Origin of the sequence: Nonomuraea sp. SYSU D8015, assembly GCF_008065375.1 — a bacterium.
Taxonomy (GTDB): Bacteria; Actinomycetota; Actinomycetes; order Streptosporangiales; family Streptosporangiaceae; genus Nonomuraea.
In genome coordinates, this window is record NZ_VJYI01000036.1 from 1 (window position 1) to 56,629 (window position 56,629).

53 protein-coding genes and 1 pseudogene (1 of these 54 cut by a window edge) are annotated in these 56,629 nt (G+C 70.1%); 31 read left to right on the plus strand and 23 right to left on the minus strand.

The window, feature by feature from the left end:
• From ID574_RS61225 to mgrA, 3 genes are all read left to right on the plus strand, one after another.
• Nucleotides 1-298: hypothetical protein (locus ID574_RS61225; protein ID WP_223168093.1), on the plus strand; the 298-nt coding region annotated here is incomplete at its 5' end.
• A 122-nt stretch (nt 299-420) separates the two neighbouring features.
• On the plus strand, nt 421-2,511 hold the full coding sequence (locus ID574_RS54930; protein WP_188197068.1) for a S9 family peptidase: 2,091 nt from the start codon (nt 421-423) through the stop codon (nt 2,509-2,511).
• A complete protein-coding gene (mgrA, locus tag ID574_RS54935) occupies nt 2,508-3,509 on the plus strand; it encodes an L-glyceraldehyde 3-phosphate reductase (protein ID WP_188197069.1) in 1,002 nt (333 codons plus the stop codon). Before ID574_RS54930 ends, mgrA begins: the two co-directional genes overlap by 4 nt.
• Here mgrA and ID574_RS54940 read toward each other — a convergent pair.
• Nucleotides 3,478-5,853, minus strand: a complete 2,376-nt coding sequence (locus ID574_RS54940) for a lysylphosphatidylglycerol synthase transmembrane domain-containing protein (RefSeq protein WP_188197070.1) — start codon at nt 5,851-5,853, stop codon at nt 3,478-3,480. The two genes, mgrA and ID574_RS54940, sit on opposite strands and share 32 nt — an antisense overlap.
• 228 nt (nt 5,854-6,081) lie before the next feature.
• Between ID574_RS54940 and ID574_RS54945 the strand changes: the two genes are divergently transcribed.
• On the plus strand, nt 6,082-8,088 hold the full coding sequence (locus tag ID574_RS54945) for a molybdopterin-containing oxidoreductase family protein (RefSeq protein ID WP_223168094.1): 2,007 nt from the start codon (nt 6,082-6,084) through the stop codon (nt 8,086-8,088).
• On the opposite strand, the gene ID574_RS61230 is transcribed toward ID574_RS54945, so the two are convergent.
• On the minus strand, nt 8,075-8,473 hold the full coding sequence (locus ID574_RS61230; RefSeq protein ID WP_223168099.1) for a GNAT family N-acetyltransferase: 399 nt from the start codon (nt 8,471-8,473) through the stop codon (nt 8,075-8,077). The two genes, ID574_RS54945 and ID574_RS61230, sit on opposite strands and share 14 nt — an antisense overlap.
• Before the next feature lie 123 nt (nt 8,474-8,596).
• Nucleotides 8,597-9,010: pseudogene (locus tag ID574_RS61235) on the minus strand (GNAT family N-acetyltransferase); the annotation flags it as partial.
• 75 nt (nt 9,011-9,085) lie between these two features.
• On the opposite strand from ID574_RS61235, the gene ID574_RS54955 reads away from it, so the two are divergent.
• Nucleotides 9,086-9,535, plus strand: coding sequence for a hypothetical protein (locus ID574_RS54955; RefSeq protein ID WP_188197072.1), 450 nt, complete (start codon nt 9,086-9,088; stop codon nt 9,533-9,535).
• A 4-nt stretch (nt 9,536-9,539) separates the two neighbouring features.
• On the opposite strand, the gene ID574_RS54960 is transcribed toward ID574_RS54955, so the two are convergent.
• Both ID574_RS54960 and ID574_RS54965 read right to left on the minus strand, forming a co-directional pair.
• Entirely contained in the window at nt 9,540-9,923 is a 384-nt protein-coding gene (locus ID574_RS54960; RefSeq protein WP_188197073.1) for a VOC family protein, read from the minus strand.
• 32 nt (nt 9,924-9,955) lie between these two features.
• Nucleotides 9,956-10,765 (minus strand): class I SAM-dependent methyltransferase, encoded by an 810-nt coding sequence (locus ID574_RS54965; protein ID WP_223168095.1) that lies wholly within the window; start codon nt 10,763-10,765, stop codon nt 9,956-9,958.
• 103 nt (nt 10,766-10,868) lie between these two features.
• On the opposite strand from ID574_RS54965, the gene ID574_RS54970 reads away from it, so the two are divergent.
• The 3 genes from ID574_RS54970 to ID574_RS54980 all read left to right on the plus strand — a co-directional run bounded on the left by ID574_RS54970 (nt 10,869) and on the right by ID574_RS54980 (nt 13,955).
• A complete protein-coding gene (locus ID574_RS54970) occupies nt 10,869-12,674 on the plus strand; it encodes an acyl-CoA dehydrogenase (RefSeq protein ID WP_188197075.1) in 1,806 nt (601 codons plus the stop codon).
• A gap of 65 nt (nt 12,675-12,739) precedes the next feature.
• Nucleotides 12,740-13,666, plus strand: a complete 927-nt coding sequence (locus tag ID574_RS54975; protein WP_188197076.1) for an MBL fold metallo-hydrolase — start codon at nt 12,740-12,742, stop codon at nt 13,664-13,666.
• Nucleotides 13,667-13,730: 64 nt separating this feature from the next.
• Complete coding sequence (locus ID574_RS54980; protein WP_188197077.1) at nt 13,731-13,955, plus strand: hypothetical protein; 225 nt, start codon at nt 13,731-13,733, stop codon at nt 13,953-13,955.
• Here the strand turns inward: ID574_RS54980 and ID574_RS54985 are convergent.
• Nucleotides 13,952-14,245 (minus strand): Dabb family protein, encoded by a 294-nt coding sequence (locus ID574_RS54985; RefSeq protein ID WP_188197078.1) that lies wholly within the window; start codon nt 14,243-14,245, stop codon nt 13,952-13,954. The genes ID574_RS54980 and ID574_RS54985 overlap by 4 nt on opposite strands.
• A gap of 81 nt (nt 14,246-14,326) precedes the next feature.
• On the opposite strand from ID574_RS54985, the gene ID574_RS54990 reads away from it, so the two are divergent.
• From ID574_RS54990 to ID574_RS55000, 3 genes are read left to right on the plus strand one after another with little or no spacing between them, the layout of a single operon-like run.
• Nucleotides 14,327-15,058, plus strand: coding sequence for an NUDIX hydrolase (locus ID574_RS54990; protein WP_188197079.1), 732 nt, complete (start codon nt 14,327-14,329; stop codon nt 15,056-15,058).
• 16 nt (nt 15,059-15,074) lie between these two features.
• Nucleotides 15,075-15,977 carry a hypothetical protein gene (locus tag ID574_RS54995; RefSeq protein WP_188197080.1) on the plus strand — a complete coding sequence of 301 codons (903 nt, stop codon included), beginning with the start codon at nt 15,075-15,077 and terminating at the stop codon, nt 15,975-15,977.
• Nucleotides 15,970-17,145, plus strand: a complete 1,176-nt coding sequence (locus ID574_RS55000; protein ID WP_188197081.1) for an adenylosuccinate synthetase — start codon at nt 15,970-15,972, stop codon at nt 17,143-17,145. Before ID574_RS54995 ends, ID574_RS55000 begins: the two co-directional genes overlap by 8 nt.
• 56 nt (nt 17,146-17,201) lie before the next feature.
• On the opposite strand, the gene ID574_RS55005 is transcribed toward ID574_RS55000, so the two are convergent.
• Genes ID574_RS55005 through pdhA form a run of 3 tightly spaced genes read right to left on the minus strand, consistent with a single transcriptional unit; the run spans nt 17,202 to nt 20,800 of the window.
• Nucleotides 17,202-18,716: a dihydrolipoamide acetyltransferase family protein gene (locus tag ID574_RS55005; protein ID WP_188197082.1), complete on the minus strand. Its 1,515-nt coding sequence runs from the start codon at nt 18,714-18,716 to the stop codon at nt 17,202-17,204.
• A 12-nt stretch (nt 18,717-18,728) separates the two neighbouring features.
• Nucleotides 18,729-19,709, minus strand: a complete 981-nt coding sequence (locus ID574_RS55010; RefSeq protein WP_188197083.1) for an alpha-ketoacid dehydrogenase subunit beta — start codon at nt 19,707-19,709, stop codon at nt 18,729-18,731.
• Nucleotides 19,706-20,800 carry a pyruvate dehydrogenase (acetyl-transferring) E1 component subunit alpha gene (pdhA, locus tag ID574_RS55015; RefSeq protein ID WP_188197084.1) on the minus strand — a complete coding sequence of 365 codons (1,095 nt, stop codon included), beginning with the start codon at nt 20,798-20,800 and terminating at the stop codon, nt 19,706-19,708. Before pdhA ends, ID574_RS55010 begins: the two co-directional genes overlap by 4 nt.
• A gap of 381 nt (nt 20,801-21,181) precedes the next feature.
• On the opposite strand from pdhA, the gene purS reads away from it, so the two are divergent.
• The 7 genes from purS (at nt 21,182) to ID574_RS55050 (ending at nt 29,509) form a co-directional block, all read left to right on the plus strand.
• Nucleotides 21,182-21,427 carry a phosphoribosylformylglycinamidine synthase subunit PurS gene (purS, locus tag ID574_RS55020; RefSeq protein WP_188197085.1) on the plus strand — a complete coding sequence of 82 codons (246 nt, stop codon included), beginning with the start codon at nt 21,182-21,184 and terminating at the stop codon, nt 21,425-21,427.
• Between the two features lie 221 nt (nt 21,428-21,648).
• Nucleotides 21,649-22,035 carry an ATP-binding protein gene (locus ID574_RS55025; protein ID WP_188197086.1) on the plus strand — a complete coding sequence of 129 codons (387 nt, stop codon included), beginning with the start codon at nt 21,649-21,651 and terminating at the stop codon, nt 22,033-22,035.
• A 163-nt stretch (nt 22,036-22,198) separates the two neighbouring features.
• Nucleotides 22,199-22,879 carry a phosphoribosylformylglycinamidine synthase subunit PurQ gene (gene purQ, locus ID574_RS55030; protein ID WP_188197087.1) on the plus strand — a complete coding sequence of 227 codons (681 nt, stop codon included), beginning with the start codon at nt 22,199-22,201 and terminating at the stop codon, nt 22,877-22,879.
• Nucleotides 22,876-25,128: a phosphoribosylformylglycinamidine synthase subunit PurL gene (gene purL / locus ID574_RS55035; protein ID WP_188197088.1), complete on the plus strand. Its 2,253-nt coding sequence runs from the start codon at nt 22,876-22,878 to the stop codon at nt 25,126-25,128. Before purQ ends, purL begins: the two co-directional genes overlap by 4 nt.
• A 174-nt stretch (nt 25,129-25,302) precedes the next feature.
• Entirely contained in the window at nt 25,303-27,324 is a 2,022-nt protein-coding gene (locus ID574_RS55040; RefSeq protein WP_223168096.1) for an adenylate/guanylate cyclase domain-containing protein, read from the plus strand.
• A gap of 34 nt (nt 27,325-27,358) precedes the next feature.
• Nucleotides 27,359-28,021, plus strand: coding sequence for a Crp/Fnr family transcriptional regulator (locus ID574_RS55045; protein ID WP_188197090.1), 663 nt, complete (start codon nt 27,359-27,361; stop codon nt 28,019-28,021).
• A gap of 45 nt (nt 28,022-28,066) precedes the next feature.
• Nucleotides 28,067-29,509 (plus strand): MFS transporter, encoded by a 1,443-nt coding sequence (locus ID574_RS55050; RefSeq protein ID WP_188197091.1) that lies wholly within the window; start codon nt 28,067-28,069, stop codon nt 29,507-29,509.
• 45 nt (nt 29,510-29,554) lie between these two features.
• Here ID574_RS55050 and ID574_RS55055 read toward each other — a convergent pair whose 3' ends face one another.
• Nucleotides 29,555-30,304 (minus strand): methylenetetrahydrofolate reductase, encoded by a 750-nt coding sequence (locus tag ID574_RS55055; RefSeq protein WP_188197092.1) that lies wholly within the window; start codon nt 30,302-30,304, stop codon nt 29,555-29,557.
• 10 nt (nt 30,305-30,314) lie between these two features.
• A complete protein-coding gene (locus tag ID574_RS55060) occupies nt 30,315-30,947 on the minus strand; it encodes a TetR/AcrR family transcriptional regulator (RefSeq protein WP_223168100.1) in 633 nt (210 codons plus the stop codon).
• A gap of 73 nt (nt 30,948-31,020) precedes the next feature.
• Between ID574_RS55060 and ID574_RS55065 the strand changes: the two genes are divergently transcribed.
• Nucleotides 31,021-32,430, plus strand: coding sequence for an MFS transporter (locus tag ID574_RS55065; protein WP_188197094.1), 1,410 nt, complete (start codon nt 31,021-31,023; stop codon nt 32,428-32,430).
• Here the strand turns inward: ID574_RS55065 and ID574_RS55070 are convergent.
• Nucleotides 32,388-34,271: an ABC transporter ATP-binding protein gene (locus tag ID574_RS55070; protein ID WP_188197095.1), complete on the minus strand. Its 1,884-nt coding sequence runs from the start codon at nt 34,269-34,271 to the stop codon at nt 32,388-32,390. The two genes, ID574_RS55065 and ID574_RS55070, sit on opposite strands and share 43 nt — an antisense overlap.
• A 35-nt stretch (nt 34,272-34,306) precedes the next feature.
• A complete protein-coding gene (locus ID574_RS55075; protein ID WP_188197130.1) occupies nt 34,307-36,370 on the minus strand; it encodes a PhoX family protein in 2,064 nt (687 codons plus the stop codon).
• Between the two features lie 126 nt (nt 36,371-36,496).
• Here ID574_RS55075 and ID574_RS55080 point away from each other — a divergent pair, with 126 nt between their 5' ends.
• Nucleotides 36,497-36,937 (plus strand): sterol carrier family protein, encoded by a 441-nt coding sequence (locus ID574_RS55080; protein WP_188197096.1) that lies wholly within the window; start codon nt 36,497-36,499, stop codon nt 36,935-36,937.
• Between the two features lie 24 nt (nt 36,938-36,961).
• Here ID574_RS55080 and ID574_RS55085 read toward each other — a convergent pair whose 3' ends face one another.
• Nucleotides 36,962-38,056 (minus strand): DUF4190 domain-containing protein, encoded by a 1,095-nt coding sequence (locus ID574_RS55085; RefSeq protein WP_188197097.1) that lies wholly within the window; start codon nt 38,054-38,056, stop codon nt 36,962-36,964.
• A 141-nt stretch (nt 38,057-38,197) separates the two neighbouring features.
• Here ID574_RS55085 and ID574_RS55090 point away from each other — a divergent pair, with 141 nt between their 5' ends.
• From ID574_RS55090 to purM, 4 genes are all read left to right on the plus strand, one after another.
• Nucleotides 38,198-38,605 carry a MarR family winged helix-turn-helix transcriptional regulator gene (locus ID574_RS55090; protein ID WP_188197098.1) on the plus strand — a complete coding sequence of 136 codons (408 nt, stop codon included), beginning with the start codon at nt 38,198-38,200 and terminating at the stop codon, nt 38,603-38,605.
• 99 nt (nt 38,606-38,704) lie between these two features.
• Nucleotides 38,705-39,451 carry an SDR family NAD(P)-dependent oxidoreductase gene (locus ID574_RS55095; protein WP_188197099.1) on the plus strand — a complete coding sequence of 249 codons (747 nt, stop codon included), beginning with the start codon at nt 38,705-38,707 and terminating at the stop codon, nt 39,449-39,451.
• A 50-nt stretch (nt 39,452-39,501) separates the two neighbouring features.
• Nucleotides 39,502-40,938: an amidophosphoribosyltransferase gene (gene purF, locus ID574_RS55100; RefSeq protein ID WP_188197100.1), complete on the plus strand. Its 1,437-nt coding sequence runs from the start codon at nt 39,502-39,504 to the stop codon at nt 40,936-40,938.
• Between the two features lie 67 nt (nt 40,939-41,005).
• Nucleotides 41,006-42,031 carry a phosphoribosylformylglycinamidine cyclo-ligase gene (gene purM / locus ID574_RS55105; protein ID WP_188197101.1) on the plus strand — a complete coding sequence of 342 codons (1,026 nt, stop codon included), beginning with the start codon at nt 41,006-41,008 and terminating at the stop codon, nt 42,029-42,031.
• A gap of 95 nt (nt 42,032-42,126) precedes the next feature.
• Here purM and ID574_RS55110 read toward each other — a convergent pair whose 3' ends face one another.
• From ID574_RS55110 to ID574_RS55120, 3 genes are all read right to left on the minus strand, one after another.
• On the minus strand, nt 42,127-42,672 hold the full coding sequence (locus ID574_RS55110) for a CGNR zinc finger domain-containing protein (protein ID WP_188197102.1): 546 nt from the start codon (nt 42,670-42,672) through the stop codon (nt 42,127-42,129).
• A gap of 191 nt (nt 42,673-42,863) precedes the next feature.
• Nucleotides 42,864-43,100, minus strand: a complete 237-nt coding sequence (locus tag ID574_RS55115; RefSeq protein WP_188197103.1) for a DUF3073 domain-containing protein — start codon at nt 43,098-43,100, stop codon at nt 42,864-42,866.
• Between the two features lie 152 nt (nt 43,101-43,252).
• Nucleotides 43,253-44,332 carry a Leu/Phe/Val dehydrogenase gene (locus ID574_RS55120; protein ID WP_188197104.1) on the minus strand — a complete coding sequence of 360 codons (1,080 nt, stop codon included), beginning with the start codon at nt 44,330-44,332 and terminating at the stop codon, nt 43,253-43,255.
• A gap of 107 nt (nt 44,333-44,439) precedes the next feature.
• Here ID574_RS55120 and ID574_RS55125 point away from each other — a divergent pair, with 107 nt between their 5' ends.
• Both ID574_RS55125 and bldC read left to right on the plus strand, forming a co-directional pair.
• Nucleotides 44,440-45,306, plus strand: coding sequence for a DUF8083 family protein (locus tag ID574_RS55125; RefSeq protein WP_188197105.1), 867 nt, complete (start codon nt 44,440-44,442; stop codon nt 45,304-45,306).
• A 323-nt stretch (nt 45,307-45,629) separates the two neighbouring features.
• Complete coding sequence (bldC, locus tag ID574_RS55130; protein WP_013133571.1) at nt 45,630-45,833, plus strand: developmental transcriptional regulator BldC; 204 nt, start codon at nt 45,630-45,632, stop codon at nt 45,831-45,833.
• Nucleotides 45,834-45,993: 160 nt separating this feature from the next.
• On the opposite strand, the gene ID574_RS55135 is transcribed toward bldC, so the two are convergent.
• Nucleotides 45,994-46,650 carry a TetR/AcrR family transcriptional regulator gene (locus tag ID574_RS55135; protein WP_223168097.1) on the minus strand — a complete coding sequence of 219 codons (657 nt, stop codon included), beginning with the start codon at nt 46,648-46,650 and terminating at the stop codon, nt 45,994-45,996.
• A 156-nt stretch (nt 46,651-46,806) separates the two neighbouring features.
• Between ID574_RS55135 and ID574_RS55140 the strand changes: the two genes are divergently transcribed.
• The 4 genes from ID574_RS55140 to ID574_RS55155 all read left to right on the plus strand — a co-directional run bounded on the left by ID574_RS55140 (nt 46,807) and on the right by ID574_RS55155 (nt 50,773).
• The gene (locus ID574_RS55140; protein WP_223168098.1) at nt 46,807-47,856 is read left to right on the plus strand and encodes a LacI family DNA-binding transcriptional regulator; all 1,050 of its coding nucleotides are present in this window, start codon (nt 46,807-46,809) and stop codon (nt 47,854-47,856) included.
• A gap of 215 nt (nt 47,857-48,071) precedes the next feature.
• Nucleotides 48,072-48,323 carry a hypothetical protein gene (locus ID574_RS55145; protein ID WP_188197106.1) on the plus strand — a complete coding sequence of 84 codons (252 nt, stop codon included), beginning with the start codon at nt 48,072-48,074 and terminating at the stop codon, nt 48,321-48,323.
• A gap of 39 nt (nt 48,324-48,362) precedes the next feature.
• Entirely contained in the window at nt 48,363-49,184 is an 822-nt protein-coding gene (locus ID574_RS55150; protein ID WP_188197107.1) for an N-acetylmuramoyl-L-alanine amidase, read from the plus strand.
• Nucleotides 49,181-50,773, plus strand: a complete 1,593-nt coding sequence (locus ID574_RS55155) for a beta-N-acetylhexosaminidase (RefSeq protein ID WP_188197108.1) — start codon at nt 49,181-49,183, stop codon at nt 50,771-50,773. The genes ID574_RS55150 and ID574_RS55155 overlap by 4 nt, the downstream gene beginning before the upstream one ends.
• A gap of 172 nt (nt 50,774-50,945) precedes the next feature.
• Here the strand turns inward: ID574_RS55155 and ID574_RS55160 are convergent, their stop codons facing one another.
• From ID574_RS55160 to ID574_RS55170, 3 genes are all read right to left on the minus strand, one after another.
• Nucleotides 50,946-51,743 carry a hypothetical protein gene (locus tag ID574_RS55160; RefSeq protein WP_188197109.1) on the minus strand — a complete coding sequence of 266 codons (798 nt, stop codon included), beginning with the start codon at nt 51,741-51,743 and terminating at the stop codon, nt 50,946-50,948.
• A 114-nt stretch (nt 51,744-51,857) separates the two neighbouring features.
• On the minus strand, nt 51,858-52,352 hold the full coding sequence (locus ID574_RS55165; RefSeq protein WP_188197110.1) for a hypothetical protein: 495 nt from the start codon (nt 52,350-52,352) through the stop codon (nt 51,858-51,860).
• A 67-nt stretch (nt 52,353-52,419) separates the two neighbouring features.
• On the minus strand, nt 52,420-52,977 hold the full coding sequence (locus tag ID574_RS55170; protein WP_188197111.1) for a 3'-5' exonuclease family protein: 558 nt from the start codon (nt 52,975-52,977) through the stop codon (nt 52,420-52,422).
• Between the two features lie 182 nt (nt 52,978-53,159).
• On the opposite strand from ID574_RS55170, the gene ID574_RS55175 reads away from it, so the two are divergent.
• The gene (locus ID574_RS55175; RefSeq protein WP_188197112.1) at nt 53,160-53,990 is read left to right on the plus strand and encodes a hypothetical protein; all 831 of its coding nucleotides are present in this window, start codon (nt 53,160-53,162) and stop codon (nt 53,988-53,990) included.
• An 18-nt stretch (nt 53,991-54,008) separates the two neighbouring features.
• Here the strand turns inward: ID574_RS55175 and ID574_RS55180 are convergent, their stop codons facing one another.
• Both ID574_RS55180 and lpdA read right to left on the minus strand, forming a co-directional pair.
• Entirely contained in the window at nt 54,009-55,448 is a 1,440-nt protein-coding gene (locus ID574_RS55180) for a hypothetical protein (RefSeq protein WP_188197113.1), read from the minus strand.
• Nucleotides 55,449-55,458: 10 nt separating this feature from the next.
• On the minus strand, nt 55,459-56,629 hold the 3' portion of the coding sequence (lpdA, locus tag ID574_RS55185) for a dihydrolipoyl dehydrogenase (protein WP_188197114.1). It continues 209 nt past the right edge of the window; 1,171 of the gene's 1,380 nt are visible here — the last part of the coding sequence; its start codon lies beyond the right edge, outside the window — the gene reads right to left on this strand; its stop codon occupies nt 55,459-55,461.

A 56,629-nucleotide genomic window follows, 5' to 3' on the forward strand; every position in this document is an offset into this window, starting at 1 on the left:
CAAAACCGTCAATCCAATGACGGGGTGTTACATGTGTGATGCACATGCACTGGCTTTTAACACACTGTTGAGTTCTCAAGAAACGGACGCGTCTTCCGGCGCTTTCGTTTCGGTCTTCCGTTGTGTCTTAATTCTTTCAGCCGCTCTAGCCCCTGTCAAATTGACCGGACCGGCTGGAAACAACTCTTCTAACTTACCAGCCCGCAGACGGATCAGCGAACCGATCTTCGCGACCGGCGAGTCAGAAGGGATTGCCGGCAACCACGGCACAGCACACACACCAAAGTCACCTGAGTGATGGAGGAGGGATGTGCCGCATCTCGTCGGCTCTTAAAGATTAGCAGCGGCTCTCGACCGCTCGGGACAGTTCGTCGCGTTCTACGGACACAGAACGATCACGACCGAACATAGACTCCCCACGTGAGCAGCTACACGCCACCAGTGGCAAAGAAGATCCCTACTGAGCGAACCCACCACGGCGACACCGTCATCGACGAGTACGCCTGGCTGAGCAACAAGGAAGATCCCGACACCAAGGCCTACTTGGAGGCGGAGAACGAGTTTCTCAAGCAGCAGACCGCTCACCTCGCCGACCTCCAGGAGCAGGTGTTCCAGGAGATCAAGGGCCGCACGCAGGAAACCGACCTGTCGGTGCCCAGCCGCAAGGGCGCGTGGTGGTATTTCAGCCGCACCGAGGAGGGCAAGCAGTACGCGGTCTCCTGCCGCGTCCCCGCCGACGGCGAGGCGCCGCCGGAGATCGTGCCGGGGGTCCGGCTCGACCGCGAGCAGGTGATCCTCGACGGCAACGAGCTCGCCGGCGACAGCCCGTTCTTCTCGATCGGCACCAGCGCCGTCACGCCCGACGGCACCATGCTCGCCTACTCGACCGACTACAAGGGCGACGAGCGCTTCACGCTGAGATTCAAGAACCTCGAGACGGGCGAGCTCCTGCCCGACGAGATCAAGGACATCTTCTACGGAGGCGCCTGGTCGGCCGACGGCTCGACGTTCTTCTACACGCGCGTCGACGACGCCTGGCGCCCTTACCAGGTCTACCGGCACACCCTCGGCACCCAGGAGGACGTCCTGGTGTACGAGGAGACCGACGAGCGCTACTGGGTGGGCATCGGGCTCACCCGCAGCGAGCGGTATCTGGTGCTCGGCGCAGGCAGCAAGATCACCAGCGAGGTGCGCGTCCTCGACGCCGCCGACCCCACGGGCGAGTTCAAGGTCGTCCGCCCGCGGAAGACCGGCGTGGAGTACAGCGTCGAGCACGCCGGCGACTTCTTCTACGTCCTGCACAACGAGAACGCCGAGAACTTCGAGGTGGCCACGGCCCCGCTCGACGAGCCCGGCGCCTGGACGCCGATCATCGCTCACCGCGACGACACCAGGCTCCTGGAGATCGACGCGTTCGCGGACCACGCCGTCGTGCACTTCCGCCGCGACGGGCTGACCGGCCTGCGCGTCCTGCCCTACGCGGGCACGATCCAGGAGTGGCGGGAGCGGATCGAGGCGGCCGAGCGGAACGCGTACGAGATCGACTTTCCCGAACCGCTCTTCGACGTGGGCCCGGCCGGCAATCCGGAGTTCTCGACCAGGCGGCTCAGGCTGGCGTACACGAGCATGGTCACCCCGCCCAGCGTGTACGACTACGAGCTGGACACCCACGAGCTCATCCTGCTCAAGCGCCGCCCCGTCCTGGGCGGCTACGACCCGGCGGACTACGAGCAGTTCCGTGAGTGGGCCACGGCGGAGGACGGGACGAAGATCCCGGTCTCGATCGTGAAGCGGAAGGATGCCGCCAAGCCCGCCCCGACCGTGCTGTACGGGTACGGAAGCTACGAGACCTCCATCGACCCGAGTTTCTCGGTCCCCAGGCTGTCCCTGCTGGACCGCGGGTTCGTCTTCGCGGTCGCGCACGTCAGGGGCGGCGGGGAGATGGGCCGCCGCTGGTACGAGGAGGGCAAGCTCACCAGGAAGCGCAACACGTTCACCGACTTCGTGGCCGTGGCCAGGCACCTGAAGGCGACCGGCTGGAGTGAGCGGATCATCGCCAGGGGCGGCTCGGCGGGCGGCCTGCTGATGGGCGCCGCGGCCAACCTGGCGCCGGAGGAGTTCGCGGGCGTGGTGGCCGAGGTGCCGTTCGTGGACGCGCTCAACACCATTCTCGACCCGTCGCTGCCCCTCACCGTGATCGAATGGGACGAGTGGGGCGATCCCCTGCACAACCCTGACGTGTACGCCTACATGAAGAGCTACACGCCGTACGAGAACGTGGACGGCAGACCGTACCCGCCGATCCTGGCGATCACCAGCCTGAACGACACCCGCGTCCTCTACCACGAGCCGGCGAAATGGATCGCCAGGCTGCGGGCGACCGCGAAGGGCGGCCCCTTCCTGCTCAAGACGGAGATGGGAGCCGGCCACGGCGGGCGGAGCGGGCGCTACGACGCCTGGCGCGAGGAGGCCTTCGCGCTCTCCTGGATCATCGAAAGGGGCACCTCATGACCACCTACCAGGCCGACGAGCGACGCTACGAGCGTCAGCCGTACAACCGCAGCGGCCGCAGCGGTCTGAAGCTGCCCGCGGTCTCCCTGGGCCTGTGGCACAACTTCGGCGACAACCGGCCGATCGAGAACTCGCGGGCGATCCTGCGGCGGGCGTTCGACCTTGGGGTGACGCACTTCGACCTGGCCAACAACTACGGCGTCCCGTACGGCTCGGCGGAGAAGAACTTCGGCCGCATCCTGCGCGATGACTTCGCCCCCTACCGGGACGAGCTGATCATCTCCACCAAGGCCGGGTACGACATGTGGCCCGGCCCGTACGGCGAGTGGGGCTCGCGCAAATACGTCCTGGCCAGCCTCGACCAGTCACTCAAGCGTATGGGCCTGGACTACGTGGACATCTTCTACAGCCACCGTCCCGACCCGGAGACGCCGCTGGAGGAGACGATGGGGGCCCTGGACCGGGCGGTGCGCTCCGGCAAGGCGCTGTACGCGGGCATCTCCAACTACTCGGCCGAGCAGACCACCCAGGCCGCGCGGATCATGCGGGAGCTGGGCACACCGCTGCTCATCCACCAGCCGTCGTACTCGATGATCAACCGGTGGATCGAGGACGGGCTGCTGGACGCGCTGGAGGAGGCGGGGATGGGCTGCATCGTCTTCTCGCCGCTGGCCCAGGGCCTTCTGACCGACCGCTATCTGGACGGGGTGCCCGCCGACTCGAGGGCCGCCACCAGCCGCTTCCTGAGCGAGGACAAGATCGATCGGCAGCTGGCCCGCGATCTCAATGAGATCGCCAGGGGCAGGGGGCAGACGCTGGCTCAGATGGCGTTGTCGTGGACGCTCAGGGACCCGCGGGTGACGAGCGTGCTCATCGGCGCGAGCAGCGTGAAGCAGTTGGAGGACAACGTGGCCTGCGTGGACGGCCCCGCCTTCACGGAAGACGAACTCGAGGCCATAGCCAAAATCACAGGGACTCGTGCCGCTGGAGGTAGGTGAAGGAGGCCCAGCCGGGCAGCACCGGGAGCCAGAACGTGAGCAGCCGGTACAGCAGCACGGCCGACGTGGCCACCTCCCGGGGCACCCCCGCTGCGATCAGTCCCAGGATGAGCGCGGCCTCGACCGCGCCGAGCCCGCCGGGCGTGGGCGCGGCCGAGCCGATCGCGTTGGCCGTGAGGTAGACGACGGCGACGGCGGTGAAGCTGATCTCGCCGCCGAACGCCGCCACGCACGCGTTGAGGCAGGCCACGAACGTGATGGTGATCATGAGGGTGCCCACGCCCGCCTCGATCATCTTGAGCGGCGACTGCAGCACGTCGAGCAGCCGGGGCAGCACGTTGCCGAACAGCTTGCGTAGCCGCGAGGTGAGCATCCTGCGCACGGGTGGCACGCCCAGCACCACGACGACCAGCAGCGCGATGGCCAGCAGCGCCACGACGAGCCCGCGCGACGGCGTGAAGGAGGTGGTGGTGGTCGAGCCGGTGATGTAGGCGAACAGCAGCAGCAACGCGATGTGGAAGACCAGCATGATCAGCTGTGAGGCGCCCACGCTGGCCACCGCGCTCGCCGGCGTGATGCCGCGTTTCTGCAGGTAGCGAGTGTTGATCGCGACCGCGCCCACGGCCGGCGGCGCGACGAGCTTGACGAACGACGACGCGAACTGCACGAGCACGGTACGCCAGAGGGGCAGCGGCTCGGGCACGAACCCGCGCAACATCAGCGCCGCGGCCACGAAGCTCCCGAACGAGGCGACCAGCGCCAGCCCCGACCACGCCCAGTTGGCGGTGGTGATCACCTGGTAGACGTCCACCTGGCTGAGCTGGGACAGCACGATGTACGCGGCGATCGTGCTGGCGATAATGGTGATCAGCGTGCGCGGACGGAACCGTTCGAGGCGTATCTCCTCGACCTTGCCTTCCGGCTTGAGCGCGACGATCTGCTCGCGGAGCGCGGCCAGGAGGTTTTTCTGCTTGGCCAGGGCCGCGCGGGTCTCCCGGGTCAGGGCGATGCGCTGGAGCAGCGGCAGGGCGGCGGCCAGCGCCTCGGGGCCCATCACGGCCGCCGCGGCCCGCACCGAGCGCTCGGGGCCGACGCGCAGCGCCAGGTAGGTGAGCAGCTGGGCGACGTCGAGCCGGAGCAGCAGGTCGCCGGCGGCGATCTCGCCGCTGCGCGCGTCGGTCAGGACCACGCGGCCGGCCCGGTCGAGGTGGATGCTGTCGCCGGTGAGCCGCCGGTGCGCCAGACGCTGGACCTGCAGCAGCTCGACCTGCTCCCAGATCTGGGCGAGCAGGGCGTCGTCGATCTCCGCGTCGGGCACCCCGTCGAGGGGGCGGGTCTCGATGTGCTCGTAGGCGAGCAGCGCGGCCTCGGTGCCGATCTCGCTGGTGCCGAGCAGGCGGGGCGTGCTCGCGCCGGCCGCCTGGGCGGCGTACGCCATGAGCGCCTCGCGCTCCAGCTCGGCTCTGAGCGACCTGATGGCCCGGCGTCTGGTCTCGGAGTTGAGCCTGATGCGCCGCCACAGCCGGTACGGCAGCCCGGCCACCTGCCGGTCGCGGTCGAGCACGGTGACGTCGAGGCTGGTGCCGTCCCTGAGCCCGATGGCGTAGCGGCGGCTGCCCTGGTGGTCGTCCTCGATGCGGCGGGCCGAGACCACGGAGAACGACAGCTTGCGGAGCGCGGCCACCACGGCGCTGCCCGGCGGTCTGGTGTTGGGGCTGCCGACGCCGTACAGGGTGGCGTAGCCGATGGCCATGCCGACCACCACGGTCACGATGGCGCTCGGCAAAGTGATCTGCCGGCCGGAGAAGAAGGCGAGGATGTAGAGGGCGATCGTGGTCCACATCAGCATCCGCCACGTGGGGCGGCGGGAGATGCGGACGGCCGTGGCGTAGGCGACCACCGAGGTGAGCAGCGTGTTGAGCGGCTCGATGTCGCGGTTGCCGGTCAGCAGCACGCGCAGGTCGTCGACGTTGCCCCCGACGAGCCACTGCCCGAGCAGGAACGACCCGGCCATGCCGACGATCGCGGCGATCAGTCCCTCGGCGACGCGCAGCCCGTCGCGGTGGAAGACCCGCTCGACGGCGAACGCCGCGGGCACCACGAGCACGGCCGCGCCGCCGAGGAAGGCCGCGATCCTGCTGAGCAGCGGGACCAGCTCGGTGCCCTCCTTGACGTCCTCCTCCAGGCCGATGAGCGTCTGCTTGGCGACCAGGGCGAGGAGGATGACCGCGCCGAGCACGACGAGCGTGGCGAAGAAGCGCAGCAGGTCGGAGGGGCGGCGCAGGCGCTGAGGCAGGAGCGGCTCCACGACGTAGACGTCGGTTTCCGCGCGTGACTCGGCCACGGCTGGATCCCCCTCCGCGAGGTCCCCCGTGTCAGCTCGTTCCCTGATATCGGCCACCGACAGCGATTCTGCACCTTCCCGGTCGGACCGTGCGATCTTTACCTCCAGTGTCCCCGATTGTGCCCGCGGCCGCGGCACTGGTCCCCGCCCCCATCGGTATCGCACCCCGCGGGACGGCGTCCAGCAGCGCGGTGGCCCGAGACGCAGGAGCGAAATACGCTGTGTCCCATGTCGGGTGAAATGAGGATTTTGGGGGCATGTCCGCTGGACTGCCCGGACACGTGCTCCTGGATCGTCACCGTCGACGACGGCAAGGCGGTCAAACTACGCGGCAACCCCGATCACCCGTACACCAGAGGCGCACTCTGCGTGAAGGTCAACCGCTATCTGGAGCACACCCAGGCGGCCGACCGCATCCTCTACCCGATGCGCCGCGTCGGGCCCAAGGGCTCGGGCCGGTTCGAGCGGATCACCTGGGACGAGGCGCTGGAGGAGATCTCCGCGCGGCTGCGCGCCATCGTCGACGAGCACGGCGGCGAGGCCATCTGGCCGTACCTGGGCACCGGCACCCTCGGATACCTGCAGGGGTGCGAGGGCGTGGCGGGCCGCCGGTTCTGGAACCTGCTGGGCGCCTCCAAGCACTGGCTCAACATCTGCTCGGCGGCCGGGAGCAGCGGTCTCAACCGTACGAACGGCACCGCGGCCGGCATGGACCCGGAGAACTTCGCCCTGGCCAAGCTCATCCTGCTCTGGGGCACCAACACGCTGACCAGCGGCCACCACCTGTGGAAGTTCATCCAGGACGCCCGGGCCAACGGCGCGTACGTGGTCGCCATCGACCCCATCCGCACCAGGACCGCCGACCAGGCCGACGAGTACCTGGCGATCAGGCCGGGCACGGACGCGGCGCTCGCGCTGGGGCTGCTCAACGTCGTGCTCGCGGAGAACGCGCAGGACGAGGAGTTCCTGGCCGAGCACACCGAGGGCTGGGAGGAGTTCCGCCAGGAGATCCTCGGCCATCCCGTCGAGAAGGTCGCCGAGATCACCGGAATCCCGGCCGCGGCCATCCACAGCCTGGGGACGAGACTGGCCCGTACGCGCCCGACCGCCATCCGCGCCACGCACGGCCTTCAGCGGCACGCCGGCGGCGGCACTGCGCTGCGCACGATCGCCACGATCCCCGGCGTCACCGGCGACTGGCGGCACCCTGGTGGCGGCGTGGCGTTCTCGACCAGCGGCCACGTGCACCTCTCCGTCGATCAGCGCGACGACCTGCTGGCCAAGCCGGTCCGCACGCTGGTCATGACCAAGCTGGCCTCCCAGCTGCACGATGTGAAGTGCCTGTGGGTGTACGCGGCCAACCCGCTCGGCTCGACCCCCGACGCGAACGCCATCAGGCGCCAACTCGCCCGCGAGGACCTGTTCACGGTCGTCATGGAGCAGTTCCCGACCGACACCGTGGACTACGCCGACATCGTGCTGCCCGCGACCATGCAGACCGAGCACTACGACCTGCACGCCGGCTACGGGCACATGTACCTGCTGTGGAACGAGCCCGCCGTCGAGCCGCCGGGCGAGTGCCTGTCCACGACCGAGACGTTCCGCCGGCTGGCCGCGCACATGGGGATGACGGAGCCGTCGCTCTACGACTCGGACCTGGAGCTGGCCGAGCAGCTGCTGTCCAGTGGGCACCCGTCGCTGGAGGGCATCACCCTCGACCGGCTGCGCAAGGAGGGCTGGGTGCGGATGAACTATCCCAAACCGTTCGCCCCGTTCGCCGAAGGCTTCCCGACGCCGTCGGGGCGGCTGCGCTTCCCGCGGGCCGGTCAGGCGTACGTCCCGTCGTACACGGCCCGGGAGTCGGGGCGCTCGCCGTACCCGCTGGCGCTGGTCACGCCCGCCTCGCACACGTTCCTCAACACGATCTTCGGCAACAACCCGGAACTGCGGCGCCGCGCCAAGGACCCGGTGGTGCTGGTCAACCGGGCCGACGCGGCGGCGCGCGGCCTGGCGGACGGCCAGCGGGTACGGGTCCACAACGACGGCGGCGAGTTCCTGGCCGACGTGGAGATCAGCGACCGGGTGTCGGCCGGGGTGGTGGCCTCGCAGAAGGGCCGCTGGCCGAAGCTCAGCCCGGGCGGCGCCAACCCGAACGCCGTCGTGGCCGAGCGGGACGCCGACATGGGCAAGGGCCCCGGCTATCACGACAACCTGGTGGAGATCACCGCAGTTTAAGCTTGTAGCCCACGTGGGAGGCCGTGAAGCCGAGCGAGTCGTAGAAGCGGTGGGCGTCCGTGCGTGAGTTGTCGGACGTGAGCTGCACCATGGCGCAGCCGCGGGCCCGCGCCCGGTCGACGGCCCACTGGATCATCTGGCGGCCGAGCCCCTGGCCGCGCGTGGACGCCGCGACCCTGACGGCCTCGATCTGGCACCGCTCGGCGCCCAGCCGCGACAGCCCGGCCAGGTACGTCAACTGCATCGTGCCCACCGCCTTCCCGTCGCGCTCGGCCACGATCAGCTCGTCGTGGGGGTCGGCGTCGATCCGGTCGAAGGCCGCCAGATAGCGCTCGTCGGCCGGGTCGCCCTCGCGTTCGGCGCCCAGCGGGTCGTCGGCCAGCATCGCCACGATCGCGGGCACGTCCTCCCTGCGGGCATGCCGGAAGATCAGGGACAGCACGTAGTGGGTCTCCGGGACCTCGACGCCCGACGGCTCCCGCGTGATCGTGCCGACCTTGCCGCTCGGCACGAATCCCTTGCGGACGTAGAACGCGCGGGCGGCGTCGTTGCCGTCCACGACCCAGAGCTGCGCCTGCTCGGCGCCGGCGGCCCGGGCCCAGCCGACTGCCGCGTCGACCAGCCGGGAGCCCACGCCCGCACCCCTGGCCTCCGGCGCCACCCACATGGACAGCAGATAGGCCCCGGACTCCTCCAGGAGCATGCACACGAGCCCCACGTCCACACCGTCGCCGGTCTCGGCCACCCACCACCGCGACTCCGGATTGCTCAGCCGTTCAGTCCATTTCTCCGGCGGGAACGCCACCTCCCGCTCGTAGGTGGACGCGAAGGACTCCGGCGAGTCCTGGAGCGCCCGCAGCCGGACGTCCCGCAGCCGCTGCCCGTCTCCCGCCCCGAGTTGCACGATGCCGATTTCTCGCATGTCCGAATCATGTCAGGGACGGCTCAGGGTCCGTCCCCGATGCCCTCAAGGGATCCTCAAAGGCACGATCGAGACATGAACGAAATCAGTCGACGCGATGAGGTCTCGCTTTCGGGCGCCGCCCTGCGTGGCGCCCCTTGGAAGACCGCCGCCATCGGCGGCGGAGTCGTGACCGCGGCCAGCTACGGGATGGGGCTGCTCACGGACGGCGGCGACCTGGTGTGGGCGCTGGGCCTCGGCATCAGCCTGTTCGCCCTGATCGCCGCGATCGGTGCGGTCTCCAAGCCGAACGACGGCGACCGGGTGACCCGCCAGGCCCGCCTCTGGTCGCTGCGGCATCCGTGGAAGTTCGCGCTGCTGCCCGCGGGCATCACGGCGGTGCTGGACTACCCGGTGCAGCTGGTGCTGGACGGCGAGGGGGTCTTCGGGTCGGCCTGGCACGCCCTGTGGCACGGCGCGCTGGTCTACCTGATCGCCGGCATCCTGACGCTCACGATGCGGGGCCGGGCGCGCGACGCCCGGTGACCGCTCAGCCCTGTGACTCCCGCTCGGCCTCGTTCCGGCACACGCAGAACTCGTTGCCCTCGGGATCGAGCATCGTCACCCAGCCGCTGCCGTCGGGCTGGCGCAGATCGGCGTGAACGGTCGCGCCAAGCCCGATCAGCCGCTCCACTTCCTCGTCCCTCGTCCGGCCCTCCGTCGCCATGACGTCGAGGTGCACCCGGTTCTTCACGGTCTTACCCTCGGGCACGCGCTGGAACAGCAGAAACGGGTCCTGCCCGGTCCGCACCATGACGTCGTCGTCGCCCGGTTTGTCCCCCTCTCCCAGGGGCAGCCCCGTGGCCTTGCTCCACCAGCTGGCGATCTCGTACGGATTTTCGGCGTCGATCGTGACAGCCTGGATCTCGATCATGGGACCACACAACCGCGACACCGCCAAAGCCGTCAAGCCGGTTTTTTGTCCCACCAAACCGTGACCCACCGGTCGCGCGGCACCGGCCACATGCCGAGCTCCACCACCGTCTCGGCCACCTCCTCCGCCCTGGACGGATCCAGGCAGACCCGCCGGCACGCGCTGGCCGCCAACTCCTCCAGCGACGTGAAACGTTCCAGAGGGGCTTCCCTCTCCTCCACCTGCACCGCGAAGCCCAGCGCCGCCGCCAGCGCCACGCAGTCCTCGGCGATCGGCCGCACCGGCCGGCCCACCCCGTGGAAGTGCTGCCAGAGCGGCGTCATCCAGCTCATGGGATGGCGGTGCGGCAACTCCAGCACCACCCGCCCGCGCGTGTGACCGTCGAGCGCCCGCAGGAAGTCGGCCAGATCAGGGACGTTGTAGACCACGTGCGCGGAGATGGACACGTCGGCCACCGGCGCCTGGTCCGCCACGTCCGGCCAGCGCCCCTCGAAGGTCGTGACCGGCACCCCGAGCTTGTCCGCCCTGAGCGTGAGCCCCTCCAGCATGGCGCCCGAGGTGTCCACCGCGTAAAGGTGGCCGATGCGATCCCGCAGCGGCAGGGAGGAGGCTCCGGGCCCCGAGCCCACGTCGAGGACCGTGCCCTTGTCGGGCAGCGCCTCGGCCAGGCGGATCATGGTGGGCCCGTCGTCCGGCTCGGCCAGCGCCCGGTCGGTGCGGGTGCCGAACCGCTCCGGCGAGTGGCTCCACGGATCCTCCTGCGCTTGGGCCAGGATTTTCTCCGGTATCGCCCAGGATTCCAGTCGCTCTCGCCATCGGGCGGCGAGTTCTTCGGCGTCCATGGAGACGAGCATGCCATGCATGCCGAGGGTTACCCACGGGTAGTATTTCAGAGTAAGGTTACTCGCCAGTACATAAGCCCTCGGTTCAAGGAGATCGACACCCATGGGCCACTACAAGAGCAACGTACGTGACCTGGAGTTCAACCTCTTCGAGGTCTTCGGGCGACGCGAGATCCTCGGCACGGGGCCCTTTGCTGAAGTGGACGAGGATGTGGCCCGCAGCATCCTCGAGGAGGTCAACAGGCTGGCCACCGGGGTCCTGGCGGATTCTTTCGAGGAAGGCGACCGGCATCCACCGGTCTTCGACCCCGCGACCGGCTCCGTGAAGCTCCCCGAGGGCTTCAAGAAGTCGTACAAAGCGCTGGCCGAGGGCGGATGGACGCATCTCGACCTGCCGGCCGAGCTGGGCGGCCCCGGCATCCCGCGGAGCCTGGCCTGGGCGGCGGCCGAGATGGTGCTGGGCGCGAACCCGGCGCTGTACATGTACGGCGCGGGCCCGAACTTCGCCTACACCCTGTGGAAGCTGGGCACCCCGGAGCAGAAGCGCTTCGCCGAGCTGGCCATGGAGCGCGACTGGGGCGCCACGATGGTGCTCACCGAGCCGGACGCGGGCTCCGACGTCGGCGCCGGGCGGGCCAAGGCGACGCGGCAGCCCGACGGCAGCTGGCACATCGAGGGCGTCAAGCGCTTCATCACCAGCGCCGAGCAGGACATGACGGAGAACATCTTCCACCTGGTGCTGGCCCGCCCCGAGGGCCACGGCCCCGGCACCAAGGGCCTGTCGATGTTCCTGGTGCCGAAGTACCACGTGGACCTGGAGACCGGCGAGCTCGGCGAGCGCAACGGCGTCTACGTCACCAACGTCGAGAAGAAGATGGGCCTGAAGGTCTCCACGACCTGCGAGCTCACGTTCGGCGACAAGCACCCGGCGGTCGGCTGGCTGGTCGGCGAGGTGCACGAGGGCATCAAGCAGATGTTCATGGTGATCGAGCACGCCCGCATGATGGTCGGCACCAAGGCCATCGCCACGCTCTCCACCGGCTACCTCAACGCCCTCGAGTACGCCAAGAACCGGGTCCAGGGCGCGGACATGACGCGGATGACGGACAAGACCGCCCCGCGCGTGACCATCACCCACCACCCGGACGTGCGGCGCGAGCTCATGTTGCAGAAGGCGTACGCGGAGGGCATGCGGGCGCTGGTGCTCTACACGGCCACGTTCCAGGACGCGATCCTGATCGACCCGGACGACCGGCACGCGGACGAGATGAACGACCTCCTGCTGCCGATCGTCAAGGGCGTCGGCTCGGAGCGGTCGTACGAGCTGCTCTCCCGCTCGCTGCAGACCCTGGGCGGCTCCGGCTACCTGCAGGACTACCCGATCGAGCAGTACATCAGGGACGCCAAGATCGACTCCCTGTACGAGGGCACGACGGCGATCCAGGGTCTCGACCTGTTCTTCAGGAAGATCCTGCGCAACCAGGGCTCGGCGCTCGGCTCGCTCCTGACCGAGATCAACGAGTTCGCCGGTTCCGAGGCGGGCAACGGCCGGCTCAAGGAGGAGCGCAAGCTGCTCGCCGAGGCCGCCGCCGAGGTCAAGGCCATGGGCGACACCATGGCGGGCTGGGCGCTCGGCTCGCTGGAGAAGCCGCAGGAGGTCTACAAGGTCGGGCTCAACAGCACCAGGTTCCTCCTGGCGCTGGGTGACCTGGTGATCGGCTGGCTGCTGCTGCGCCAGGCCGAGGTGGCGCTGTCCAAGCTCGGTGCGAGCGAGGACCCGTTCTACCTGGGCAAGGTCGCCGCGGCCGGGTTCTTCGCCAAGACCGTGCTGCCCCGGCTGGCCGCCGAGCGGCGCGTCGTGGCCTCCACCGGCCAGGAGCTCATGGAGCTCCCCGAGGAGGCCTTCTAGACCCCGCCACCCCCGGCAGAGCGCCCGCGCAGGCGCTCTGCCGGGGAACGGAGTACCTTCGCGGCATGAGCTCCTCCGCACACGACCACCCCCTGCCGCCGCCGCGGGTCGAAGAGGTCTCCGACGGCGTCTACGCCTACGTCCAGCCCGACGGGAGCTGGTGGATCAACAACACCGGATTCCTGGCCGGGCGGCGCGGCGTGATCTGCGTCGACGCCTGCTCCACCGAGCGCCGCACGCGGCAGTTCCGCGAGGCCGTCGCCAAGGTCAGCGACCGGCCGATCACCACGCTGATCAACACCCACCACCACGGCGACCACACCTTCGGCAACTGGCTGTTCCCCGAGGCCACGATCGTGGGGCACGAGGGCGTGCGGGAGCGGATCCTGGCCGAGGGCGTCCCGGCCTACCTTCCCGCGTGGTCGCCCGAGGTGGAATGGGGCAGGATGGAGCCGACGCCGCCGTTCCTGACCTTCACCGACCGGATCACCGTGTACTCCGACGACCTTCGGTGCGAGGTCAGGCACGTCGGGCTCGCCGCGCACACGACCAACGACTCCTACGTGTGGATCCCCGAGCGGCGACTGCTGTTCTCCGGTGATCTCGTCTTCAACGGCGGCACGCCCTTCGTGCTGATGGGCTCGGTCACGGGCGCGATCGACGCGCTCGCGCAGCTCAGGGAGCTGGGCGCGGAGACCATTGTGCCGGGGCACGGCGAGGTGTGCGGCCCCGAGGTGTTCGACCGGGTCGAGGGCTACCTGAGGTTCGTGCGGGAGACCGCCGTGCGCGCTCGCGAGGCGGGGCTGTCGCCGCTGGACGCGGCCAGGGAGACCGACCTGGGCGAGTGGGGCGGGCTGCTGGACTCCGAGCGGATCGTGGGAAACCTGCACCGCGCCTACGCCGACCTCGACGGGCAGGCCGTCGATCTGGCGGCGGCCGTGCTCGACATGATCACCTACAACGGCGGACGGCCCTTGTCCTGTCTGGCCTGAGGGGTGTGATCGCCGTTACGCGGGTATGACGGTCGGCGTACTCGCCTTTTGCCTGGAGGTCGTCATGGGTGTCGGGATCAGCATCTTCTTCCTCACGCTCGGCGCCATCCTGAAGTTCGCGATCGACCCTAAAGTGTTCGGCGAGGCGGTCCGCATGGACGTCATCGGCGTCATCTTCATGATCGTGGGCGGCGTGGGCGTGGTGCTGAGCATCGTGCTGGCCCCGAAGCGGGGCCGCACCTCCGACGACCGGCTGATGCACCGGGAGAACAACCCGCCGGAGATCTAGACGCTGAGCTGCGCGGCCGCCCGCGAGGCCAGGATGGGCTTGATGTGCTGGGCGATCACGGCCTGGTGCTGCGGATGGTCGCGGTAGACGAGGTAGTCGTCGACGCTGTCGAAGTCGGCCACCACCGCGTAGTCGTGGTTGCCCTGGTTGATGCCCGCGTCGGCGCCCACGGTGTAGGAGCGCAGCTGCGGGATGACGCCGGGCAGCTTGCGAAGCTCGGCCGTCACCGCGGCCTTCTGCTCGTCGGTGGCGTCGTCGGTCCACGTGAACAGCACGATGTGGCGAATCATGGGGAAACCCTATCGACATTCCTTCATCGCCAGAGTTATTCTCAGATTGAGATTGACTCAGAGTGAGAAGGACGTGCTTCCGTGGAGGATTTCCTGGCCGAGTACAACCCGCGGCTCTACGCCCCGGTCGCGGTGACGGTCGACGTGGTGGCCCTGACCATCCGCGACCGGCGGCTGCACGTCCTCATCGTCGAGCGGGGCGTGGAGCCGTACGCGGGCGCGTGGGCGCTGCCCGGCGGGTTCATCAGGCCGGACGAGGACCTGCCCGAGGCCGCCGTGCGCGAGCTGGCCGAGGAGACCGGCGTGGCCACCAGGCCGGCGCATCTGGAGCAGCTCGCCAGCTACGGCGGCCCGGGCCGGGACCCGCGGATGCGCGTGGTGTCGATCGCCTACCTCGCCTTCGCCCCCGACCTGCCTGATCCGCAGGCCGGCACCGACGCGGCCGCGGCCGTCTGGCACCCGGTGGACGACGTGCCAACGCTGGCCTTCGACCACGCCCGCATCCTGGCCGACGGGGTCGAGCGGGCCCGGTCGAAGCTGGAGTACACGCCGCTGGCCACGGCGTTCGCAGGGGAGCTGTTCACCATCTCCGACCTGCGGCTGATCTACGAGACCGTGTGGGGCACACCGCTGCACGCGGGCAACTTCCACCGCAAGGTCCTGTCCGTGCCGGGGTTCGTCGAGGGCACCGGCCAGACCACCGAGACGGGCGGCCCCAGGGGCGGGCCGCGCGCCAAGCTCTACCGCGCCGGCGACGCCCGGCTGCTCCACCCCGCGCTGCTGCGACCGGCACGCGAGGACGAAATCCGATGACGTGAGGGAGAAACCCATGGGCAGCGGCATCTGGTCCGCGGACGTCTACTTCTCGGCCGCCCACTACCGCGCGGCCTCCGGCCGCAGCGCCTTCGCCTACAGCGACGAGGGCGCCAGGACCACCCATCCCGACCTCGACCCGTACGGCGTCACGCGCGAGAGCCGCGACTCCGCCGAGCACCCCGACTCGCTGGCCGTCGCGGTCCTGTTCGACGTGACCGGCTCGATGGGGCGGGTGCCGCGCATCCTGCAGAGCAAGCTGCCCGACCTGCTCGGGCTGCTGCTGCGCAAGGGGTACGCGACCGACCCGCAGGTCATGTTCGGCGCGATCGGCGACGCCACCTGCGACCGGGCGCCGCTGCAGGTCGGCCAGTTCGAGTCCGACAACCGCATGGACGACCAGCTCGGCTTGATCCTGCTGGAAGGCGGGGGCGGCGGGCAGATGACCGAGTCGTACGAGCTGGCGATGTACTTCATGGCCAGGCACACCTCGATCGACTGCCTCGAGAAGCGCGGCAAGCGCGGCTACCTGTTCATCATCGGCGACGAGATGCCGTATCCCCGGCTCTCCGCGCGGGCGGCCCACGACGTCATCGGCGACCGCGTGCCCGGGCGGCTCCGGGTCGAGGACATCGTCGACGAGCTCGTGACGAAATACGACACCTACTTCATCGTGCCGCGCGGGGCGAGCCACGCCGGCGACCGCCAGGTGCTGAGCACGTGGAGGCGACTGCTCGGCCAGAACGTGCTGGAGCTCGACGACCTCGACGCCGTGTGCGAGACCATCGCGCTCACGGTCGGGCTCGGCGAGCACGCGATCGACCTGGACGAAGGGCTGGAGCACCTGGTCGAGCTGGGCTCCAAGGCCGGCCGGTCGGTGCGCCGCGCGCTGGAACGGGGTCGCGGCCGGCATGAGTGAGCACGTGATCGTCGTCGACCTCGGGTACGGCGACGCCGGCAAGGGCACCGTCGTGGACTGGCTGTGCGCCACGCGGGACGTGGAGGCGGTGGTGCGGTTCAACGGCGGCGCCCAGGCCGGGCACAACGTGGTGCTCGCCGACGGGAGGCACCATACGTTCGCGCAGTTCGGGTCGGGGACCTTACGCGGGGTGCCGACGCATCTGTCGCGGTTCGTGGTGGTCGATCCGCTGGCGTTGGCGGCGGAGGCGGCGCATCTGGAGCGGCTGGGGGTGGCCGACCCCTTCTCGATGATCACCGTGGACCGGGACGCGTTGCTGGCGACGCCGTACCACGTGGAGGCGGGGCGGCGGCGGGAGCTGGCGCGGGGTGACGCGCGGCACGGGTCCTGCGGGATGGGCGTCGGGGAGGTGATGGCGTACTGGCTGGAGCACGGGCCGGCGGCGCCGCGGGCGGGGGATCCGCCGCGTGTGCTGGCGCACAAGCTGCGGGTGCTGCGGGAGGCGCTGGGGGTACAGGGGCCGCCCGTGGAGGATTGCGTGGCCGCGTACCGGGCGTTCGCCGAGCGGGTGCGGCTCGTGGACGACTCCTTTGTGGATCGGCTGGTCTCATCGGGGCCCGTGGTGTTCGAAGGGGCTCAGGGGGTGCTGCTCGACGAGAACTGGGGGTTCGATCCGTACACGACGTGGAGCACGACCACGTTCGCCAACGCGGAGGAGCTGCTCGGCGGGGTGGGGGCGGTGCGGCTGGGGGTGCTGCGGACGTACACGACCCGGCACGGGCCGGGGCCGCTGGTGACCGAGGACCCGACGCTGGAGCCGCCCGAGCCGCACAACGTGACCGGGCCGTGGCAGGGGCCGTTCCGGTCGGGGCACTTCGACGCGGTCGCCCACCGGTACGCCTGCTCGGCGGCCGGCGGCGTGGACCTCCTCGCGCTCACCCACCTCGACGTGCCGGTCTCGCGGATGTGTGTCTCCTACGATCCCCCGGTCCCCTTCGAGCGTGACATAGATCGAACCGCGCGGATGATGCGGGCGAAACCTGTTTTTGAAGAGCGTGTATCAGACTGGGTCGCCGCCGTCTCAGACGTCATGGGGGCGCCCGTGTGGATCGCATCGCACGGGCCTACCGCGGAGAGCAAGCGCGCTCTCGTGCCGGGCCCGCGGTGATCGCCGGGAGAGGGGTCCTCCCGGCGGTCACCGCTTTCCTGGACAGCCCCTCTGCCCTAGCTCCAGGCGATGATGCGGAGCGGGTCCTCCAGCATGTCGCCCACGTCGCGCAGGAAGCGCGAGCCCAGCTCGCCGTCCACGATCCGGTGGTCGAAGGAGAGCGACAAAGTCGTCACCTTGCGGACCGCGAGCTCACCGTCCACCACCCACGGCATGTCCCTGACCTGGCCGAAGGCGAGGATCGCCGTCTCGCCGGGGTTGAGTATGGGGGTGCCGGCGTCCACGCCGAACACGCCGACGTTGGTGATCGTGATCGTGCCGCCGGACATCTCGGCCGGCTGGGTGCGGCCCGCCCGCGCCGTCTCCGTCAGCTGGGCCAGGTGCCTGGCCAGGTCGGGGAGCGACAGGGCCTGGGCGTTCTTGATGTTGGGCACCACCAGGCCCCTGGGGGTGGCGGCGGCTATCCCGAGGTTCACGTAGTGCTTGACGACGATCTCCTGGGCGGCCTCGTCCCAGAAGGAGTTGATCATGGGGTGGCGCCTGGCGGCGGTCAGGACGGCCTTGGCCACCAGGAGCAGCGGGGAGACCTTGACGTCGGCGAAGTCGGGGAGCGTGCGCAGGCGCTGGACCGCCTCCATCGTCCTCGTCATGTCGATCTGGAGGAATTCGGTGACGTGGGGGGCTGTGAAGGCGCTGGCGACCATCGCCTGGGCGGTCAGCTTGCGCACGCCCTTGATGGGGATGCGCTCCTCCAGCAGCTGTGTCGGCAGTTCTGGGGCTTCCGCCGCCGACTCCTCCGCTGCCGCGTGGACGTCCTCCCGGGTGATCGAGCCCTGGGGGCCGGTGCCGGTGACGGCGGTGAGGTCGACGCCGAGGTCCTTGGCCAGCTTCCGGACCGGCGGCTTGGCGAGCACGGCCACCCGGCCGGGCGCCGTACCCGTCGCGCCGGCCTCCGCCGCACCACGTCCCCCCGACCCGGCGCCGGGTGAGACGGGGGCGCCTGGAGCGGTGGGGACGCTCGGCGCGCCGGGCGCGACAGCAGCGGCTGGAGCAGTGGGGGCGGCTCCTGGCGGGGGTGGGCCGTCCACCGCTACGCGCGCAGTGTTGGCCACCGAGTCCGCAGGGATGTCGGTCGCGGTGCGTTTGCGGGGGCGGCGTTGTGTGGCGCCGGTCTTGACGCCGTAGCCGACCAGCACCGACTGGCGTTCCTCCTTGGGAGCAGGGCTTCCGTGGGCGCCGGGCTCGACGGCGCCCTCCGCCGGCGGCTCGGGGACCATGTCCTCGGCCAGGGCCCCGCCCCGGCCCTCCGCCCCACCGCCCGCCGCGGCCTCCTCGGCGGTGTCCACGGCGATGATGGGGCTGCCCACGTCGACCGTCTGGCCCTCCTCGGCCAGCAGGCCGGCCACCGCCCCGTCCCACGGGATCGGCAGCTCCACGATGGACTTGGCGGTCTCGATCTCGACGACGATCTGGTTGACCTTGACGGCATCGCCCGGCTTGACGTGCCAGCGGACGATCTCGGCCTCGGTGAGGCCCTCGCCGACGTCCGGGAGCTTGAACTCGCGTCGCATGAGGAGCCCCTCTCAGTACCCGAAGGCGCGGTCGACGGCGTCGAGCACTCGGTCGAGGTCGGGCAGGTAGTGCTCCTCCAGCTTCGACGGGGGGTAGGGGGTGGAGAAGCCGCCGACCCGCAGCACCGGGGCCTCCAGGTGGTAGAAGCACCGCTCGGTGATCCTGGCCGCGAGCTCGGCGCCGAACCCGCTGTTCACGGGCGCCTCGTGGACCACCACGACCCGACCGGTCCGGCGTACGGAGTTCATGATCACGGGCTCGTCCAGCGGGTTGAGCGAGCGCAGGTCGATGACCTCCAGCGAACGCCCCTCGTCCTCGGCGGCCGTGGCCGCCTCCAGGCAGGTCTTGACCATCGGGCCGTACGCCAGCAGCGTGGCGCCGGTCCCCTCGCGCACCACCTTGGCCGCGTGCAGCGGCGTCCACCAGTCGGTGGAGGTGGTGTCGATGTCGGCCTTCTCCCAGTAGCGGCGCTTGGGCTCGAAGAACAGGACCGGGTCGTCGCTGCGGATGGCCTGCTGGATCATGGTGTACGCGTCGGCGGGGTTGGAGCAGGCCACGACGCGCAGCCCGGCGGTGTGGGTGAAGTACGCCTCGGGGGACTCGCTGTGGTGCTCGACCGCGCCGATGCCGCCGCCGCACGGGATCCGTACGACCACCGGCAGCTTGATCGCGCCCAGCGACCGCATCGGCATCTTGGCCAGCTGCGTGATGATCTGGTCGGCCGCGGGGAAGACGAACCCGTCGAACTGGATCTCGCACACCGGCCGGTAACCGCGCAGCGCCAGCCCGATGGCGGTGCCGACGATGCCGGACTCGGCCAGCGGCGTGTCGATGACGCGGTCCTCGCCGAAGTCCTTCTGCAGGCCGTCGGTGACGCGGAAGACGCCGCCCAGCTTGCCGACGTCCTCCCCCATGATGAGAACCTTGGAGTCGTCCTCCATGGCCTTGCGCATGCCCTCGTTGAGCGCCTTCGACAAGCTCATCACCGTCATCGCTCGAACCCCTCCAAATACGCGGCGAACTGGGCGCGCTCCTGCTCGATCAGGGCGTGGGGCTCGCTGTAGACGTGGTCGAAGATGTCGAGCGGCTCGGGGTCGGGCATGGCCAGGCAGCGCCGGCGCAGGTCGGCGCCCAGCTGGTCGGCCTCGGCGTCAATGGAGTCGAAGAACGCCTGGTCGGCCAGCTCGTTCTTGAACAGGTAGGCCTTGACCCGCTCGATCGGGTCCTTCAGCTTCCACGCCTCCAGCTCGCTGGCCACCCGGTAGCGCGTGGGGTCGTCGGTGGTGGTGTGGGCGCCCATCCGGTACGTGAACGCCTCGATGAGCGTCGGCCCCTGCCCGGTGCGCGCGGCCTCCAGCGCCTTGCGCGTGACCGCCAGGCAGGCGAACACGTCGTTGCCGTCCACCCGGATCCCCGGGAAGCCGAAGCCGGACGCGCGGCGGTAGAGGGGGATGCGGGTCTGCTTCTCCAGCGGCTCGGAGATGGCCCACTGGTTGTTCTGGCAGAAGAAGACGATGGGCGCGTTGAACACGCTGGCCCAGATGAACGACTCGTTGACGTCGCCCTGCGAGGTGGCGCCGTCGCCGAAGTAGACGATCGTGGCGGCGGTGGCGTCGTCGCGCTGGATGCCCATCGCGTACCCGACCGCGTGCAGCGTCTGGCTGCCGATCACGATGGTGTAGAGGTGGAAGTTGTGCTCCTTCGGGTCCCATCCGCCGTGGTTGACCCCGCGGAACAGGCCCAGCAGCTTCACCGGGTCCACGTCGCGGCACCACGCCACGCCGTGCTCGCGGTAGGTGGGGAAGGCCATGTCCACGTCGGTCAGCGCGCGGCCCGAGCCGATCTGGGCCGCCTCCTGGCCCAGCAACGAGGCCCAGATGCCGAGCTCGCCCTGGCGTTGCAGCGCCACGGCCTCAAGATCGACGCGGCGGACGAGCACGAGGTCGCGGTAGAGGGACCGGACCTCGTCGGGGGTCAGGTCGATGTCGTAGTCGGGGTGCTCGACCCGCTCTCCCTCGGGGGTGAGCAGCTGGACGAGCTCCGGGGGTGCGTCAGCAGCACCACGAGAGGCGTCGACTGTCACGTGCCACTCCTGTGCGGTCGGGGCCGGTCTTGATGGGGTTGCCACCCTAGGGCCGGCCTTCTAAGCGATGAACCATGTGGTGGTGGTTCGTACGCGTTTGGGGACATCGTGGCAGACGTCACAGCCCTGCGCGCAAGCCCCATGCTCTCCCCGTTCCCGTTGTGTAGGCAGCCACACACGCTGGTAGGTTGTTACAGCAGGCCCCGTGCTCAGGCGACGCGGGCCACCCTCCTCCATCCGACCCTTCGGTCGGCTGGGCAAGCGTCCGGAGGGGCACGCACCAACGGACCGGCGCCGGCGTCGGCACCAGGGCGTGACGCGATCGGCTCCTGCAGCCGATCAGAGACGCTGGCTTTCCCAACCCTCACGAGGAGGTATGCCGTGGCGCGCGTCATCGTGGACGTCATGCTGAAGCCCGAGATCCTCGACCCGCAGGGCCAGGCGATCGCGCGGGCGCTGCCCAGGCTCGGCTTCTCCGGCGTCTCGGCCGTACGTCAGGGCAAGCGCTTCGAGGTCGAACTCGACGGTCCGGCCGACGAGGCGGCGCTCGCCGAGGTGCGCAAGATGGCCGAGACCCTGCTGGCCAACACGGTGATCGAGGACTACAGCGTCCGGGTTGAGGGCTAGACGGGAGATATGGCCCCCGGATTTCCCCCTGGGCGCTTAAAGCCGGGTTCGGACATGCCACAATGCCACGGGCATGCCAACAGTAAATAACAACAACGTGATTTTGCGGTTAGCCCCGATTTCACAGGGAAACCTACTCCAGGTGACATTCTGGCGCCCGGAGGAGTCCGGTGGATATTGAGTTCTCGTTGGCACTGCCTCGGGATGCGATCGGCATACCGATGGTCAGGCGAGTGCTCGGCGATGCCATGCGCTCACTGAACGTGAGCGAGACCTGCATCGCCGACATGCTGCTCGCCGTGTCCGAGGCGTGCTCCAATGCGGTGCGGCACGGGGGGCCCGCCAACCGCTACGAGGTGACGGCTTCGATCGGCTACGGACGGTGCGACGTCCGAGTGGCGGACAACGGCAACGGGGTGCCGACGATCCCGCCGCACTTCCCCCCTCCTGACACAGAGAACGGCCGCGGCCTGCTGATCATGCGCTCCGTGGTCGACGAGATCTCCTTCGGCATCACGCCGGGCCGCGGCACCACGGTCCACCTCCGCAAGCAGCTCGACTGGGACGAGAGCGAAGACGCCCGTCCACGGGAGCTCGCAGCCGTCTGACCTGGGCGTCCGCCGGACATGCTGGATGCGTCCACAGGACGCGCGAGCCGATGCGGACCACGCGAGAGCACCCGATAACCTGAGAAGACCGCCGCAGACCACCGTCCGACCCCGAAGAGACGGTGGCGCGTGCGCGCGCATTTCCTCGGAGGGGACGACTGTCATGAGCGCTGCCCGTGTGGGCGTAGTCACGTTTCCAGGAACTCTCGACGACCAGGACGCCGCCAGGGCCGTGCGCCTCGTGGGCGCACAGGCGGTTCCGCTGTGGCACGCCGACCATGACCTGAAGGGAGTGGACGCCGTGTTCCTGCCCGGCGGCTTCTCCTACGGCGACTACCTGCGCTGCGGCGCCATCTCGCGGTTCGCGCCGCTCATGGACGAGCTGGTCCCGGCAGCCAAGGCGGGGCTGCCCGTGCTCGGCACGTGCAACGGGTTCCAGATCCTCTGCGAGGCGCACCTGCTGCCGGGCGCGCTGACCCGCAACGCGTCCCTCCACTACATCTGCCGCGACCAGAAGCTCAGGATCGAGCAGACCGCGACCCCGTGGACCAACGCGTTCGCCCCAGGCCAGGAGATCGTGCTGCCGATCAAGCACGGCGAGGGCCGCTACGTCGCCGACGCCGACACGCTCGCCGAGCTGGAGGCGAACGGCCAGGTGGTCGTCCGCTACCTCGGCAACCCCAACGGCTCGCTCAACGACATCGCCGGCATCCGCAACGCGGCGGGCAACGTGGTCGGTCTCATGCCGCACCCCGAGCACGCGGTCGAGGAGCTGGTCGGCGCGCCGAGCACCGACGGCCTCGGCTTCTTCACCTCCATTCTCAAGAACCTGGTGGACGCATGAGCACGGACAATGTGAAGCGGGCGGTCGAGACGCCCGACGAGCCGATGCCCTTCGCCGAGCTGGGGATGAAGCAGGACGAGTACGACCGGGTCAAGGAGATCCTCGGTCGCCGTCCCACCGGCTCCGAGCTGGCCATCTACAGCGTCATGTGGTCCGAGCACTGCTCGTACAAGTCGTCGAAGGTGCACCTGCGGCAGTTCGCCACCAAGGCCCCGAAGTCCGACGCGCTGCTGGTCGGCATGGGTGAGAACGCCGGCGTGGTCGACATCGGCGACGGCTGGGCGGCCACTTTCAAGATCGAGTCGCACAACCACCCGTCATACGTCGAGCCGCACCAGGGCGCCGCCACCGGCGTCGGCGGGATCGTCCGCGACATCATGTCGATGGGCGCGCGCCCGATCGCGGTCATGGACTCCCTGCGTTTCGGCGGCGCCGACGCCGTCGACACCCGCCGCGTGCTGCCGGGCGTGGTCGAGGGCATCAGCCACTACGGCAACTGCCTGGGCCTGCCCAACATCGGCGGCGAGGTCGTCTTCGACCCCTGCTACATCGGCAACCCGCTGGTCAACGCCCTGTGCGTGGGCCTGCTGCGCAAAGACCAGATCAAGCTGGCCACCGCACCGGGACCCGGCAACAAGGTGGTGCTGTTCGGCGCCTCCACCGGCCCCGACGGGATCGGCGGCGCGAGCGTGCTGGCGAGCGCCACGTTCGAGGACGAGTCGCAGGCCAAGCGGCCCGCCGTGCAGGTGGGCGACCCGTTCATGGAGAAGCTGCTCATCGAGTGCTGCCTGGAGCTGTACGCCGCCGACGTCGTGGTCGGCATCCAGGACCTCGGCGCGGCCGGCGTCTCCTGCGCCACCACCGAGCTGGCCGCCAAGGGCACCGGCGGCATGCACGTCGACCTCAACCTGGTCCCGCTCCGCGACCCTTCGCTCCGCCCTGAGGAGATCCTCATGAGCGAGTCGCAGGAGCGCATGATGGCCGTGGTCCGGCCCGACGACATCCCCGCGTTCATGGCGATCTGCGAGAAGTGGGACGTCCCGGCCACCGTCATCGGCGAGGTCACCGACACGGGGCGTCTGGTCATGACGTGGGACGGCGAGGTCATCGTCGACATCCCGCCGGGCACGGCCGCCGACGAGGGGCCAGTCTACGAGCGTCCCTACCACGAGCCGGCCGGGCAGTCCGCGCTCAACGCCGACACCCCCGACCGGCTGGAGCGGCCCGCCGACCTGCGGGCCACGCTGCTCCAGCTGCTCGGCTCGCCCAACCTGGCCTCCAAGGAGTGGGTGACCTCTCAATACGACCGCTACGTCCGGTCCAACACCGTGCTGGCCCAGCCGGCGGACGCCGGGATGCTGCGGATCTCGGAGGCCATCGCCGGGGCTGAGCCGACGACCCGGGGCATCGCGCTGGCCACCGACGGCAACGGGCGCTACGCCAAGCTCGACCCGTACGCGGGCGCGCAGCTCGCGCTGGCCGAGGCCTACCGCAACGTGGCCGTGACCGGAGCCAAGCCTCTGGCCGTCACCAACTGCCTCAACTTCGGCTCCCCCGAGGACCCGGAGGTCATGTGGCAGTTCGCCGAGGCCGTGCGCGGCCTGGCCGACGCGTGCCGGACCCTCGGCGTGCCCGTGACCGGCGGCAACGTCTCCTTCTACAACCAGACGGGCGCCACGGCCATCCACCCGACGCCGGTCGTGGGCGTGCTCGGCGTCATCGAGGACGTCGCCAAGCGGGTGCCGTCCGGGTTCGTGGCGGAGGGCCTGCGGGTCGTGCTGCTCGGCGACACGCGCGAGGAGTTCGGCGGCTCGGAGTGGGCCCACGTCGCCCACCACCACCTGGGCGGGCTGCCGCCGCATGCCAGCCTGGAGGCGGAGCGGGCGCTGGCGACCGTGCTGGTGGAGGCCGCGCGCCGGGGGCTGGTCGACGGATCGCACGACCTGTCGGACGGCGGCCTCGCCGTGGCGCTGGCCGAGTCGTGCCTCGCCCGTGGCGTCGGTGCCACCGTGACGCTGTCCGGCGACCCCTTCGTCGACCTGTTCAGCGAGTCGGCGGCGCGGGCGCTGGTCGTGGTGCGGCCGGAGGCCTACGAGGAGTTCGCGTCGCTGTGCGGGCGGCACGACGTGCCGTGCTACGGGCTCGGGCACACCGGGGGTTCGTCGCTGGTGGTCGAAGACGTGTTCGAGGTCTCCATCGAGGAGCTGCGGGAAACGCACGAGGCGGCGCTGCCCGCGCTGTTCGGCTGACGGTTCACTCGGGAGGGCCGGTGCGGGGGTCCCGCGCCGGCCCTCCGGCTTCTCCGGACGGGTCCGTGGGTCAGGCGGCGAGCGGGCGCCGACCACGGTGAGTGAAATCCCTGTCCGTTCCGAGTGAGTAAAAGGACGCGTTGGCGGTGGCGATCTCGGATGGATAATCGGTCTGTGCCAACCGCCAACCCCTCCCCCTACCTTCCTCCGGCCACGCAACCAGTCCGTGGCGTGGTCTGGGGGATCCACCTGATCCTGCCGCTGCTCGGCCTCTGGCTGCTGCTCGCCAACGAGCGGATCGACATCGAGTGGCACCACAACCCCAGCCACTTCTGGATGATCATCACAGTGGCCGGGGTCAACGTGGTGCTCGGCGTCATGATCAGCGAGGCGTCGCGGCGCCGCCAGGACGCCCGGCTGTTCCTGGTGTCCATGGTCTTCCTGAGCAGCGCCGGCTTCTTCTTCATGCACGGCCTCGCCACGCCGAGGATCATCCTGCCGATCGGCTCGCTGGGCTTCGACGTGGGCCAGCAGGTGGGGCTCTCGGTCGCGGCGGCGTTCGCGTTCGCCTCCGCCCTGCCCCTGGGCGAGCAGGCAGCCAAGCGCGTGCTGGGCTCGCAACACTTCGTCCGGGCGGCGCTCTTCGGATTCATGCTCATCTGGGGGGTCGCGTCGCTGGTCCCGGAGCTGACGCCGCTCAGCGAGCCGCCGGCGCAGGCGCCGGTCCCCTGGCTGGTCTGGGGCTCCATTCCCGGTGTCCTCCTGTACGGCGCCGCGAGCGTGATGATGTTCCTGCTGCACCGGCGGCGGCCGTCGGCCATGTTGATCAGCCTGATCACCGCGTACGCGCTGCTGGCCGAATCCATGATTGCCGGGATGTCGCAGCGCAACTGGCATCTGTCCTGGTGGGAGTGGCACCTGCTGCTCACCCTGGCCTTCGTCTTCGTGGCCTACAGCGCCTACCTGCAGTTCCGGCGCGAGGGGTCGAGCGCCGGCCTGTTCGACTCGGTGGCGCTGTCGGCGACGGTGCGGCGCATCCAGCGTGACTACGACCAGGCGCTGGAGGAGCTGGTCGAGCACGTACGCCGGGGCGAGCCGCTGGCCGCCACCCGCATGTCGGGCAAGTTCCGGCTCACCGAGGGCCAGGCCGCGGTGCTCGACCGGGCGGGCGAGGCGCTGGCCAACGAGCGCGAGCTGTCCGAGCGCCTGGCCGCGCTGGTCGACGTCAGCGCCCAGACCAAGGTCGGGCTGCCCGAGCAGGATCTGCTGGCCTCGTCGCTGGAGCGGGTGCGGCAGGCGTACGGCGACGTCAAGATCGCGCTCGTCGCGGACGGCCAGACGCAGATCGGCTCCCGCGTCTACGCGTTCGCCGGCGACGACCCGATCAGGCGCGACCAGCTGCTGGCCTTTCCGCTGACGGTCAAGGGCAAGCTGGCGGGCGTGCTGGAGGTGCCGGTCGGGCGGACGCGCCAGGACGAGGCGCTGGCCGCCACGCTGGCCGGGCAGCTGTCGCTCTCCCTGGAGAACGCCCGGCTCTACCAGGAGCTGCACACGCTGTTCCACCAGTACATGTCGCCGGACGTGGCCCACGCCCTCCTGGCCGACCCGGCGCAGGCGGAGCTCGGCGGCCAGTTGAAGGAGCTGACCGCGCTCTTCGCCGACCTCAAGGGCTTCACCTCGTTCTCGGAGAAGGTCACGCCCGGCGAGATCGTGGAGATGCTCAACCGCTACCACACGGCCGCCGTCCCGTGCATTCTCAACAACGGCGGCACGATCGTGCAGTTCGTCGGCGACGCGCTGCTGGCGCTGTTCAACGCCCCGGCCACGCAGCCCGACCACGCCAGGGCCGCCTGCAGGGCCGCGCTGGAGATGCAGCAGGCCGCGGCCGAAATCGCCGAGGAGATGGCGTGGAAGCGCGACGACGTCACATGGCCGAGGTTCCGAGTGGGCGTCAACACGGGCCCCGCCCTGGTCGGCAACATCGGCAGTCCCGAGTTGCGCGGGTTCAACGCGATGGGCGACTGCGTGAACGTGGCCGCCCGGTTCGAGGGCATCGCCGAGCCGGGCACGGTGGTCATCGGCGAGACGACGCTCAAGCAGCTGGGCCGCGGGGCGAAAGTCACTCCTCTGGGACAGCTGAGCCTCAAGGGCAAAGAAGAGCCCGTCGCCGCCTACGTTCTGACGGAATTGGCGTAGAAGGGCGGAGCTTTGTACCGACATAATCGGGCGCATGGATCCAGATCCCGGCGAGTTCCTGTCCATGCTCACTGACGAGGACGTGCAGGCCCTGCGTGCGGCCGGACGCATCCGGCGGTGGGACCGGGGCACGACCGTGATGACCGAGGGCGACACGTCCGACTGGGTGCTCGTGCTGCTCGAGGGCCGGGTCAAGGTGTCGTCTCACACGTCGAGCGGGACCGAGGTGGTGCTCGCGGTACGCGGCCCCGGCGGGCTACTCGGCGAGCTGTCGGCCATCGACGGGTCGCCGCGCTCGGCCACGGTGACCGCTCTGGAGCCGATCACCGGCATCGTGGTGCGCGACTTCCCCACGTTCCTGGGCTCCCACGGACGGATCGCGGTGCTGCTCATGCAGCTCGTCAGCGGGCGGCTGCGGGACGCCGACAGGAAGCGCATCGAGTACGGCGCTTTCGACACCACGGGGAGGGTGGCGACGCGCCTCATCGAGCTGGCCGAACGGTACGGCGAGAAGACCAACAGCGGCGTACGCGTGGCGTTGCCGCTGTCGCAGGACGAGCTGGCCGGGTGGACGGGCGCGTCCCGCGAGGCCGTCAGCAAGGCGCTGCGCACGCTGCGCGACCGCGGGCTGATCGAGACCGGCCGGCGGCGCGTGGTCATCCACGACCTCGAGGGCCTGCGGAAGCGCGCGCGGTAACACCCAGCACAAAACGGACGTACGTCGTACGTCATAGTGGAGGGCATGGTCGCGGTCACCCCTCAAGACGACAGCCGCCTCCGTTACGCCTGGCGGGTGTGCTCGGTCACCAGCCTCGGGCTGGTGCTCATCGGCATCGCCGGCAGCACCCTCAACGTGGCGCTGCCTGCCGTGGTGCGGCACTTCCAGGCCGGCGCACTGGAGTCCGGGTGGATCCTGCTGGCGTTCCTGCTGGTCAACACAGCCAGCTTGGTCTTCTTCGGGCGGGTGGCCGACCTGCTCGGCCGGCGTGAGGTCTACCTGGCCGGGTTCGCGCTGTTCACCCTTGCCTCGCTGCTGGCCGGGCTGTCGCCGAACGTGTGGTTCCTGGTCGCGATGCGGGTGCTGCAGGCCGTCGGGGCGGCGATGATCCTGGCCAACGGCACCGTGATCATCACCGACGCGTTCCCGCCCGAGCGGCTCAGCCAGGGTATGGGCGTCTACATCGGCACCCTGTCGGTGGCGCAGTTGGCCGGGCCCACGCTGGGCGGGCTGATCGCGGAGACCGCGGGCTGGCAGTGGATCTTCTGGGTCAACGTGCCCGCCGGGCTGATCGCGCTGATCTGGGGCGCGGTGATCTTGCGCCGGATGCCGCGCGGGCCGCGCCGGCCGGTGGACGCGGTGGGCAACGTGCTGCTGTTCGCGGCGCTGTCGGCGTTGATGCTGGCGTTGTCGGAGGCGGGCTCGGGTGGGCTCGGCAGTCCGGTGGTGCTGGCGGGGGCGGCGGTGTTCGCGCTGCTGGTGCCGCTGATCGTGGTGGCCGAGCGGCGCTCGTCCAACCCGGTGCTCGACCTGCGGCTGTTCGGCGGGCGGCTGCTGGCGTACGCGAACGCGGCCTCGTTCTGCAACGCGCTGGCCCGTTCCGCGCTGATCCTGGTGGTGGCGCTGTACTTCCAGGCGGCGCGGGGGCTGGACGCGTTCGAGGCGGGGTTGAGCGTGTTACCGGTGCCGGCCGGGATCGGGCTGGCCTCGCCGCTCGTAGGCCTGCTGGGGCGCAGGGTGTCACCGTACGCGCTGTCCATCGGCGGGGCGGTGCTGAGCGCCCTGGGGCTCGGCACCCTGATGCTGTCGGCCGACCCCGCGACGCCGTACTGGGTGATCGGGATCGGCCTGTTCGTGGCGGGCTGCGGCAGTGGCACGTTCCTGACGGGGAACACCACGCAGGTCATGCGTGCGCTGCCGAGCGGGAGCCTGGGCGTGGTGAACGGCTTCCGGGTCATGGTCATGAACATCGGGATCGTGCTCAGCATCGGCCTCTCGCTGAGCGTCCTGACCGGCTCCGTCGGGCCGCAGCTGCGGGCTCAGGTGTACGCCGGAACCCTGTCCACGCTGTCACCGGTGGCGGTGGGGCAGCTCATGGACGGGTTCCAGCGGGCGTACGCGGTGTTGTTCGCGGTCGCCCTGGCCGGAGCCGTGCTGGCCGCCTTGGCCCGGCCCCGACCTCGCTAGCACTGTGACCATAGCCATGACCTCTTCCAGCGCCGGACCTCGGTCTCACCTGAGGGCGGCGGCCAGCCTGGACTCCACGTCGCGGTAGCGGGCCACCGGGATGAGGTGGACGCCGGCGAAGGCGCCGGAGTCACGGATTTTCAGGACCTGCTCGCAGGCCGCCTCGACCCCCGCCATGCGGTCGGCGGCCACCCGCCGGATCAGGTCGTCCGGGATGGCGATGTCCGGGATCGCGGCGGCCAGGTTGCGGGCGTGGCGCTCGCTGGCCAGGACCATGACGCCCGCGTAGACGGGCACGTCGACCGGGTGTGCCTCGCGCCAGCGCAGTTGGGCCTCCAGCGAGAAGCCGACCTGGAGGAACAGGAAGTCGGCCGTGCGTTTCCAGGCCGGCAGCGGTCGCATCGCCGCGGCCGCGCCGACGCGGAAGTCCGGCGAGAACTTTCTGGCCTCTTCGATCATCGAACGCACCGTCAGATCGCTGGTGCGGTTGCCGCTCGTCGGCTTGTCGCCGTAGACGAACAGGAATTGGTCCACTCCGTACGCCGCCGCCGTCAGCAGGTCGCGGCGGAAGCCGAGCAGGTTGCGGTCGCGCGAGTTGAGGCAGGCGATGCCGCGCCCGCCCATGGCCTGGACCTCGTGCGCCACGGCGACGCTGGAGACGGTCGCGCGGCCGATGTGGTTGTCCGGGATGAGGAACGAGTGGGCGATCGTGCTGAGCGTGCCGATCTGGTGCCTGACGCGCTTCAGATCGGGCTTGGTCGGCGGTTCGATCTCGCAGATCAGCTCGAAGGTCACGAACACGACCCTAACGTCTGGCAGCCAGGGCTTCGATGCCGGCGAGGATGAGGTCGACGCCGAACGTGTCGTACAGCGCCGAGTTCATGCCGCGGGCCAGCGGGCCGGCCATGTCCACGAGGTGCGGGTACTTCCCCGCCGGCAGCGACTCCAGGCTCAGGCGCCGCGCTCTGACCCACTCGTCCGTCTGGATGTGCGCCGGGGCGTCGGCGATGGCGATGGCGCTCTGGAGCAAATATTTACTGATCAGGCAGCACTCCTCGGCGGTGAATCCGGCGCTGCGGGCCAGCCCGAGCGCCCGGTCCCAGACGGCCAGGAAGTTCGGCACCAGGGTCTGGTCGATCTGCTCGAACACGCCCTTGGCACACGGGTGCGCGCGCAGTGCCCGCACCAGGCCCTCCAGCAGGTCGCGTAGTTGCTCCCGCCATGGGCGCTCGTCGGCCGGCTCGGGCACGAATCCGGCGATCAGGTGGTCGGCCATGCCGACGAGCAGCTGCTCCTTGTTCTTGTAGTGCCAGTAAAGGGCCATCGGGGTCACGCCCAGGTCGGTGGCCAGGCGCCTGATCGTCACGGCGTCGAGGCCCTCGGCGTCACCGATTTCCAGGGCCCGCTCGGCGATGGCCCGGGCGGTCAGTTTTCCCATCACGGTTGACAACTATACGCCGTACAAGTTGAACTATACGCCGTACAAGTACAACGTACAGGAAGGCGTTGCCATGCGCTGGTGGGCTCTGGTCGCGGTGACCTTGGGCACCTTCATGACCTATCTGGATAACAATGTCGGCAATGTCGCTTTGCCGACGATCCAGCGGGATCTCGGGCTGACGATCTCCGGGCTGGAGTGGATCGTGAGCTCGTACATCCTGGTGTTCGCCGGGCTCATGCTGGTCGGCGGGCGGCTCGCGGACGTGTTCGGGGCCCGCAGGGTGTTCCTCGGCGGGCTGGCGGTCTTCACGGTGGCGTCGCTGGCGGCCGGGCTCGCCACCAGCGGGGGCGCGCTGATCGCGGCCCGGGCCGTGCAGGGGGTCGGGGCGGCGCTGCTCACACCCACCGCGCTGGCGATGATCGGGCAGATCTTCCCCGACCCGGGCGAGCGAGGGCGGGCCGTCGGCGTCTGGAGCGCGTCGGGGGCGCTGTCCATGGCGCTCGGCCCGGTGGCGGGCGGCTTCATCAGCGAGCACCTGCACTGGGGCTGGATCTATCTGATCAACGTGCCGATCGGGCTGGTGACGTTCGGGCTCACGCTGTGGGCCGTCAGGCCGGGGCACGCACGCAGGCGCCACAGCCTCGACCTGCCGGGCCTCGTCACGTCCGCGCTGGCGTTGTCCGCGCTGACGTACGCGCTCATCGAGGGCGAGGAGGCCGGGTGGACCTCGCCCGGCATCCTGGCCGCGTTCGGGGTGTCCGCGGCGGCGGCCGTGGCCTTCGTGCTGGTGGAGGCGCGGGCCGCGGAGCCGATGATCGTGATGTCGCTGTTCAGGTCCAGGATGTTCACCGGCGGGCTGCTCAACAGCGGAATCTGGTCGTTCGGGGTGTTCGGGATCTACTTCTTCAGCGCGCTCTGGCTGCAGAACGTGCTCGGCTTCTCCCCGACCGAGGCGGGTGGCTCGTTCGTGCCGATGGCCCTGGTCACGGCCGTCGTGGCGATCGTGTCGCAGCGGATCGCCAGGCTCCTCGGCATCGGCCGCACGGTGGCGCTCGGGATGGCGCTCATGGGCGCGGCGATCTACCTGCTCTCGGCGGTCGGCGCCGACGGCGACTACGCGGACGTGGCGCCCTGGTTCATCCTGTACGGGGTCGGCGCCGGCCTGATGGTTCCGCTGACCGCCGCCATCCTGAGCGGCATGCCGCAGGACCGCTCCGGCGTGGCCTCGGGCGTGCTCAACGTCTCACGCGAGGTGTTCGGGCTGCTCGGCATCACCGTGCTGGGGGCGATCCTGAACTCCAGGCAGAGCGCGAGCGGCCAGCCGCCGCTGGCCGCCTTCCTCGACGCCTACCAGTTCACGCTGGTCATCGCGGCGATCGTGGTGCTGGCGGCGATCCCGGTCGCGCTCTTCTCGCTGCGCGACCGGGTGGAGCCTCCTCAGGCGGCGACCACCTTGGAACCCGTGGGGTCCTCGAACTGAGTGCGGTAGAGCTCCTCGTAGCGGCCACCGGCGGCGAGGAGCTCGGCGTGCGTGCCGCGTTCCACCACGCGCCCGTCCTCGATCACCAGGATGAGGTCGGCGGCCCGGATCGTGGAGAGCCGGTGGGCGATCACCACGGCGGTCCGGCCCGCGAGTGCCTCGCCGAGCGCGGCCTGCACGGCCGCCTCGGACGTGGAGTCGAGCGCCGCCGTGGCCTCGTCCAGGATCACGACCCTGGGCCTGGCCAGCAGTAGCCGGGCGATCGTGAGCCGCTGCCGCTCGCCGCCCGACAGGCGGTAGCCGCGCTCGCCGACGACCGTGTCGAGCCCGTCGGGAAGCGACTCGATCAGGGTCTTCAGCCTGGCCCTGGTGAGGGCGTCCCAGAGCTCCTCCTCGGTGGCCTCCGGGCGGGCCAGCAGCAGGTTGGCCCGGATCGTGTCGTGGAACAGGTGGCCGTCCTGGGTGACCATGCCGAGCGTGTCGCGGATGGAGTCGAAGGTCAGGTCGCGCACGTCCACGCCGCCGAGCCGGACCGCGCCGGAGTCGACGTCGTACAGCCTGGGCAGGAGCTGGGCGATCGTGGACTTGCCTGCGCCCGAGGAGCCGACGAGCGCGACCATCTGGCCCGGCTCGGCCCGGAACGAGACGCCGTGCAGCACCTCGACGCCGCCGCGCGAGTCGAGCGCGGCCACCTCCTCCAGCGAGGCGAGCGAGACCTTGTCGGCCGACGGGTACGCGAAGCGCACGTCCTCGAACTCGACGGAGACCGGCCCTTCGGGGACCTTCCCGGCGTCCGGCCGCTCCTGGATGAGCGGTTTGAGGTCGAGCACCTCGAAGACGCGCTCGAAGCTCACGATCGCGCTCATCACGTCCACGCGGGCGCTCGCGAGCGCGGTCAGCGGGGCGTACAGGCGGGTGAGCAGCATGGCCATCGACACGACCGCGCCGGGCGCCAGCTGGGCGCGCAGCGCGTAGAAGCCGCCGAGGCCGTACACCAGGGCCAGGGCCAGCGCCGACACGAGCGTCAGGGCGGTGACGAAGGCCGACTGGGTCATGGCGGAGCGCACTCCGATGTCCCGCACCCGCCTGGCCCGGCCGGCGAACTCGGCCGACTCGTGCGCGGGCCGGCCGAAGAGCTTGACCAGGGTCGCGCCGGGCGCGGAGAAGCGCTCGGTCATCTGCGTGCCCATGGCGGCGTTGTGGTCGGCCGCCTCGCGGCGCAGCCGGGCGATCCTGTGCCCCATCCGCCGCGCGGGCAGCACGAAGACCGGCAGGAGCAGCAGCGCGAGCAGCGTGATCTGCCAGGAGATGCTGATCATCGCGGTGAGCGTCAGCGCCAGCGTGACGACGTTGCCGACCACGCCGGACAAGGTGTCGGTGAACGCGCGCTGCGCCCCGATCACGTCGTTGTTCAGGCGGCTGACCAGCGCGCCTGTGCGGGTCCTGGTGAAGAAGGCGATCGGCATCCGCTGCACGTGATCGAAGACGGCCGTGCGCAGGTCGAGGATCAGGTCCTCGCCGATGCTCGCGGACAGCCACCGGTTGATCAGCCCGAGCCCCGCCTCGGCGATCGCCAGGCCCGCGATCGCCAGGGCCACCACGACCACCACGTCCAGCGGCTCCGCGTTGAAGATCGCGTCGACCACCCGGCCGGCGAGCAGCGGAGCGGCCACCGCCAATCCCGCCAGCACCACGCTGAGCAGCATGAACAGCGCCAGCCTGCGGCGGTGCGGCCGCGCGAAGGCGCCGATGCGCCGGAGCGTCGCCCTGGACAGGGCGCGACGCTCCGGCCGGTTGTTCATCGAGTACAGCTGATGCCAGGCGGTCATTTCCATGCTCATGGCATGGAACGCTATTTCCTCAAGTTAAGTTGAGGTCAAGCGCCGATCTTCTTGCCCTGGTTGTGCCAGACCACGGCCACCGACGGGCGCGGCTGGCTGCCGTCGCCGTCGGGCCAGCGGCTGCTCGGGCTCTCCGGGCTGGCGTCGTCGGTCTCGCCCGGGTGCTGCACCGCCACGAACACGCTGCGCTGGTCCTGGGTGACCATCGGGCCGCAGGTCTCGGCGCCGATGGGGACCGTGAGGAACTGGCGCAGGTAGCCGCGCTCCTTGCCGCCCACGGGCATCACGAACAGGCCGTCGTTGGAGCCGAGCTGGTTGCCGTCCGTGGAGATCCACAGGTTGCCGTCGCGGTCGAACGCCAGGTTGTCCGGGCACGAGATCGGCGAGACCTTCGACTTGTCAAAGCCGGCGAAGTACGTCGCGGCGTCGTTCGGGTCGCCGCAGACCAGCGGCAGCGACCAGGCGAACTTCGTCGCGCCGGCGTCGTTGCGCTGCTCCACGATCTCCAGCACGTGGCCGTGCTTGTTGGAGGGACGCGGGTTGGCCTCGTCCACCTGGGCCGCGGTGCGGTTGCTGTTGTTGGTCAGCGCCACGTACACGGCGCCGGTGACCGGGTTGCGCTCCATGTCCTCGGGGCGGTCCATCTTGGTCGCGCCCACCTTGTCGGCGGCCACGCGGGTGTAGACCAGCACCTCTTCGGCGGTCATGCCGTCCACGAACGACTTCTTGCCGGAGACCAGCGGGATCCACTCGCCGGAGCCGTCGAACAGGCCGTCGGAGGGCAGCTTGCCCGACCCGTCGATCTCGGCCTTCGGGCTGTCGCCGGTGAACTTGGCCACGTACAGGGTGCCCTCGTCCAGCAGCGTCCTGTTGTGCCGGTCGTTCCCGGGGATGTAGCGGTTCTTGGAGACGAACTTGTAGACGTACTCGAAGCGCGCGTCGTCACCCATGTAGGCGACCAGGCGGCCGTCCCTGGCGATCGTCGTGGTCGCGGCCTCGTGCTTGAAGCGGCCGAGCGCGGTGCGCTTGACCGGCGTGGAGTCGGGGTCGAACGGGTCGATCTCCACGATCCAGCCGAACCTGTTGGCCTCGTTGGGGTGCTTGGCCAGGTCGAAGCGCTCCTCGACGCGGTCGAACCTGCGGCTGCTCGACGGGGTGCCGGTCGTGAGCGTGTAGCGGGTCGCGTACTGCTTCTGCTCCGCGGGCACCTTGTCGGCGTTGACGAAGTACTGGTCGAAGTTCTCCTCGGCGGTCAGCACCGTGCCCCACGGGGTGGTGCCGCCCGCGCAGTTGTTCAGCATGCCGATCGGCTTGAGCCCCTGGGGGTCGGCGGCCGTCTGGAGCAGCTTGCTGCCCGCGGCCGGGCCGCTGAACTTCATGGGCGTCTGGGCGGTGATGCGCCGGTTGTAGCGGCGGCGGCCCTTGGTGACCAGCTTCCACTCGCCCTTGCCGCCCGCGCGCTCGATCTCCACGACGGAGCCGCCGTGCGCGGCGAGACCGATCTTGATCTGCTCCTCGGTCGCGGCGGCGCCGCCGGTGTACCCGCGGAACATCAGGTTCTCGTCGGAGTACTCGTGGTTCACCCAGAGAAGGGCGCGGTCACGGCCCATCGGGAACATCGTGACGAAGTCGCAGTTGTAGCCGAACTGCTTGTTCTGGGCGTCGGCCGTCTGGTTGTCGAAGTCGAACTCGGGCGCGCCGGGCAGCACGGGGTCGCCCCAGCGCACGACCACGGAGGAGCTGTAGCCGTCCGGGATGGTCAGCTTGTCTTCCTTGTTCGGCGCCACGGGGGTGAAACGCAGATCGCCGCGGCCGCCGTCCCCATGCCGGGCGGCGTCGGCGCCCTCCTCGGGGTCAGCGAGAGCCGGCGTGGCACCGGCCAGCCCGACACTCGCGACAATGGCGCCGAGCGCACCCGCGCGCAGCATGCCGCGGCGCGACAGCGCCTCCTTCACCACGTCGCCGAAGTAGGCGTTGTCAGAGGTGTTGCCGTCCTCGTGCGCGCACGCGTTGCCGCAGCGGAACTGACAGGTCAGCGCGGATCGGCCACCTTTGTGCGGGGTGGAGAGCAGCGGCAGCAGCCGCCGACCGTCCCCCATGAGGTTCGCCACAGGTCCTCCATATATGTGCGCGGTTGTACCGCCGGGAGGCTACGGTCGCCGCTGAAACCTGAGGTGAACGATGACCTCCGTATCGATGAACGCTTCCCGGGAGACAATGGTGGGGTGCCACCACGGAAGATCGACCCGGAAAAGCTGAGATCGGCCCTCGACGGCCAGTTGGTCGCCCTCGACGAGCCACCCTACGACGGGCCCGCGTCCGCCCTGCCCGACGCGCTGGTGGCGGCCGTGCTGGCCGCCTACGACCGGGGGATGCGGCCGGAGCGCGACGCGGCCAGGCAGGCGGTGCGCTACCTCCTCGACAAGCTGGCGGCCGCCGCGCCCGGCAGGACCGTCGAGATACGCGTGCCTCCGTACGCCGCCGTCCAGGCCATCGAAGGCCCCCGCCACACCCGCGGCACGCCGCCCAACGTGGTCGAGACCGACGGGCGCACCTGGATCGAGCTGGCGCTCGGCCGGCTCACCTGGGCGGAGGCCATGGCGAAAGGCGCGATCTCCGCCAGCGGATCCCGCGCCGACCTGTCAGCGCACCTGCCGCTGCGCTAGCGGCCCCGGCCTCGGACGACGGGGCTAGCGAGCGCCGCCCATCCAGGGGAAACGTTCCTCGAAGCAGCGATCGGCGAGCTGGCCGGGCAGGTAGGCGCATTCCTGCACCACGTTCCAGAACCAGAGGGCCACGATCGCGAAGAGGATCAGGGACAGAATGCTGATCACGATGCCGGCGATGGCGCGGCCCTTGCCCACCCGCTTGGCGAGCGCCACGCAGCCGAAGACGATCGACAGGATCGCGGTGATCAGGCCCGTGAAGCAGACGAAAACCAGGAAGGGGCTGGCGACGCCGAGGACGAGCGAGGCCGTGGCCAGGCCGCTGCCTGTCCTGTCCTGCGGGTACGGGCCGTACGGGGACCCGGCCGGAGGCGGCGGGCCGTAGCCGGGCGGGCCTCCGTACGGGCTGGACGGGGTGGTGCCGGGGATGACGGGCGGCTCCTGCCCGTACGCGCCGTACGGCGCCGCGGGCGGGCCCTCCTGACGACCCGGTGGGCCGGAGGGAGGCTCTTCGAACCGTGACAGCGCCGGTCTGCTCGGCGGCGCGCCCTCCGGCGGCGCGCCCTCCCAGCCGGGGTACGGCGGGGTGGCGCCCGGGATCGGGTACACCTGGGTCGCCTCGGCGTCGCCCTCCGCCGGCGGCGGGGTCTCGGGCGCGGTCGGCAGATCGGGATGGCGGGGCTCGGGGCCGGGCCGCGGCTCGTGCGTGGGCGGCACGTCGGGCGGCGGCATCACGGGCGGCGGCGGCGCGCCGGGCTCCTCCTCTTCACCGGGCCCCTCACCTTCACGGGGCCTTTCAGGGGGCGGCTCACCTTCACGGGGCCGCTCGTCGCCGGACGCTCCACCGGGCCGCCCGCCGCCAGGCGTCCCAGCGGGTCTCTCACCCCCGGACGCTCCTGCGGGCCGCTGGCCGGCGGGCGCCGGGCCGGCCGGTTGCTCCCCTTCGGGCATCGTGCCGCCCGTCGGGCCCGCGCCGGGCGGGCCGCCCGCCGACCACTCGGGCGGCGTCTCATCGCCGCTGGTGGGCCCACTCTCGTAGGGCCGGGGCGCGGGCGGGCGTTCGCCCTCGCGCGGCTCCTGCCCCGGGCGGGGCTCGTTCGGATCCCCAGATGTGGTCACGTCTGCGTCTCCCGACGGTCTGCATGCCGGATACTTCACCCTTTCGCGGAAGGCGTCGTCTAAACCACGCGACACGGTAAGAGGCTGCCCATCCTTGGGTCACCATGCGCCAAAGCAGCAGGCGGCGGGCAAGATGAGGACATGCTGGACGAGACCCTGTCGTACGCACTGATCAAGCTCATGAAGACGCAGCGCAACCAGCTCGCCGCCGCGCTGGCACCACTCGGGCTCCATGCGGGACAGGAGATGCTGCTCAACGAGCTGTGGCGCGAGGACGGGCTGACGCAGGGCGAGCTCATCGCCAGACTGGGCGTCGAGCCGCCGACCGTGACCAAGACCCTGCAGCGACTGGAGCGCGCAGGCTTCGTCCATCGGGCGCCCGATCCCGACCGGCCGCGCGTGGGCCGCGTGCACCTCACCGACGCGGGGAAGGCGCTGCGCGAGCCGGTCGAGGAGATCTGGACCAGGATGGACGAGGACCTCCAGCGCGGCCTGGACGACACGGAACGCGAGCTGCTGGCCCGCCTCGTCCGCGCCAGGCGCCCGTAGCCGCTTTCACTTCCAGCGAAACCCCCTTGCCCTTCACGCCACGCTTGGAGTTAGCTGGCTAATTAGCTGGCTAATCAAGAACTTTGAAGGGATTTTTCCATGCATGTACTGATTACTGGTGGTTCGTCCGGCATCGGCGCCGCCGCCGCACTCGCGTACGCGAGGACGGGCGCCCGCGTCACGATCACCTACAACTCCGGCGCCGACCGCGCCGCCGAGGTGGTCAAGCGGATCGAGGAGGACGGCGGCCAGGCCGCGGCCGTCCATCTGGACCTGGAGGACCACTCCACCATTCCCCGCGCCGTCGCCGAGGCGGGCCCGGTGGACGCGCTCATTGCCAACGCCGTCCGCTGGGGCACGATCATGCCGGGCAGCGTCTCCTTCGAGGAGGTTCCGGCCGCGGAGTGGTCAGCGGCCCTGCACGCCAACGTGGTCGCCAACGCCCTGCTCGTCCAGGCCGTGCTGCCCGGGATGCGGCGGCGCAAGTTCGGGCGGATCGTCTTCGTGTCGTCGGGGGCCGCCGAGGAGGGACTGCCGGGGCCGGGCCCGTACGGCACCGCGAAGATGGCGCTGCACGGCATGGCCCGCGCCCTCGCCTGGGAGGCGGGCAAGGATGGGATCCTGGTGAACGTGGCAGTCGCCGGACTCACGATCACTGGCTCGGCCCGCCCGATCCCGCAGGCCCTCCTGGACGAGATCGCCTCCCGCACGCCCAGCCGCCGGCTGTCCACGGCCGACGACATGGCCGCGCTGATCGTCTTCCTCGGCTCGGCCGCGAACCGCAACGTCACCGGGGAGATCGTTCGTGACGGATCCAACGCGGGCAGGTCAAGTCACGCAGTGTGATATCGCACCCAGGTGTGCGAGCACGGAAGCGGTCAACCTAAACTGAGACAGTGCTGAAGGGCGACGGCCGGCTCGGCCATGACCTGGACCCCCATGACCGCGCTCCTAAAGACGCCTGTGGCGTCTTCGGCGTCTGGGCACCAGGCGAGGAAGTTTCCAAACTCACCTACTACGGGCTGTACGCGTTGCAGCACCGCGGCCAGGAGTCCGCGGGCATCGCGGTCAGCGAGGGCAGCCGCATCCTCGTCTACAAGGACATGGGCCTGGTCGCCCAGGTCTTCGACGAGTCCGTGCTGGGCACCCTGCGCGGACACCTGGCCATCGGCCACTGCCGCTACTCCACGACCGGATCGAGCGTGTGGGAGAACGCGCAGCCCACGCTGAGCTCCACTGACGTCGGCGGGCTCGCGCTCGCGCACAACGGCAACCTGATCAACACCCCGGTGCTGGCCCAGCGTCTGGCCCCGGGGTCCATCAGGGCCACCACCGACACCGAGGTCCTGACCACACTGCTGGCCCAAGACCGCACCCGCTCCATCGAGGACTCCGCGGCCGAGCTGCTCCCGCAGGTCAAGGGCGCCTACTCGCTGGTCTTCATGGACGAGAAGACGCTCTACGCCGCCCGCGACCCGCAGGGCATCCGGCCGCTGGTGCTCGGCCGCCTGGAGCGGGGCTGGGTGGTGGCCTCGGAGACGGCCGCGCTCGACATCGTGGGCGCCACATACGTCCGCGAGATCGAGCCCGGCGAGCTGCTCACCATCGACGAGCGCGGTGTCAGGTCCCGCCGCTTCGCGCTGGCCGAGCCCAAGGGCTGCCTGTTCGAGTACGTCTACCTCGCCCGCCCCGACACCACGATCGCCGGCCGCGGCGTCCACGTCACCAGGGTCGAGATCGGCCGCGCCCTGGCCCGCGAACACCCGGTCGACGCCGACCTGGTCATCCCGACCCCCGAGTCGGGCACTCCGGCCGCCGTCGGCTACGCCCAGGAGAGCGGGATCCCGTACGGGCAGGGCCTGGTCAAGAACTCCTACGTCGGCCGCACGTTCATCCAGCCGTCCCAGACCATCCGCCAGCTCGGCATCCGGCTGAAGCTCAACCCGCTGCGCGAGGTCGTCGAGGGCAAGCGCCTCGTCGTCGTGGACGACTCGATCGTGCGCGGCAACACGCAGCGCGCCATCGTCAGGATGCTGCGCGAGGCGGGGGCGCGCGAGGTGCACGTACGCATCTCCTCGCCGCCCGTGGCCTGGCCGTGCTTCTACGGCATCGACTTCGCCACCCGGGCCGAGCTGATCGCGGGCTCGCTGACGGTCGAGGAGATCCGGTCCTCGCTCGGCGCCGACTCGCTCGGCTACATCTCGCTGGAAGGCCTGACCAAGGCCACCACGCTCCCGGCCGAGCGCCTCTGCAGGGCCTGCTTCGACGGCTCGTACCCCATTCCCATCGACCAGGACAACGTGGGCAAGTTCGTGTTGGAGAGTAAGGCGTGAGCGAGCGTAGCGAGCGAACCATTAGACACAGCAGTACTGTGCTCACGCTGCCGACGGAGGAGGCAGCGTGAGCACGTACGAGGCCGCCGGGGTCGACATCGAGGCCGGCGAGCGCGCCGTCGACCTGATGAAGAGCAAGGTGGCGCGGTCGCGGCGGCCGGAGGTGGTCGACGACGCCAGCGGGTTCGCCGGGCTCTTCGACGCCTCGGCCCTGCTCCGCTACCAGCGGCCGCTGCTGGCCACCTCCACCGACGGCGTGGGCACCAAGGTCATGATCGCCCAGCGGTACGGCAAGCACGACACCATCGGCATCGACCTGGTCGGCATGGTCCTCGACGACTTGGTGGTGTGCGGGGCCGAGCCGCTGTTCATGACCGACTACATCGCCTGCGGCAAGGTGGTGCCCGAGCGCATCGCCGAGATCGTCGGCGGCGTGGCCGAGGGCTGCCGCCTGGCCGGGGCCGCGCTGGTGGGCGGCGAGACGGCCGAGCACCCGGGGGCGATGGGGCCGGACGAGTACGACCTCGCAGGGGCCGGCACCGGCGTCGTGGAGGCGTCCGCCATGCTCGGGCCCGATCGCGTCCGCGAGGGCGACGTGATCCTGGGGCTCGCCTCCTCGGGCGTCCACTCCAACGGCTACTCCCTGGTCCGTCACATCATGCGCGAGGCCTCGCTGTCCCTCGACACCGTCCTGCCCGAGCTGGGCCGGCCGCTCGGCGAGGAGCTGCTCGAGCCCACGCGCATCTACTCCCTCGACTGCCTGGAGCTGGCCCGCTCGGCCGACGTCCACGCCTACGCGCACATCACGGGCGGGGGCATCGAGGGCAACCTGTCGCGCTCGCTGCCCGCTCACCTGGACGCCCTGCTGGACCGGTCGTCGTGGGCCCCTCCGCCGATCTTCGGCGTGCTGGCCGGCTACGGGCGGGTGGCGCAGAAGGACATGGACCGCACGTTCAACCTGGGCGTGGGCATGGCCGCCATCGTCGCCCCCGACGCCGCCGACGCCGCCATCCGCCTGCTCGCGGGGCGCGGACTGCCTGCCTGGGTGCTGGGCGAGGTGGTCCCGGGCACGGGCCAGGCCCGCTACCGCTGACCTCTTCAAGAGCCCGTGCCGGCAGCTCCGCAGCGGCCGATCAGCGAAAGGGCGGCACGCAGGGAAACGGGGCTCCGATCATGCGGAGAACGGGGCTACGCAGACTTGTGCCGCTTGTAGTAGCGGGCCACGCGGACCCGGTTGCCGCACAGGTCGGGTGAGCACCAGCGGCGGCGGGGATGGGCGGGCAGGAAGAGCATGCGGCACTGCGGGCCCTCGCAGGCCCGGACGCGGCCCACACCCGGGTCCGTGAGCAGGTCGGCGGCGGCCTCGGCGAGCTGGGCGAGCAGGCCGGCCAGGTCGTCGCCGTCACGGCGGACGGCGGCGCGGAAGACGCCGTCGCGCCACTCCAGCCGGCGGTAGGGCGGGGCGGCGCGGGCCGCGTCGTTGATGGCGGCGACCGCCGCGTCGGGCGGCGGCACGGCCTCGCGCACCGCGTTGAGCGCCGACTCCACGTGGCCGCGCAGGCTCCGGACGGCGGCCAGGCCGTCGGCGGTGAGCGGGGCCGCCGGCGCGGTGAGCCGGTCGGCCTGGCGGGCGAGCCAGGTCTGGAAGTCCGCGGGCGCGTCGAGGGCGTCGAAGTCGCGGGCACGCGTGTTGACCAGGTCCAGCGCGAGCGGCTCGCCGATCAGGAGCTCCATGGATCTAATGGTACCTCGCGAGGTTTACGCATTAGCTGCTGTCGCACGACTCGGAGATCGCTCCGCGCGTCACCGGCTTCCTCAGCAGGCAAACGTGACGAAAGCCCCACGGTCACCCGTGGGGCCCGACGCACGTGAGCGAGGATCCGGCGCGCGCGCCGGGCCCTCGGCCACGTCAACCAGAATTACGGCTATCGACGGCCGGACGACCGGCCGCGCCCGTCGTCGTCGTCCTCCGCGCCATAGTCATCGGCGTAATCGGCATAGCGATCCGCCAGCTCATCGTTGAGGTCGTCGGCGTCGTCATTGCGGCTGGAGTCTCCGACCCCGAGTTCGTCGCGAAGACGGTCAAGATCCGTGCCACCGCTGTTGTACTTCAGCTGGCGAGCAACCTTGACCTGCTTGGCCTTTGCTCGGCCGCGCCCCATTGGCTCGACCCCCTCGTGTGGGGTCGTCCCCGACCCCTCGTCGCTAACGCACCACACACTGACGCCGCCTGACTTTTGGGCGTCAGCCTATCGTTCGCCTATTACCGTACCTGTTTTGTGCCCAGCTCGGTACGTCGTATGGGCGTGGGCCGTCAGCGCCCTAGCCAAATGGCCCTAATGCGCCCGACTTCCGACATTCTGCGCTCAGCCAGCCTATCCGCTGCGACCGCAGGAGGGACGCCCTCATCGGCCGCGATTCCGAAGATCTTCAGAGTCGTGTCATAGATCTGGGCGGCCTTGGACCTGGCGCGATCCATGTCGAACCCGCCGATCTCATCGGCTACCTGGATCACGCCTCCCGAATTGACCACGTAGTCCGGCGCGTACAGGATCCCGCGTTCGGCGAGTTGCTTCTCGACACCCGGGTGGGCCAGCTGGTTATTGGCACCACCGCAAACGATTTTCGCTTTCAGGCGGGCCACGGTGTCGTCGTCGAGAGCGCCGCCCAGCGCGCACGGCGCGAACACGTCGATGTCGGCGGAGGTCAGCGCCGCGGCGTCGGCCACCACGTCCACCTCGGGGTGGCGCATGCGCACCCGCTCGACGGCCTTGGGGTTCACGTCGCAGATCACGACCTCCGCGCCGTCCTCGCGCAGGAGATCGACCAGGCGGCGGCCCACCTTGCCGACCCCTTCGACGCCGACCCTCCGGCCGCGCAGCGACGGTGTGCCGTAGACGACCTCGGCCGAGGCGCGCATGCCCTGGAAGACGCCGAACGCCGTGAGGATGGAGGAATCCCCCGCGCCGCCGTTCGCCGGCGTGCGGCCGGTCACGAAGCGCGACTCCCGGGCGACGATGTCCATGTCCTCGCTGTAGGTGCCGACGTCGCAGGCGGTGATGTAGCGCCCGCCGAGCGACTCGACGAACCTGCCGTACGCGCGCAGCAGCGCCTCGCTCTTGTCCCTGGCCGGGTCGCCGATGATGACGGCCTTGCCCCCGCCCAGGTCGAGCCCGGCCAGCGCGTTCTTGTAAGCCATGCCCTTGGCCAGGTTGAGCACGTCGGCGAGGGCCGCCTGCTCGCTCTCGTACGGATAGAAACGGGTGCCCCCGAGCGCGGGGCCGAGTGCGGTGTTGTGGATGGCGATGATGGCACGCAGGCCGCTCTGCTCGTCGGCGCAGAACACGACCTGCTCGTGGACGTCCTTGTGGGACGAGCCGAAGACGTCGGTCACGGTAGTGACTCCCTGTCCGGTCCGCCGCACCGTTGCGACGGAGATCACCTCACAGAGTAGTAAGCCACAACGGTGCACGCAGGTTCGCTTCGTGACACGATTCCTCCGTGCTGCCCTATGCCGCCTACCTCCGCGTCTATGAGCCACTGACCGCGTTCGCCGAGCCCGAGCGCAAGGTGTGGGCCGACTACGCCGACTCACGTGACCGCCCGCGCCGCGCGAACGCGCTCAATGCGGAGCACGGCGAGTCGGTCATGCGCCTGCTCGGCATGCCCCCTCAACCCGTTCCCGCTCAGGAGAGCCCCAACGCCTATCTCCGGCGCGTTGAAGACCGTTTGTACGTTTGCCCCTGGCAGACCCGTCTGCGTTCGTGGCTGGCGTTCTCAAGGCTGCGTGGGACCACTCCCGCGAAGTTGATGGACCGCATGGTGCCCAAGGGCATCGCCGAGCAGATCGCCGACGACTTCGACCGGTTCAAGCGCAAGGCCGGATCGTCGGCGTTGCGGACGCACATCCGCACTACGGCGTGGCATGTGCCGCCATCGTGGTTCGTGCCGTTTGATGGAAACGAGCGCTGGCTGGTGCTCGGCTCCTCCGCCGCTGGACAGGACGTGAAGACCACCGCTACCGGACGCAACCTCATCTACGTCACCTCCATGGCCCAGGCCAGGAGGCGGGCGGCGCGGGCGCTCAACGTCCTGCGCAGGCACCTGGGCGACGTGGCGGCCAACTTCGACGTGGAGGACATCGCGAGGTGGCTGGAGGAGTTCCATCCGCATTCGCTGGTCGAACTCGACTACGGCGGGCTCGTGCACCTCATGGACGACGACGCGCTGCAGGCCGACCAGTCGGTGGCGGAGCTCGCGGCCGCTCTCACGGGCCTGGACACGGGTCAAGAAGAACTTGCCTACGCCATGTACCAGAGGGTCATCCTCCGGTGGAAGTCAATGCAACAGCTGGAATCTGCCAACTGAGCCCCAATACGGCCGTCTGACCTGCATGAGTAGGTCACGTCTCGCGGCTGCTCTCTTCTGCGAACTGAGTAGTTTGCCGTTTTCACTGCGATACCACGAACCGTGTCGCTAGAATCACCGAGCGTGACATGGCCACGGGGGCGGGCAGTTGGGTCAAAGAAGGGCTCGCCAATCGCTCTGCGTGGCGGTATGGTCACATCGGGTGATGCCGCATATGGCTCAGAAAAGCCGCACGCTCTGCGCCATAGGTGGACATCCGTGACACGCGCAAAAGGCAGTCACAGGATCGCGAAGCCGGTCCACACGGAGGAGAGGCCGCACAAATGTCAGCTCGTACACCCGAGGCCGAGCCACTGCTTACGCCCGCTGAGGTCGCCACCATGTTCAGGGTCGACCCCAAGACCGTCACGCGGTGGGCCAAGGCGGGCAAGTTGACGTCGATTCGCACCCTCGGCGGTCATCGGCGTTACCGGGAGACGGAGGTCCGCGCACTGCTCGCGGGGATTCCGCAGCAGCGCTCCGAGTAACCAGGGGCTCGTGACCTCACGAACCTCATGGGGGGGTTGAAGGGTGGACCAGGCTGACACTGGAGCCCGGTCCACCATGAAGAGTTGGCGCCGCCCGCCCGGCGCCATCCTTCCCGCCCCACGGCGGTGTGTGGCTACCGAGCCGCCGCACGGGCCGAGGTCATGAGGAACGCAGCCGCTCCATCAGATGGGCCACCTCGCTGTCGTAGGTGGCGGCTACCCCGAGCAGCGCCACCATGTGATCGACCAGCATGCGCTCGAGCGTCGGACGCTCGATGTCGCGGTGTTCCAGCCAGTCGAGGCCGGCCGTCTCCACGGAGGCGATCCACGACCGCAGGGTCGTGCGCAGCACCGGGCTGGGCTCCTCGACGCCCATTTGCTTCTGGATCAGGCGGAAGAGCCTCCGCCGCACCCCGTCGACGATCTCGCCGACCTCGCCCGTCCGGTTGGCGGGGCCGCCGCGCAGCAGCGCCGCGAATCCGGCCGCGTGCTCCTCGACGAAGTCGAAATAACGCTTCAGCCCGGAGGCCAGCTCGTCGAGCGGCGTGCCGCCCTCCAGCGGGCGAAGCCGGGACTCCAGCTGCTCCGCCGCGCTCTTCAGCGCGGCCACGTAGAGCTCCTGCTTGCCGCCGAAGTAGTGGTAGACCAGGGCCCGCGAGGCGCCCGCCGCCGACGCCACGTCGTCGATCGAGACGTCCTCCGCGTCGCGGGTGCTGAACAGCTCGAGTGCGGCCGCCATGAGCTCTTCGCGGCGGCGGTCGACGCTGAGCCTGCGCCGTGCCGGCCGTGCGGTCTCGGCTGACTTCCCGGGTGTCACACCTGTACGGTATCCGACCCCTCGCCCGGTGGCTGACGTGTGCTTATCCGGTCAAGGCCGGGAAGATTGAACCAATCCGTGACCGAGGCCGTACCCTGCGGCGTACTCGATCGTTTGGTCAGACAGGTGCCCATATCCGCATCGCGGGGGAGACACATGTCAGGACCGCCCGTCAATACGTCAACCATCACTGAGCTGAGGGAGGTAGACACCCTGCCTCGGCCCAGACCGACCATTCGCAATGTCGCTGAACGCGCCGGCGTCTCGAAATCGCTGGTCTCTCTCGTGCTGCGCGGCTCACCGCACGTGAGCGAGCATCGGCGCCAGGCGGTGCTGCAGGCCGCCCGCGAGCTCGGCTACCGGCCGAACGCGGTCGCGCGCAGCCTGGTCGAGGGCCGTACGCACCTGGTCGGCGCGCTCGTCGCCGACCTGCACAACCCGTTCTACGCCGAGTTCCTCGACGGCCTGCAGGAGAGCCTGCACGGCGACGGTCTGCGCATGCTGATCGGGAACAGCCAGTGGGACCCCGCGTTCGAGGACGAGGCCGTGGAGGCCTTCCTCGAGCTGAGGGTCGACGGGCTGGTCCTGCTGGGCATCGCGCCGACCAGCGAGACGCTCATCGAGGCCACCTCCTACACCCCGACGGTCGTCGTAGGGGAACGTGACATCGAGCTCGACGGCGTCGACATCGTGGTCGACGACGACCAGCTCGGCGCCCGCCTCGCCATCGACCACCTGGTCGATCTGGGCCACAAGCGCATCGCGCACATCGAGGGGCCGCGCTCGTCGCGCTGCGAGGGCTACCTCGTGGCGATGCGCAGGCACTCGCTGGCGCCGTACATCATGGTCGAGGCCGCGCCCTCCTCGGAGGACGGCGGCAGGGAGGCGGCGATGGCGCTGCTGACCCGCGTCCCCAGGCCCACGGCGATCTTCGCCGCCAATGACGTGCTCGCGCTCGGCGTGCTGTCCGCCGCGGACGACCTGGGCCTGCGCGTGCCGGAGGACCTCTCGGTGGTCGGTTACGACAACACGCACCTGTCGGCCTCCCACCACATCTCGCTGACCTCCGTCGACCAGCCCCGCCGTACGATGGGGAGGTCGGCGGCCGCGCTGCTGAGCGACCGGATCGGAGAACCCGGCAAGGTCTCGCGCCTGCGCGAGGTCCGGCCGGAGCTGATCGTGCGACGGAGCACGGGTCCGGCCTGATGGAAGGAGAAATCCGCGAAGCGGGCTGCCGCTGCGGCGTGGACGCCCCCACACGACAGGAGCGTGGCAGTCTGCTGGAGCAGGTTTCTTGTTCGTAAACCCCCAAACCTGGGTCAAGCCGTGTGGCGACGTGGCCGCACGGCGGTTTACTCGGCAGGGTCATGCTATTTGTGGCCGGATCCGATCCGGTCACGATCTGATCCGGGGGAACAGTCATGCGTGATCCGGAACTGGTGTCCTGCGCCCAGCGCGCGGCAGCCGAGCTCGAGCGCGCCTGGGGGCACTGGCGCGCGGGCAGGGGGCGGGGCGTCGACGGCGGCGCGGAATCCGTCGCCAGCTACGTCGCCCACTCCCTCGACCACCCGTGGGGCCGCCCCCGCGTCGTCCTCGGGCTCGACGCCGAGGACGCGCGGGAGCTGGCCGCCCTGCTCGAGCGTCAGGAGCTCGGCGCACCTGGGTTCTCATAAGTGGGCTTCCAGCATCGGGTTTGACGTAAGTTGGAGCCCATGCGAGCTCTACCAGCCTCACTCCTCGCCGTCTGCGGCCTGATCGCCTCCGCGTGCGGCGGCACCGGCACCGGTGGCGCCGCGGCAGGTCAGGCCGCTTCCGAGAGCCCGGCGCTGCAACAGCAGCAGGGGTCGGCGAAAGAGGCTCCGCCGGAGGCCGAGCCGCTCGACGGCAAGGTCGTCGTCATCGACCCCGGCCACAACGGCGGCAACGCCCGCAATCCGGCGGCCATCAACCGCCAGGTCGACGTGCTGACCAAGAAGAAGGCCTGCGACACCACGGGCACCGTCACCCCGAGCGGCTACACCGAGGCCGCCTTCACCTGGGACGTCTCCAACCGGCTGGCCAAGATCCTCAAGGGCCGCGGCGCCACCGTCAAGCTCACGCGAAACAGCAACGACGGCGTCGGGCCCTGCATCACCGAGCGGGCCGCGATCGGCAACCGGGCCAAGGCCGACGCCGCGATCTCCGTACACGCCGACGGCGCGCCGGCGAGCGCGCGCGGCTTCCACGTCATCATCCCGAAGAAGATCAACGGGCCCGTGGACAAGGTCGTGGGCAAATCGGACAAGCTCGGGCTGGCCGTACGCGCCGCGTTCGCGAAGGGCACGGGCCTGCCGTACTCCACCTACGTCGGCAGCCAGGCGCTGAGCTACCGCAACGACCTGGGCGGGCTCAACCTCTCGACGGTGCCGAAGGTCTTCATCGAGTGCGGCAACATGAAGAACCCCGCCGAGGCGGCCAAGTTCCAGGACCCGAAGTTCCGGCAGCGGATCGCGCTGGCGCTGGCGAACGGTTTGCAGCACTATCTGCAAGCATGATTCCTCACCCTGAGCTGCTGTCCCGCCTTTCCGTCTCCTACGAGCTGACCACCGGCGCGACCGTGTCCGGCGACCTCGTCGACGCCGTACGCCTCGCGCTTCCCGGGCTCGACCTGCGCCCCGGCGACACCGGCGAGATCGACGTGCGACGTGACCCGGCGTTGGGCGCGGAGGCGTACCGGCTGACGGTGGGCTCGCGGGGTGTCGAGATCGTGGCGGGCGGGCGGGCCGGGGCGTTCTACGCGGCGCAGTCGTTGCACCAGTTGCTGCCGGCCGCCTCCTACCGGTTCTCGGAGCCGACGTCGTGGCCGGTGCCAGGGGTGCGGATCGAGGACGCGCCGCGGTTCTCCTGGCGCGGTCTGCACCTGGACGTGGCGCGGCACTTCTTCCCCAAGCGGGAGATCCTCCGCCTGATCGACCTCATGGCGGCCCACAAGCTCAACCGGTTGCACCTGCACCTGGTGGACGACCAGGGATGGCGGGTGGAGAGCCGGGCGTACCCGCTGCTGCACGAGGTGGCCTCGCACCGGCCGCGGACGGCGATCAGCTCCTCCAGTGAGCCGGTCGTCTACGACGACGTCCCGCACGGCGGCTACTACACGCTGGACGACCTGGCGGAGATCGGGGCCTACGCGCGGGCGCGCTGCGTGACCGTCGTGCCGGAGGTGGACGTGCCGGGGCACGCGTCGGCGATCCTGGCGGCGTACCCGGAGTTCGGGCCCACCGGGGAGCGGCACGAGGTGCTGGACCGGTGGGGCGTCTCCCCCTCGATCCTGTCGCCGCTGCCGCCGACCGTGGAGTTCCTGACCACGATCTTCGACGAGGTGATGGGGGCGCTCGGCGAGACGCCCTACGTGCACATCGGCGGTGACGAGGTGGTGCTCGACCGCTGGGCGGAGTCGGCGGAGATCACCGCGTATCGCGAGTCGCTCGGGCTGGCCACCGCCAACGACCTGCAGGCGTGGTTCCTGCGGCGGCTGGCGGACGCGCTGGCCGAGCGGGGGGCGCGGGCCGTCGTGTGGGACGAGGCGTTCGTCAGCGGCGGGCTGCGGCAGGACACGGTCGTCATGCCGTGGCGCGGCATGGGCGTGGGCCGGCGGGCCGCGGCCGCCGGACACGACGTGGTGGCGACGCCGGTGTTCCCGCTGTACTTCGACTACGCCGAATCCGCCTCCGCAGAGGAGCCGATGTCGATCGGGGACGCGATCACGGTCGCGGACGTGGCCGCGTTCCGGCCGGCGCCCGAGGAGTGGACGGAGGACGAGCGCGCGCGGATCATCGGGGCGCAGGCGCAGCTGTGGACCGAGTGGGTGCCCGACGCGCGGACGGCCGACTACCACCTGTGGCCGCGGGCCTGTGCGCTCGCCGAGGTGGCCTGGTCGGGCACCGGCCAGGAGGGGTTCGCCGGTCGGCTGGAGGAGCACCTGGGGCGGCTGGACGCGCTCGGCGTCGAATATCGTCCGCCGGCCGGGCCGCGCCCGTGGCAGCGGCGGCGCCCGCACCGGCCGAGCAAGGTCCGGGTCGCGGACGTGATGGCCCGCATCGACCGCATGACGCACGACCCGGAGTCCACCCGCCCGAGCATCTAGGGCCCGTTTTACGCCCTTGTCACGACTGCCTCATTGACCGTTGGTCCTCTTGAGTAAGCCGGCCGCGAGCAGCACGGCAAGGTGTCGGCGATCACGTAATTCGGCGCGTTCCACAGCCAGGTGCGTCCCGCCCGAACCCGGGCCGGACCATCCCTCCATTACGGGACGGCTCTTAGTTGTACCTGTACAGCTGAGTGGCGACCTGGCGCCGATCGTCGAACACCGAGGCGCGATACATGCTGATGCGGAGCTCGCCGTGCTCGGCCTTGCCGCAGGTGTTGAGTCCGGCCAGCTGGTGGATCTCGAAACGGGCGGTCGGGTCGCCGCCCACGAAGTACTCCGCGCGGGCCTGGTACTTGTCTGCGCGGGTGTCGCAGGCGAAGACGTACGAGGTCTTGCGCTCGGCGAAGCAGGTCACCGCGGCGCCCTTCGTCGAGGTGCAGAGCTTGGCTCGGGCGCGGGCGGCGGCCGGGGTGACGCGGGTCTCCCGCTTGACTGGATATTTGGCCATATTTTGGACGGTCTTCCACCGGCCGGCCTTCACCCGGCGGTCCCCCTTGTACAGCGCCGCCCGGAACGTCACTACTTTCCCGATCTCCCGGCTGCCGCGTACCTCACCCTCCCCGGCCAGGTTGTGTATGACGTACTTGGTGCCGAGGTAGCCGTTCTGGTAGTACTCGACCGCGGGATGGTACCGGTCGCGGGCGGTGTCCTCGATCGTGATCCCCGGCCGGTCGCTCCCGTCGGGCCCGACGCACGCCTCCGCGCCCTTGATCCGGACACACTCGGGCTCCTCGCTCACCGAGGTCGCCGAGGTCTTCGAGGTCGGCGAGGCCACGGGCACCTGCGCGACCACGGGCTCCCGCACGGCCGTGCGGGGCTCGACGCGGGGCGCGACCTTGGCCGCCGCACCTTCCTTGCTGAACACGACGGCCGCCATCACGACCGCCGCGAATAACGTACGACCCAACGCCACTCGAACCTCACCAGCCTCAGACGTCACAATGGTTCATCAATGTGACGTCGGTAACAGGCGATGAGTTCAGCAAATGTTCAGGAATCGGCCACGCCACGGTGCGGCGAGTCAGGTCCCGGGAAGGACCGCTTCCTGCTTCTTCCTGGCCAGGGTGGCCAGCAGCAGCATGAGCGCGCTCTGGGCCAGCATGCCGGGCGCGAGCGGCGGCGCGAAACCGACGGTCTTGGTGAGCGCGTACCACCACTGGGTGAGCGGGGAGAGGGTGCTCCACTCCGCGTCCGACGTGCCCGCGCCGTAGTTGACCGACACGTGCACATAGATGCCGTACGCCGCGGCGAGCAGCACGACCAGCGCCAACACGCGGACCACGGCGAGCGTCCGAGGGGAGTCGCTCAGGACCAGCATCACCAGCCCGGTGCCGAGGAGTGCCAGCGTCGCCCAGGGGATCATTTGGGTCGGGCTTTCCCAGTGGCGTTCGAAGGCGAGCTCGAGGGCGGCGCCCAGGATGCCGATCGCGACCAGCGCCAACAGTCCGAGCCGCAGCGAGAGCGGGCCTGCTTGGGCGAGCCGGCGGTGCGTCGCCCTCTCCGAGGTTGAGGTCATGACCCGCACATTCCTCGGGCAGCCTCAGAGCATCCTGTACAAATTCTAAATATCTCGTGAGAAACAATCAGGGGCTCGTACGCCGCCGCAGAACCCCCTCGAACACCTGCGCCAGCTCGGCCGCGTCCTCCCCTGCGTGGTGCGTGTGCGGCACCCCTTCGAGGCCCAGCTCGCGCTTGATGGTGCCCGAGCGGCTCTCGGCCCACTCGCACCCGGTCATCCCCATCCAGTAGCTCCGCAGATCGATCCCCGACCCGGTCGCCCCGAACGGGCTCTTGCCGGTGAACCGCATGAAGTACCAGTGCACGAACATCCCGTCCCACACCGCCGGGCCGGCCAGGAACACCGGCCGCCCGATCGTCCGCAGCCCGTTGACCCACCGGGCGGCCGCCGCCATCGCCTCCTCGGGCGTCGGAGCCTCGCGCAGCAGCCGGTCGCGATCCAAGCCTGAGACCGCCAGCGCCGCGGGCACGAAGTCGTCGGAGATCGGCCGCAGCTCCGTGTAGAAGGTCAGATCGGCCCGTCCGGCCACGGCCATGCCCAGCGAGATCATGCTGTACGGGCCGGGAATGGGCCCGTCGGCCTCCACGTCCACAGCGACGTACAGTTCGGGGAGTCGGGACATGGGTCGCAAGCCTACTGAAATGGCCCCGCGGCGGAGCGAGGACATCGATCGCGGCACGCCGAGCCTTCCTCGGCCAACCGGTACTGCACGACATCTTCACGACATCCGCACAGCGGCCTGGTAGATCGGCACGGACCCGGCGGGGTGTGCTCGAAAGGCGCCCTTCCGCGCGAACTGTCCCGGTGCCCTACCTGACGGAGGTGCCGCCCATGGGCGGCTGGATGGACGAGCCGATCGTGGATCCCACCATCCCCGAGCGGGACCGAAGTCGCCTGGTCACCCTGCCGTTGCCGCGGCTCCATCGCCCCGATCCCGTGCCGTCGCGGTGGGTACGCTGGCTCCTCGGCCTCGGCGTGGCCGTCACGGGCACGGGTGGGGCGTTGTTCGCCGCGGGGGCCTTCTACAGCGACCACGAGTCCGCGGGTCTGGCCGCCATGATGGTCTTCCTCATGACGGTGCTCCTCGCCGGCGTCGCTCGTCCCGGCCCGGAGTCACGGCTGGCCCGCCGGTACATCGGCCGCTACCTCATGCCCGACGAGCTGGACGACTCCGCGCGAGAGCTGCTGACCAGGGCGCGGCGGGCCGTCATTGACGTGTCCGGCTCACGGGTGAACCGGCTCGGCCTGCTCGACGCCATCGCCATCGCCAACGACGTCGTGTTACCCGAGCGGCTGTGGGAGATCGCCCGCCTCCTGCGTACGCACACCGAGCTGCGGGCCGAGCAGGCGCAGGCGCTGGCCGAGGAGATGACGCCCGAGCTGGCCGCGGTGCTGGAGCCCCAGCAGGAGGCGCTCGCTCGCTCCGTGGCGGCCGTCACGGAGCAGGTTCGAGATCTGGAGGAGTACGCGATCCGCGTGAGAGCGGCCGACGCGGCGCTGCGCGCGAACGAGCTGCGGGAGAGCGACGAGCGGTATCGGGACCTGCTGGCGCGGACCGGCGACACGGAGGCCGTGGCCCGGCTGATCGACCAGGCCGACGCCTTGAACACGATCCTGCGCCGGCCCTCCGAATGACGCCCGAGGAGGTCCGGTTCAGAAATCGCGCCATTCGTCGAACCACGCCTGGATCTCCACGGGCGGCACCCCGGCACGCTCCGCCAGCTGGTGGAAGACTTCTCCCGCCTCCTCCCGCCGCACCGTGTCGATCATCGAGTACTGCTCGTCGATCCCGTTGAGCGTCGCGACGAAGCGCTGGAGTATGCCCCGCGCGTCCGCCACCGCGCCCGGATCGTCCGCGCTCAGCTCGCCGATGGCCCGCGCCGCCACGGTGTACGCGGTGCAGGCGGCCGCGCCGCCCCGCTTGTGGTCGTCCACCCAGTCGCGCAGCGGATTGTCGATGTTGGCCGTCAGCCACCGGTCGGACTTGGCGCCCCGCACCTCGACCACCACGCCGGAGCCCTGGTAGCGCTGCTTGATCGCCTTCGACCTGCTGCTCCTGAGACCGTCCACGCTGAGGCGGCGGAGAGAGCCGCCGGGCGCGGGCAGCGTCGAGGGATCCATGCCGTAGGCGTCGGCCAGCTCCAGGGTGTGCAGCCGGGGGAGCGCGCCTGCGCCGTCCAGCCCGCCGTAGGGCCCGGTCCAGCGCACCCGCAACGACTCCAGCTCGGCCAGCCCGTCCAGCGCCGCGTCCGGCACGTCGCCGGCCACCTCCAGCACCAGCGCTCGCACACCGCGCAACCCGCTCGGAACCCCGCGACGGGACGTCAGCCGGACCCACCGCCCGTCCGCGGCCGCCACGACCTCCTCCGGCGGCTCGCCCAGCAGGTCGAGCTTCATCAGCCCGGCGGGCAGGACGAGGCGGCGCGGCGCGGAGCCGTGGAGGGTCAGGTCGGTCAGATGCGTCCGGCTCAGATCGACCTCTTCCGGCGGGTCGGTCCAGGTCAGCGTCGAGAGGAGCGGCCGGGCGCTGAGCGCCTCGGCGAGGCCGCGGTCGGGCCCGGCCCAGCTCAGGGTCGTCAGGCGCGGCAGCGCGTCCAGCCCCGCCCAGCGGATCTCCCCTTGGTGCTCGCGGAGGTCGAGCTTGACCAGCGCGGTCGATCTGACCAGCCGCGCACTCCCGAGGTCGACCTCGACCCTCCCGTGACCGGCCGCCTTGTAGGCGGCCCTGACCTCGGCCGGGATCTCGGTGTCCCACCGCCGCTGCAGGACCACCTGCGGGCCCAGGGCGGCCCAGAAGCCGTACCCATGGCACTCGCGCGGCAGCTCCGGATGCACGGGCAGCCGCCCGAGCCGGACGAAGCCGTCGGGAAGGGGATCGTCCGCCGTCACGTTCACGACCTGCGGCACACCGTGCCACGCGTGGTGGTCGAGGATCAGCGGCCCCGCCGCCCGCAGGTCGTCGAGTGCGGGAACCGCGTCGGAGCGCCAGTCGAGCATGCACACCGTCAGGTGATCGCCCGCCGCGGTCACCTGGAACGCGCCGTAGCCGCCCAACGGCAGCGGCACGGCCACGACGTCGCCCATCTCCAGCATGCGCGGCAGGCTACATGTTGATCATGTGACCGGAGAGGCCGTGGATGGCCTCCTTGACCGCCTCGCCGAGCGTCGGGTGCGCGTGAACGTTGCGCGCCACCTCGTGCACGGTCAGGTCCCACTGCTGGGCCAGGGTCAGCTCCGGCAGCAGCTCGGTGACCTCGGGCCCGATCAAGTGGGCGCCGAGCAGCTCACCGTGCGTGTCATCGCAGATGATCTTGACGAATCCGGCCGTGTCGCCCAGGCCGTGCGCCTTGCCGTTCGCCGTGAACGGGAACTTCGCGACCTTGACGTCGTAGCCCAGGTCCCTGGCCTGCGTCTCGGTGTAGCCGAAGCTTGCCACCTGCGGCTGGCAGTACGTCGCCCGCGGGATCATGACGTAGTCCAGCTCCATGGTCTCCGCGTTGGCGATCGTCTCCGCCGCGATGATGCCCATGGACTCGGCGGCGTGCGCGAGCATCAGCTTGGCGGTGACGTCGCCGATGGCGAAGATGTGCGGCACGTTGGTCCGGCACCGCCCGTCCACCGCGATCGCGCCGCGGTCGGTCAGCGCCACGCCCGTCTTCTCCAGGCCGTAGCCGTCCACCCGCGGCTGGAACCCGATGGCCTGCAGGACCTTGTCCGCCTCCAGCACCTGCTGCTGCCCGTTCCTGGTCACGGTGACCTTGACGGAGGCGCCGGTGTCGTCGATGGCGTCCACGCGGGTCGAGGTCATGACCTCGATGCCGAGCCGCTTGTAGCGCTTGGCCAGCTCCGCCGAGACCTCCTCGTCCTCCAGCGGGACGACCCGGTCGAGGAACTCCACGATCGTCACCTTGACGCCGTAGTTGTGCAGCACGTACGCGAACTCCACGCCGATCGCGCCGGCGCCCGCGATGATGATGCTGCCCGGCAGCTCCTCGGTGAGGATCTGCTCCTCGTACGTCACCACCCGCTCGGACAACTGCGTGCCGGGGATCAACCGGGTGGTCGCCCCCGCCGCGATGATGCAGTGGGAGAACGTGATCGTCTCGCCGTTCACCTGGATCGTGTTCGCGTCCAGAAACGTGCCGCGGCCGTCGTACTCCGTGATGGCGTTCTTCTTCATCAGGTAGTGAACGCCCTTGACCCGCCCGTCGGCCACCTTGCGGCTGCGCTGGAAGGCCGCGCCGTAGTCGAAGGTCACCTCGCCGCTGATGCCG

Coding starts and splice junctions, on each gene's coding strand:
- ID574_RS54970 (WP_188197075.1), top strand. CDS start 10,869: ATGGGCCACTACAAGAGCAACGTACGTGACCTGGAGTTCAACCTCTTC.
- ID574_RS55045 (WP_188197090.1), top strand. CDS start 27,359: ATGGATCCAGATCCCGGCGAGTTCCTGTCCATGCTCACTGACGAGGAC.
- ID574_RS55050 (WP_188197091.1), top strand. CDS start 28,067: ATGGTCGCGGTCACCCCTCAAGACGACAGCCGCCTCCGTTACGCCTGG.
- ID574_RS54960 (WP_188197073.1), bottom strand. CDS start 9,923: ATGATCGAGATCCAGGCTGTCACGATCGACGCCGAAAATCCGTACGAG.
- bldC (WP_013133571.1), top strand. CDS start 45,630: ATGTCAGCTCGTACACCCGAGGCCGAGCCACTGCTTACGCCCGCTGAG.
- ID574_RS54955 (WP_188197072.1), top strand. CDS start 9,086: ATGAACGAAATCAGTCGACGCGATGAGGTCTCGCTTTCGGGCGCCGCC.
- ID574_RS55010 (WP_188197083.1), bottom strand. CDS start 19,709: ATGACGGTGATGAGCTTGTCGAAGGCGCTCAACGAGGGCATGCGCAAG.
- ID574_RS55070 (WP_188197095.1), bottom strand. CDS start 34,271: ATGAGCATGGAAATGACCGCCTGGCATCAGCTGTACTCGATGAACAAC.
- ID574_RS55145 (WP_188197106.1), top strand. CDS start 48,072: ATGCGTGATCCGGAACTGGTGTCCTGCGCCCAGCGCGCGGCAGCCGAG.
- ID574_RS55005 (WP_188197082.1), bottom strand. CDS start 18,716: ATGCGACGCGAGTTCAAGCTCCCGGACGTCGGCGAGGGCCTCACCGAG.
- ID574_RS55075 (WP_188197130.1), bottom strand. CDS start 36,370: ATGGGGGACGGTCGGCGGCTGCTGCCGCTGCTCTCCACCCCGCACAAA.
- ID574_RS54975 (WP_188197076.1), top strand. CDS start 12,740: ATGAGCTCCTCCGCACACGACCACCCCCTGCCGCCGCCGCGGGTCGAA.
- ID574_RS55110 (WP_188197102.1), bottom strand. CDS start 42,672: ATGGAGCTCCTGATCGGCGAGCCGCTCGCGCTGGACCTGGTCAACACG.
- ID574_RS55170 (WP_188197111.1), bottom strand. CDS start 52,977: ATGTCCCGACTCCCCGAACTGTACGTCGCTGTGGACGTGGAGGCCGAC.
- purQ (WP_188197087.1), top strand. CDS start 22,199: ATGAGCGCTGCCCGTGTGGGCGTAGTCACGTTTCCAGGAACTCTCGAC.
- ID574_RS55095 (WP_188197099.1), top strand. CDS start 38,705: ATGCATGTACTGATTACTGGTGGTTCGTCCGGCATCGGCGCCGCCGCC.
- mgrA (WP_188197069.1), top strand. CDS start 2,508: ATGACCACCTACCAGGCCGACGAGCGACGCTACGAGCGTCAGCCGTAC.
- ID574_RS55150 (WP_188197107.1), top strand. CDS start 48,363: ATGCGAGCTCTACCAGCCTCACTCCTCGCCGTCTGCGGCCTGATCGCC.
- purL (WP_188197088.1), top strand. CDS start 22,876: ATGAGCACGGACAATGTGAAGCGGGCGGTCGAGACGCCCGACGAGCCG.
- ID574_RS55165 (WP_188197110.1), bottom strand. CDS start 52,352: ATGACCTCAACCTCGGAGAGGGCGACGCACCGCCGGCTCGCCCAAGCA.
- ID574_RS55115 (WP_188197103.1), bottom strand. CDS start 43,100: ATGGGGCGCGGCCGAGCAAAGGCCAAGCAGGTCAAGGTTGCTCGCCAG.
- ID574_RS54965 (WP_223168095.1), bottom strand. CDS start 10,765: ATGGACGCCGAAGAACTCGCCGCCCGATGGCGAGAGCGACTGGAATCC.
- ID574_RS55155 (WP_188197108.1), top strand. CDS start 49,181: ATGATTCCTCACCCTGAGCTGCTGTCCCGCCTTTCCGTCTCCTACGAG.
- ID574_RS55025 (WP_188197086.1), top strand. CDS start 21,649: ATGGTCAGGCGAGTGCTCGGCGATGCCATGCGCTCACTGAACGTGAGC.
- ID574_RS54985 (WP_188197078.1), bottom strand. CDS start 14,245: ATGATTCGCCACATCGTGCTGTTCACGTGGACCGACGACGCCACCGAC.
- ID574_RS54995 (WP_188197080.1), top strand. CDS start 15,075: ATGGGCAGCGGCATCTGGTCCGCGGACGTCTACTTCTCGGCCGCCCAC.
- ID574_RS54980 (WP_188197077.1), top strand. CDS start 13,731: ATGGGTGTCGGGATCAGCATCTTCTTCCTCACGCTCGGCGCCATCCTG.
- ID574_RS54945 (WP_223168094.1), top strand. CDS start 6,082: ATGTCGGGTGAAATGAGGATTTTGGGGGCATGTCCGCTGGACTGCCCG.
- ID574_RS61230 (WP_223168099.1), bottom strand. CDS start 8,473: ATGCTGGCCGACGACCCGCTGGGCGCCGAACGCGAGGGCGACCCGGCC.
- ID574_RS55065 (WP_188197094.1), top strand. CDS start 31,021: ATGCGCTGGTGGGCTCTGGTCGCGGTGACCTTGGGCACCTTCATGACC.
- ID574_RS55180 (WP_188197113.1), bottom strand. CDS start 55,448: ATGCTGGAGATGGGCGACGTCGTGGCCGTGCCGCTGCCGTTGGGCGGC.
- ID574_RS55090 (WP_188197098.1), top strand. CDS start 38,198: ATGCTGGACGAGACCCTGTCGTACGCACTGATCAAGCTCATGAAGACG.
- ID574_RS55140 (WP_223168098.1), top strand. CDS start 46,807: ATGTCAGGACCGCCCGTCAATACGTCAACCATCACTGAGCTGAGGGAG.
- ID574_RS55060 (WP_223168100.1), bottom strand. CDS start 30,947: ATGGGAAAACTGACCGCCCGGGCCATCGCCGAGCGGGCCCTGGAAATC.
- ID574_RS55000 (WP_188197081.1), top strand. CDS start 15,970: ATGAGTGAGCACGTGATCGTCGTCGACCTCGGGTACGGCGACGCCGGC.